Origin of the sequence: Streptomyces sp. MJM8645, assembly GCF_001625365.1 — a bacterium.
GTDB lineage: Bacteria > Actinomycetota > Actinomycetes > Streptomycetales > Streptomycetaceae > Kitasatospora.
On record NZ_LJJF01000001.1, the window covers coordinates 6,540,781 to 6,598,451 of the forward strand.

Consider the following 57,671-nt stretch of genomic DNA (forward strand, 5'->3'; position numbering starts at 1 on the left):
GGCTTCGAGGGCCGACTGGCTGCCTGCCGCCGGCTGACGGAGCTCGCCGCGATCCTGGAGGGCCTGGGCCTGGTCTACTCGGACTGGTCGTTCTCCAACGCCTTCTGGAGCCCGGAGGGGCGTTCCGTCTACCTGATCGACGTCGACGGCTGCCAGCCGAAGAAGATGCCCGACATCCACCAGCCGAACTGGGCCGACCCGCTCACGCCGCCGGGCTCCGACGCGGACCAGTACACCGACCGCTACCGGCTCGCCCTGCTCGTCGCCAAGTGCCTGACCGGCCGGCGCGACGCGAGCACCTTCCACGGCGTCGCCGCGTCCCACTGGCTGAACCAGCCCGCCGTCTCCGAGGTCCTGCTGGACATGCTGCTCGCGACCGACCGGGAGCGACGGCCCGCGGCCGCCCAGTTGAACCAGGCGCTGAACAACGGGCCCTACCTCAGGGCCGTGCCGCGTCCGACACGTACGTCGCTGCCCCAACTGCCCCCGAAGCAGCCGACGGTGGTGCTTCCGCAGCCCTCGCCGAACGCGATCCCGAAGCCCCCCGCCGTCGCCCGCATCAGCACGGTCGAGGAGCAGCAGAAGCCCAAGACCGGGTGGATCTGGGTGCTCGCCTTCGTCGTGATCCTGGTCATCGTCATCGTCATCGCCTCCAACCGCTAGCTCAGAGGTGCACACAATGTCACTCTGCCTGCCCACCTACGTGGTGATCGACGCCTCCTCGTCGATGAAGCCGCACGAGGCAGTGCTCAACGCGACCCTCTCGCGTCTGCACTACAACCTGGCGACGAATCCGCGCGTCTCGGAGTTCGCCAGGGTCAGCGTGGTCGCCTTCTCCACCGACGTGCACGTGGTGATCCCGATGTCGGACATGGAGCAGGTCCCGAGCATGCCCGAAGTGATCTGCGGCGGGGGCACCGAGTACGGCAAGGCCTTCGACCAGTTGCGGCAGAGCATCGAACAGGACGTCAGCAGCCTGCGGGCACAGCAGTACAGCGTGCTGCGGCCGGCGATCTTCTTCCTGACCGACGGCGCCCCGACCGACGCGAGGTGGCAGGACTCCTTCCGCAGGCTGGTGGACCGGAACTGGCCGCGCCACCCGCACGTGATCGCCTACGGCTTCGGCGCCGCCAGGCGCGACGTGCTGAAGGAGGTGGCGACCAAGGCGCTGTTCATCGCCGACGGTTCGGACACCGAGTCGGCGCTGAGCGGGGCGATCACCGGCCTGCTCAACACCCTGATCGCCTCCTCGCAAACCGGTCAGATGCACATCGCCACGGACGTCAAGGGCTTCGAGTACGTGCAGGTCGCCCAGGAATACGTGGACTGAGCGTGGACACCGACCCGCGTACCACGGCGCCCCGGGCGCTGAGGGCCTCCGCCGGGCTGTCCGTGCTGGCCGCGGTGCTGCTCGCCTGCGGCGGCGTGGTCGAGGTGGCGGGCCATCTCAGCGGCCCCTCGACGAACGGGGGCGGAGGCGGCTCGCACCCGGCGACGCCGGTGCCGGTACAACCGGCCCCGACCCCGACCCCGACCCCGACCTCTGAGGTCTCCTCGCCCGCCGCGGCGCCGTCGCCGAGTTACTCGCCCTCGGCCTCACCCACCCAGCTGCCCGAGCCTACGGCCGCCCCCACCACCACACCGGCGTCTCCTTCGGAGCACCCTCCAGGGAAAGGGGCATCCCGGACGAAGGCTCCTGTGACGAGGAACGCCGCCCCGTAGCTGCGATACCGGCGCGGCCACGGAGGGGCCGAGCAGCACGGGCAGCCGGCGGGCGGGCCGGGGAGTGGGCGGGGAGTGGGGCGGGGGGTGCCGCTGATGGTGCCGCTGATGATGGCGCCGTCACCCGAACGCAGTCGCTTCGGGTCCTCGCGCGGCCCCGGAGTCGCCCGGAAGGCGGCTCCGGGGCGCCTCCTCAAGGCGGACCTGCCGTGGCGTCGGCGGTGCCGGGGCGTCGTTCCGGTGGTTTCCGCGGGGCTCGACGCGGGGTCTCGCCTCTCGCCGCGCGGGGGTGCGCACCCCCGCCCCGTCGGTCGGCTGCGCCATCCGGGTAGGCCTCGGCGGGCGGGGTCGGCGGCCCGGGCGGGGGTCCTCGGGGAGGGGCGCGGGGGACGGGGGCTCGCGCCGAAGCCGCCGTCGCGGGGGCCTGCGGTCGACCGGTGGGCGGCGGCGCTCGGTGCGCGGGAGTGGCTGTTTCGAGACGCCGGACGAACGGCACTTGACGGTGGGTCAGTCGAGGAGTCGACCGGGCGGATCCTCGCCCGACCCGGCTCGTCGGGGGGCCGGGCGGGAGGGCCGGAACCGGCTGTCGAGGCGTGGGTCGGGCGGTCCTGTCGGGGGGCCCTTTGCATGCCGAGGACCGTTCGCGGTTGCCGTCCAGAAGCTGCGAGCCGGGGCGTCAGGCGGATACTGGAGATGTGAGAACGGCTCTGGCAGGCACATCCCTGACGTGCCCGCCGCTTAGGGCTGTCTCACGGCAACGGCAGTCTCTGTCGTGCTCCCCGGGTCCGCGCCGTCGGCGTCGGCCGTGGACGTGCGGCGTGCCAATGCAAGGGAAGAAATGGAGTCGTGATGAGTTACTTCAACCGCAGGGACCGCGGTCGCGGACGTGAACGTGACCGTCGCCGCCGTCGCCACGGCCGCCGTCGTCGGTTTGGCTTCTGGTGACAGATAAGGGCGGTCCGGGCTGTGCTTAACAGCCCGGCATGACACCCATCCCTGGGGCCGGCGGTATCACCGCCGGCCCCTCATCCTGAGTGGGGTTCCTCCATGCACGGTGCGACGCCCATGGGGGGTCCGGAGGACCGGGCAGCCGACCGGGCCATCGACCAGGGGCCGGTGGCGGACTCGCCCGTCATCTCGCTGCGTGAGCTGTTCCGGCGGTTCTGGCCGTGGGTCCGACCGGACGTGCGCTGGCTGCCGCTGAGCGCGGTGCTGCTCGTTCTCGGCGCCTTCGGCGAGGTCGTCTCGGTCTGGATGTTCAAGGACCTGATCGACGAAGTCCTGGTGCCGCGGCACTTCGCCGAATTCTGGCCGCTCGGTGGCACGATGCTCGCCGCGGCCGCGGCGGCGGCGCTGTTCACCTTCGCGGGCACCTACACCGGCACCTGGATCGCCGAGCGCTACCTGCTCCGGCTCCGGACCGGCACACTGGCCCATCTGCACACCCTGCCGCCCGACACCCTGGAGACCCGCTGGCGCGGCGACCTGGTGGCCCGGATGACCGCCGACATCGCGACGATCGAGCAGATGGTCGCGACCGGCCTGGTCGAGGGCGCGGTGGCCTCGACCAGCCTGGTGCTGTTCGCCGGCGCGGCGTTCTACCTGAGCTGGCCCCTCACCTTGGCGGCGCTGATCGTCGCGCCGCTGTTCATCTTCACCACCGGCTTCTTCGGGCGCCGCATCCGCATCCGGGAGCGGCAGGTCCAGCGCCGCGCCGGCGGCGTCACCGCGCTGCTGGAGGAGACGCTGCGCAACGTGGTGGTCACCCGCACCTGCGGCCAGGAGGAGCGCGAGGTCGAGCGGGTGCACCGCGAGGGAAAGGCCCTGCTGGACGCCGAGCTCTCCGCCGCCCGGATGTCCGACCTCTACCAGCCCCTCCTCAACGTTCTCCAGATGCTCGCGGGGCTGGTCGTGGTGGGCGTCGGCGCGCTCCAGGTGATCCGCGGCGAGCTGAGCCTGGGTGGTCTGCTCGCCTTCGCCGCCTTCATGGCGCAGCTGTTCGAGCCGATCCAGCAGCTCGCCGGGCTCGTCCCGCTCGCGGGCGCGGCCTGTGCCTCGGGCGAACGCCTGCTGGAGATCCACGACCTGTCCAGTCCGGTCCGGGAGAGCCCCGCCGCGCGGGACGCCGGCGCGGTCCGCGGCCGGGTCTCCTTCGAGGGCGTCCATGTCGCCTACCCCGGCAGTTACGACGCCCCGGTGCTGTCCGACGTCAGCTTCGACGTCAGCCCCGGCAAGGTCCTGGCCGTCATCGGCCCCAGCGGCAGCGGCAAGTCCACGCTCGCCAAGCTCCTGGTCCGCTTCCTGGACCCGCAGGCCGGTACCGTCCGCCTCGACGGCGCCGACATCCAGGACCTGACCATCGCCTCGCTGCGCGGGGCGATGAGCTTCCTGCCCCAGCAGGCGCAGCTCTTCCACGCGACCATCCGGGACAACATCGCCTACGGCAGGCCCGACGCCCCGCAGGAGGAGATCGAACGCGCCGCCCGCAGCGCCGGCGCCCACGGCTTCATCACCGCGCTGCCGCAGGGCTACGGCACGGTCATCGGCGACGAGGGCTTCCAGCTCTCCGGCGGGCAGGCCCAGCGCGTCGCCATCGCCCGGGCCTTCCTGCGCGGCGCGCCGGTCCTCGTCCTGGACGAACCCACCACCGGCCTGGACCCGAAGACCGTCCAGCAGCTGATCCCCCCGCTGCGCCGCCTGATGGCGGGCCGCACCACGATCCTGATCACCCACGACCCGGCCTTCCTCCCGCTGGCCGACCACGTCCTCACCCTCCAGCCGCCGGACGCCCCGCGCCCCCGCTTCGCGGGATCGGCCGCCGGGCGCCCGGAGGCCGTCGCGGTGAACGCGTCCGAGGCACGGCTTCCCGGTGAGCGGGACCACGGGCCCGGGTGACCTTCGCCCCCACCCGAACGGCCGGGGTCCGCAGACTGCGGACCCCGGCCGTTCGAGTGCGTGCGGTCAGGAGACGGCGATGGTGGTCCGCAGGTAGTAGACGAACGGCGGGCAGGCCGAGCCGCGGTCCGGGAAGGCGCAGCGCCAGATCCAGGTGATGTCGCTCGTCCCGGCGGCGGCCGCGTTGAAGGTCGCGTGCGCGGTGTTGTCGGGGTCGGTGCTGCCCGAGGTCTGCGGCAGCACCGAGGGCGCGGTCGTCGCCGGGACGGAGGACAGCCAGGTGACGGTGCTGTCGCGGTAGGGAGGCAGGTTGATCTGGACCACGTCACCCGGGTGGACCTGCACGGTCTGGCCGTTGGAGGCGGCGCCGAGGACCACGACGTCGTTCAGGGCCGGCCGTGCCGGGGCCGCTGCGGCGGCGGTGACGGTGCCGGCGGTCAGGGCGAGGACGGCGGCGGGGGCTGTCAACAGCCTCAGGATCTTCATGGCACTCCCGGTACTCGAAGGTTCACGGAAACGGAGGTTCGCGTGGAACGGCGGTGCAGGGTGCGGAGGTTCCGGCCTCCCGTCTATCCGGTGCGGGTGGCCCGGCCGATGGCGCGGAGCCGCCCGGGAGGGAAACCTCCGGCCAAGGATGTCCACATCTGCCGCCTCCGGCAAGGCGTGTGACGATCCGTCAGGAGCTCGTCACTCCGAGCCGCCGAGGCCCCGGCCCTCGGGCCGTCAGTCCCGGCGGCGGGCCGCCATCCAGACGTAGACCAGGATTCCGGCGAACAGGAACAGCACGCCCTGGTAGACGGCCGCGTAACCGGCGCCGGCCACCAGCCACAGGGAGAAGCCGAAGGCGCCCAGGCCCAGCACCGCGTCCCGGGCGAGCCGGCCCCCGGAGACCTTGTCGGGCATGCCGCGCACCAGCCAGTACAGCTGCGCGGCGGTGGAGAGCAGGTACGGGACGGTCGCGGTGAAGGTGGTGACCAGCACCAGGATTTCGAACGCGCCCTTGGCGCCGGTGGCGAAGTTGAGGATGGTCAGCACCGAGGCCAGCGCGACGCTGGTCACGACGCCGAACACCGGGACGCCGCGCCGCTCCTTGGCGAAGGCGGCCGGGAACAGCCCGTCCTTGGCGGCCGCGTACGGCGCCTGGGCGGCCAGCAGCGTCCAGCCGTTGAGCGCGCCGGTCATCGAGACGAGCGCGGCGACGGCGATGGCCGTGCCGCCCCACGTGCCGCCGAACATGGCGTCCACGGCGTCCGAGAACGGCGCGGTGGAGTGGATCAGCCGGTCGTGGGCGACGGTGCCGAAGACCGCGAGCGTGCCCAGCAGGTAGACCACCGCCGCACCGGCCGTGCCGAGCACGCTGGCCCGCCCGACGTTGCGCTCCGGATCGCGGACCTGGCCGGCGCTCATCGCGGCCGACTCCACGCCCAGGTAGCTGAAGAGCAGGATGGCCGCGGCCGCCGTCATCCCGCCGGCCCAGCCGTGCCCGGTGGCGTCGAAGGGGCCCAGGTTGCGCGCGTCGAAGAAGCCCAGACCGCCCACCGAGACCAGCAGCAGCGGGATGAACTTGAGGACGGTGGAGACGAGTTGGACGGCGCCGACGTAGCGGGTGCCGGCCAGGTTCGCCAGCGCGGGCAGCCACTGGAAGGCCATCGCGGCGGCGATGCTGAGCCCGATGGAGTGGCCGACGGGCAGCAGCACGTCGAGATAGCCGACGGCGGCGACCGCGAGCGCGGCGTTGCTGACCCAGGTGGTGATCCAGTACGACCAGGCCGACAGGAACCCGGCGAAGTCCCCGAAGGCCTCCCGGGCGTAGACGTAGGGCCCGCCGGTGCGCGGGTTGCGGCGCGCGAGCTGCCCGAAGACGAGCGCGAGGGCGATCGCGCCCACGGTCAGGACGACGAAGGAGACCAGGCTGACCGTCCCGTAGGGGGCCACGGCGGCGGGGATCATGAAGATGCCGCCGCCGATGATGTTGCCCATCACCAGGGCGGTGGCGGTCGGCAGGCCGAAGCGGCCGCCCTTGCGGGGTGTCGCGGTGACCGCTTCCGGCGTCTGCGGCGGGCTCGGTCGGGTCGCCTGCCGGGGTGCGGCCGGGCTGGTCTGCATGAGGGTGGTGCGCCTTTCGTGGTCCTGCTCGTGCTCGGTGGAGCCACCGTTCATGCTCGAACCGGGTGGCGTTCTGTACCAAATCGATGGGATTTGTTCAGTCGGCCTGGCATGTCACCGCAAGACTTGCGGTCCCGCGCCGGTCGGACGGGCACTCGTCCTGTGCCGGTCGGACGGGCACTCGTCCTGTGCCGGTCGGACGGGCGCTCGTCCTGTGCCGGTCCGGCGCGGCCGTTCGGCGTGCGGCCGGGTGTCCGAGGGCGTTCACCCGGGGGAGGGATGTCGTCACCCGGATGCCTCAGCCGGGTTGCGGCGTGCCGCGGCGCGTGCGCGTTCGTGTGCAAACGTTGGCCCGGCGCCTCCCCGTGGGGCGTCGCCCAGCCTGCGGGCGGTCGACGTGGCCGGTCGGGGGCGCGGGTCAGAGGACCAGAGACGAACTAGGGGACAGTAGATGTCGCTTCGTGGGAAGATCCGCAAGCTCGCGGTGATCGTGGCCGTGACGGGTGCCGCCGTGGTGGCCGTGCCGACCTCGGCCATGGCGTTCGGCCACACGCCGGTGCCGTCCTCCGGGCAGGGCCTGGAGTCCGGTTCGGCGGGTGTCGGCCTGTTCGGCCCGCACGCCAACTGGTTCAACTACCACGAGCACAGCGAGGGCTGATCCGTCCGAGCTCGGAGCCCGGGGGCCGCTGTGGGTCTCCGGGCTCACGGCTGTCCGCGCGGCGAGGCGCGGTGCGGTGCCGTGCGGCGCGCTGCCGGACCGGTCGGGCGGATCGGGCGGGCCGGTCGGGGCGGCGGCCCGAGCAGGTCAGGACGGTCGGGCGGGGGCGGCGGCCCGCTCGCGCAGTTCCTTCAGTACGGCGATGTCCATCGCGTGCCCGGTGCCGTCCCCGCCGTGCTTGCGGTCCGGGGTCTCCACCAGCAGCGGGACACCGGCCGTCTCCGGGTGCTCGAACAGCTCGCGGAACGGTTCCGCGCCGATCATCCCGGCGCCGATGTTGGCGTGCCGGTCCTTGCGCGCGCCGACGACGTCCTCGGAGTCGTTGGCGTGGATCAGCCGCAGCCGGCCCGGCCCGGCCGCCGACGCCAGGGCGTCCAGCGCGGCCGTCACCCCGCCCGGTACGGCCAGGTCGTGCCCGGCGGCGAAGGCGTGGCAGGTGTCCAGGCAGACGCCGACCTTCGGGTGCCCGTCCAGCGCCTCGACGTACTCGGCGAGCTCCTCCAGCCGGGAGCAGAGCGAGCTGCCCTGGCCCGCCGTCGGCTCCAGCAGCAGCCAGGGCGCGTCCTCGCCGAGGGCGTCCAGTTCGTCCAGCAGCGGCCGCACGTCGGCCCGGACCTGTGCCATCGCCTCGGCCCGCCGGGAGCCGCCGCCGGGCGCCGTGCCGACCGCCGAGCCGGTGTGCAGGACGACGCCCAGTGCGCCGATCGCGTGGCCGCGGCGCAGTGAGTGCCGCAGCGAGTCGGCCGAGCGCTCGCGGGTGGCCGGGTTGTCCGAGCCGAAGTTGATCAGGTACGGCGCGTGCACCCAGGCGGGGAGTCCCTGCTCGGCGCAGGCCGCCCGGAACTCCTCGTCCTGCGCGGGGTTGCCCGGCGGAGTGGCCCAGCCGCGCGGGTTGGCCACGAACACCTGCACGGTCTCGGCGCCGACCCGGCGCGCGTACGCCAGCCCCGTGCCGGCCAGCCCGCGGGCGGCCACCGGGACGTGCGCGCCGACCGGGTTGCGGAGGGTGCCGAGGGGCGCTGCGGGTGCGGTGGTCATGGCCCCGAGGATGTCACGCCGCCGGCCGGCGGTGGCACGCGGCCCGGCCGGCGGTGCCGGGGTCGGTCCGGTGGCGTGCCGTGCGGCGCGGCTCGGAGCGCGCCGCGCCGCACGCGCCACGCCGGGCCGTCCCACCACCGGCCGACGCCCCGTCAGTCCCGCAGCCCAGCCCTGGTGGCGGGCCCACCCGGTGGCCCATAGCGTCGAGTCGGCCGCACCCACCGGCCGTCACTGCCCAAGCACACCGTGTAAGAACAGACACCGCGTACCTAGCGCGCTGCCCGGCAGGCTCCGGCCGCACACCGGCGAGCGCGCCGGAAAGAACAGGTCACCACTCATGCCCACGCGACGGGTCCACCACTTCGCCGCGGCCACCGCCGCCGCCACCGCCCTGACCACCGTCCTCGCCACCCTGGCCGCCGCGCCCGCGGCCCACGCCGCCGACGGCCTGCACGTCGTCCCGCCGGGCGAATCGATTCAGCAGGCCGTCGACGCCGCCCTCCCCGGCGACACCGTCCAACTGCTCGCCGGCACCTACCCCGGCAGCGTCCGCATCACCACCCCGGGCCTCACCCTGCGCGGCGCCGGCGCGGACAGCGTGATCACCCCCGGGGACGGCACCGAGAACGCCTGCGCCACCGCCGGACACGGCCTCTGCGTGGACGGCACCGAGGCGGCCCCGCTGTCTGACGTCACCATCGAGACCCTCGCCGTCACCGGCTTCCGCAAGAACGGCATCGACGCCAGCGGCACCACCGGCCTGACCGTGCGCGACACCTACGTCCACGACAACGCCCAGCAGGGCATCAGCCAGGAGATCTCCACCCGGGCCCGGATCGTCGGCAACCGCGCGACCCGCAACGGCCAGTCCGGTGTCTTCCTCGCCAACTACGCCTACCGCGAGGGCGGCGCGCCCGACACCGGGGGCACCGTCGTGGAGGGCAACGAGCTGACCGAGAACCGGGTCGGCGTCACCGTCCGCCGACTGCGCGGGCTGGCCGTCCAGGACAACGAGCTCCGCGGCAACTGCGCCGGCGTCTTCGTGGTCGGCGACGAGGGCGTGCCCCGGGCCGGGGACCTCGACGTGCGGCGCAACCGGGTCGTCGCCAACAACATGTTCTGCCCGGCCAACCCGCGGCTGGGCGCCATCCAGGGCGCGGGCATCGTGCTCACCGGGGTCGAGGACACCCGGGTCACCGACAACGAGGTCCACGACAACGTCGGCAGCTCGGACTTCTCCGGCGGGATCGTCCTCTTCAAGAGCGCCGTCGGCGTCCCCAACGCCCGCAACACCGTCGCCGACAACCACTTGAGCGGCAACAGCCCGGCCGACATCGCCGACCGCGACACCGGCGAGAACGCGTTCGCCCGCAACACCTGCGCGCGGTCCGATCCGTCCGGCCGCTGCTGAACCGCGGCACCCGCACCCGGTACGACCCGCACCTGGTACGAACCGCTCCCGGTACGCGCCCCCGGCACCCCCGCCCCCGTCGACAAGGAAGACCTCCCATGACCATCGCACCGCCCCCCACTCCCCAGGCCGCGATGCGCCTGCGCGAGCTCGTCTTCGGCGCCGCCTGCGCCGCCGCCGTCCGCGCGGCCGCCCGGCTCGGCGTCGCCGACGTGCTCGGCGACACCCCGACCAGCGTCACCGAACTCGCCGCCGCCCTCGACACCGAGCCCCTGCCGCTGTGCCGCCTGCTGCGCGCGCTCACCTGCTACGGCATCTTCTCCGAGACCTCCGACGACCGCTTCGAGCACACCGAGATGTCCCGCCTGCTGCGCGAGGACGCCCCCAACTCGCTGCGCTACATCTCCCTCTGGTGCACCGAGCCGTGGACCTGGGAGGCCTGGCCCAAGCTGGACGAGGCGGTCCGCTCCGGCCGCAACGTCTTCCCCGAGCTGTTCGGCAAGGAGTTCTTCGACTACCTGCACAGCGACGCGGGCGACTCCGCGAAGGTCTTCGACAAGGCGATGACCGCCTCCAGCCGGCAGTCCGCCCACGACCTCGCCGAGTACCTGGACCTCACCGGCGTCGACTCGGTGGCGGACATCGGCGGCGGCCAGGGGCACGTGCTGGCCAGCCTGCTGGAGAAGCACCCGGCGCTGCACGGCACCCTGCTCGACCTGCCCAAGGTGGTCGCCGGTGCCGAACCCCGGCTCCAGGACGGCGGCGCCTTCTCGGCCCGCGCCCGGCTGGTGCCCGGTGACTGCCGGGTGGAGATCCCGGTCCGCGCCGACCTCTACATCATCAAGAACATCCTGGAGTGGGACGACGAGAGCACCCGCCGCACCCTCGCCAACGTGGTCGCCGCGGCCCGGCCCGGCGCCCGCGTCGTGGTGGTGGAGAACCTGGTCGACGACAGCCCGTCGATGCGCTTCACCACCGCGATGGACCTGATGCTGCTGCTCAACGTCGGCGGCGCCAAGCACTCCAAGGAGAGCATGGTGCGGCTGATGGAGGACGCCGGACTGGACGTCGCGGACGTCCACCCGGTCAACCCCTACCTGCACGCCTTCGAGGCCACCGTGCGCGGCTGAGCACCGGCCCTTACGCGAACGACCGCCGTCCCCCAGGGAGTTGGGGGCGGCGGTCGTTCGCGTTGCCGGTCAGGCCGGGTGCGAGGAATCCAGGTGCGCGAAGACCACCACGTTGTCCGAGTAGTCCTTCTGGCCCTTGTCGTACGTACCGCCGCAGGTGATCAGCCGCAGCTGGGCGTCGGGCGTCTGGCCGTACACCTTGTCGTCCGGGAAGGCGTTCTTGGGGAAGGCCTCCACCGAGTCCACCGAGAACACCGCGACCGTGCCGTCCGCGCGCCCCACCTCGATCTGCTGGTCCGGTTGCAGCTGGCTCAGCATCACGAACACCGCCGGGCCCGTGGTGGTGTCCACGTGCCCGGCGACCACCGAGCTGCCGAGCTCGCCCGGGGAGACGCCGTCCCGGTACCAGCCGACCAGGTTGTCGTCGTCCGGCGGCGGGGCGGTGAGCTGGCCCTCCGGATCGAGCGTCAGCTCGGTGAACGGGGCGTCGACGCCGATCTGCGGGATCCGCAGCCGGGTCGGGTTGGCGCGGCCCAGCGACGGTGGCGCGGGGGCCGGGTCCTGGGCGGCCTCCGCAGGGGCCTCCGCGGGGGCGTCCGTGGGGGCGTCCGCGGGGGTGGTGGCCGGTGGGGACGGGCGGGGGGTGGCCGGCGCGACGATCGCCGGGGGACGGATCACGCCGGACGCCGAGTTGGCTTTCGGCGTGGTGTCGACCGAGTTGTACATCAGCAGCAGACCGACCGCCGCCGCACCGATGCCGGTGCGCAGCAGTCGGGACATTCCAGGGACGGGACCGCCCATCGCTCCTCTTTCTCCATTCCCATGCGCAGCCGGGCCGGTGACGGCCCGAAAAGGTCCAGAAGGTCCAAAACGACCCGCCGCCCCCGTGCGCGCCGCCCTGGTGGGGAGGCGCGTGGGGGCGGCGTCAGATGCCGGACGTCAGATGGTGGCGCCGGTGTTGCGGCGGTTGCGGCGCAGCGCGTACGCGCCGGCCCCGAGGCCGCCGATCAGGAGGACGGCGCCGGAGGCGAGGCCGCCACCGGACAGCGTGGTGCCGGTCTCGACCATCGCCAGGCCGCCACCGCCGGCGTGCACGCCGCCGTGCGGGCCCTTGCGGCCGTGCTCGCCACCACGGCCGTGCTCGCCGCCGCGGCCCTCGCCGCCCTTGTCGCCGCCGCGGCCCTCGCCGCCCTTGTCGTCGCCACGGCCTTCGCCGCGACCGTGCTCGTCGCCACGGCCTTCGCCACGGCCGTGCTCGTCGCCACGGCCTTCGCCACGGCCGTGCTCGTCGCCGCGACCCTCGCCACGGCCGTGCTCGTCGCCGCGACCCTCGCCGCGACCGTGCTCGTCGCCACGGCCTTCGCCGCGGCCGTGCTCGTCGCCCCGGTCGTCGCCGCGACCGTGCTCGTCGCCGCGGTCGGACTGGTCCTGCGAGGTGAGGCTCTTCGCCTGGTCGGCGGAGCCGTCGGCGAAGGCCATGGGGGTGCCGACGGTGAGAACGGCGGCGACAGCCGCCCCGGCGAGCAGAGTGCGTGCAGAACGCATGAGGTTGATCCTTCCGATACACAGGCCCGCGATCGCCGGCACGGCGCCGGACAAGGGAATTCGTGGGAACTGCGTCTGATTCACCGTCAACCACCGCGACGTCCGCCGCCACCGGAGAGTGGCGACTTGGGTACGGACTGTGCTCGATTCGAGTGGAGTCCCGGCCCGGTTCACCCGGGTGCCCCAGTGAGACGGGTGAAAAGGATTCGCGACGGTCCGGGCCGAGTCGGTCCTGTGCTGACGGCGTGTCGGTCCGTCCCGAAGGCGCTGACGCCGCGTCGGGCGGGTCCGGGGCGATGCTGACGCCGCGTCGGGCAGGCCCGGGAAGGCGCTGACGCCGCGTCGGGCGGTTCGGATGGTGCTGACGTGCCGTCGGGCGGGCGTGGGTGGCGCTGACGCCGCGTCGGGCCGGCGCGGGCGGCGCTGACGCCACGTCCGATCGGGCCGGACACGCACGTGGGCCCGCCCCCGGCGGATGGCCGGGGGCGGGCCCAGGACGAGCGGGACGGGTGGGACGGGGTCAGCGGTCCCAGCGGTAGAACTCGTGCGCCATGGCGTCCTTCGGCTCGCGCCAGGTGGCCGGGTCGTAGGCCTGGACGAAGGCGGTCAGCTGGTCACTGACGGACCGGAACTCCGGGTGGCCGATGACCTTGGCGACGGCCGGGCCCGGCGGGCGGTCGGCCTCGATGAGGTGCAGGTAGACGTCGCCGAACTGGAACAGGCTGCGGCCGGTGACGCCGATCAGGTGCGGCAGTTCGCCCTGGTCGGACGTGGCGAACACCTCGGCGATGTCCGGTGCCGCCTCCGGCTTCATCCGGGCGACGATCAGGGCGCGGTGCATCCCGGTCACCGCTCCGCCGCCCGCTTCTCGACCTTCTCGCGGATCAGCTCCAGCTGGATCCGGGAGTTGCGGTTGATGTGGTTGACCATGCCGTGGTCGTCGACCGGGGCGGTGGGCTTCATCGCGAAGTCCTGGATCCAGCGCATCCTCGTCCCGGCCGGGACCTCCGCGTACTCCCAGCGGATGTCCATGAACTCGAACGGGCCGGGCTCGACCCGGCGGGCGCGCACCGCGAGCGAGGACTTGTCGGTGGTGCGCTCGGAGACCCAGCTCCACACCTGGCCGTTCTCGTCCGGGTGCATGGTGAGCCGGAAGCGGACGCTGTCGCCGTCGCGCTCCAGCACCTCCACCGAGGCGTACTCGCTGAAGAGGTCCGGCCAGTTCTCCAGGTCGTTGGTGATCTCCCAGACCAGGTCGAGGGGGGCGGCGATGACGATCTCGTTGTCGGTGTGTCCGGGCATCTCAGGCACCAGCTTTCGGGGAGAGGAGGGAGGTGTTGACGAGCTCCAGGAACTCGGCCGGGGTCTTGGCGGACTCGGCGCCCGAGGTGACCTTGAGGCCGTGCCGGTTCTCCAGTTCGCCGACGACGCCGAGCAGGCCGAGCGAGTCGACGCCGAACTCGTCGAACTGCGCGCCCGGGCGCTCCAGGTGGAGCGGGTCGACGGTGACGCCGGCCCGGGCCTGGATCAGGGCGGCCAGCTCGGGATAGCTGAGGGTGTTGCTCACGGGGTGTCCCTTCGGTGGAATTGCGGGTGCGTTCTCAGGGCCGGTCTCCGCACCGGAGCACCAGCGCGGAGTTGGAACCCATCAGCCCGCGGCTGAGCACCAGTGCGGTGCGCAGTTCGGCCGGACGGGCGCGGCCGGTCACCAGGGCGAGGTCGTGGCTGACCTCGGTGACGTTCGGGGTGGGCGGCAGCACGCCGTCCTCCATGGCCAGGACGGCGGCCGCCACGTCCAGCAGCGGCGCGCCGCAGTAGGCCCGTCCGGTACCGGACTTGGGGGCGGTGACCGGGACGCGTTCGGCCGCCGGGCCGAGCGCGTCGGCCAGTGCGAGCGCCTCGGCCCGGTCGGCGGCCGGGACGCCGAGCGCGTCCGCGAAGACCACGTCGATCTCCTCGGGCGCGATCCTGGCCTCGTCCAGGGCGATGCGGATCGCGGCGGCCAGCCCCTCGCGGGACTCCTCCCAGCGGGAGGCCCCGGTGAAGGTGGAGCCGTGTCCGGCCAGGTGGGCCCGGACGGCGGCACCGCGCCGCCGGGCCGCCTGCTCGTCCTCCAGCAGCAGCATCGCGCCGCCCTCGGCGGGGGCGAAGCCGCAGGCCTGCGCGGTGAACGGCAGATAGGCCCGGTCGGGCTGCCCGGCGAGGCTGACCTCCGGGTAGCCGAGCTGGCAGACCATCGAGTACGGCGCCAGCGGTGCCTCGGCGGCGCCGGCCACCACCGCGTCGGTGCCGCGCTCGATCGTGCGGGCCGCGTGCGCGAGCGCGTCCAGGCCGCCGGCCTCGTCGCTGGCGACCACCCCGCACGGGCCCTTGTAGCCGCCGCGGATCGAGATCTGGCCGGTGCTGGCCGCGTAGAACCAGGCGATGGACTGGTACGGGCCGACGAACTGCGGCCCCTGGCCCCAGAGCTGCTGGAGCTCGCGCTGGCCGAACTCGCCGCCGCCGGAGCCGGCCGCGGTCACCACCCCGACCGCGAAGGGATGTTCGGGGTCGGGGTGGAACCCGGCGTCCGCCACCGCCAGGTCGGCGGCGGCCATCGCGTAGTGCGTGAACCGGTCGGTCTGCACCAGGTACCGGCTGTCGATCGCGGCCCGCGGGTCGAAGTCCCGCACCTGGCCGGCGACGCGCAGCGGCAGCCCGTCGCAGCCCTCGCGGGTGATCCGGTCGAGGACGCTCACGCCCTGCCTGGTGGCCTTCCAGAAGGCGTCGGCCCCAACGCCGTTCGGCGCCACCACGCCGAGGCCGGTGACCACCGCCCGGCGGCCCTGCTGACGTGACGTCATGACACTCACCCCGTTCTGTTGAGCACGACGGCGGACTGGAATCCGCCGAATCCGCTGCCGACCGAGAGGATGTGGCTCAGCGGCAGCTCGCGCGCGGTGCGCGGCACGTAGTCGAGGTCGCACTCCGGGTCGGGAGTCTCGTAGTTGGCGGTCGGCGGCACCACGCCGTGGGCCAGCGCCAGGGTGCAGGCGACCACCTCGATGGCGCCGATCGCGCCGAGCGAGTGCCCGACCATCGACTTGATGGAGCTCATCGGCGTCCGGTAGGCGTGGGCGCCGAGCGAGCGCTTGACGGCGGCGGTCTCGTGCCGGTCGTTCTGCTTGGTGCCCGAACCGTGCGCGTTGACGTAGCCGACGTCGGTGCGGTCCACCCGGGCGTGGGCGAGCGCGTCGTCGATCGCCCGGGACATCTCCAGCCCCTCCTGGGTGAGGCCGGTCATGTGGTAGGCGTTGCCGAAGGTGGCGAAGCCGCCGAGCTCGCCGTAGATCCGGGCGCCGCGGCGGCGGGCGTGCTCCAGTTCCTCCAGCACCAGGACGGCGCCGCCCTCGCCGAGGACGAAGCCGTCCCGGTGGGCGTCGAAGGGCCGGGAGGCGTGCTCCGGGTCGTCGTTGCGCTCGCTGGTGGCCTTGATGGCGTCGAAGCAGGCGACGGTGATCGGCGAGATCGGCGAGTCGGAGGCGCCGGCGATGCAGATGTCGGCGCGCCCCTCCTCGACGGCCTGGAAGCCGTAGCCGATCGCGTCGAGGCCGGAGGTGCAGCCGGTGGAGACGGTCTGCACCGGGCCGTGCGCGCCGGTGCGCTCGGCGACCGTGGAGGCCAGCGTGCTGGGCGCGAAGGCCCGGTGCAGCTGCGGTTCGGCCCGCTGGTGGTCGACGTCCCAGCGGGCGCCGCCGGCGCTGACCAGGGCGTAGTCGTGCTCCAGTCGGGTGGTGCCGCCGACGGCGGTGCCGAGCGAGACGGCGATCCGCCACGGGTCCTCGGCGGCCAGGTCCAGGCCCGCGTCGGCGATCGCCTCGTCCGCCGCGACCATCGCGAACTGCACGTAGCGGTCGGCCCGCTGGACGTCCGCCGGGCTCAGCCCGTGGGCCGCCGGGTCGAAGTCGACCTCGGCGGCGATCCGGGAGCGGAACCCGGTGGGGTCGAAGAGCGTGATGCCCCGGGTGGCGGTGCGGCCGGCGGTGAGGAGCTCCCAGAACGCCCGGACCCCGACCCCGCCGGGCGCGACGACGCCGATCCCGGTGACGGCGACGCGCCGGGTCACGAGGCCACCTTGGCGTGTTCCGGCGGCCCGGCGGCGCCGGTCTCCTCGGTGTCTACGTGGCCGAGCTCGGGGCGGGGGGCGAGCGGGCCGAGGTGGAACACCATCCGGGCCTCGGTGTCGCCGACGTTGCGGAAGCGGTGGCGCATGTTGATCGGGATCATCAGGCCCTGGTTGGGCTTGATCGGACGGCTCTCGCCGTCCAGGTCCACCTCCAGGTCGCCGCTGACCACGAACACGAACTCCTCGGAGTACGGGTGGTAGTGCTCGCCGATCCGCTCGCCGGGCTGGACGATCGCCAGCCCCATGAACCCGCTGGTCGCCCCGCAGGTGGTCGGGGTGAGCATGGCGCGCAGGTCGCCGCCGCGCCGACGGTTCTCCGGTGCCTCGTCGACGTGCACGATCCGTGGGTACTGCGTGGTCATGGTGTTTTCCTCCGAGAGATGCGGCTGGTTCTTCAGTTGTCCTGCGAGCTGCGGTCGGTGACCGGGTTCATGGCGCGGGCGGCGAGGACGGCGGCGAGCCCGGTGGCGGTGCGCAGGTCGCCCTGCGGGCCGAGGTCGAGCAGCCGGCCGAGCGCGGCGGCCTCCTGGTCGCCCGCCACGCCGAGGGCGGCCGCCGGGTCGGCCTCGGCCGGCACCCGCAGGTCGACCAGGCGCACCACCACGTCCGCCCGGTGGAACACGGTGCTGGCCGCGACCGGGCCGGTCGGGTCGGCGGTGGCGAGGTTGTCGTAGTCGGCGAGCAGCTCGGCGACGGCCTGCCCCTCGCCCGGGCGGACGGGGTACAGCACGGCGTGCCGGTGCAGCCGGGCGGAGGTCGGGGAGCTGGCGATCGCCTGGTGCTTCGCCGGCAGCGCGGCCCGGGCGAAGAAGGCGCGCGCGGCCTGCGGGTCGCCCAGCTGGCGGGCCTCCTCCAGGTACGGGTTGATCGCCTCCTCGACGGCCCGCACCTCCGGCTGCATCGCCACGTGGCGCAGCGCGTCGCCGAGGTTGCCGACCACCTCGACGGCCCGGACCACCCGGTTGCCGTGCATGAACAGCGAGGTGCGGTGCAGCCGGGTGTGCTCGTCCACCTCGGCCCGGGGCGAGGCGTAGCCGGACAGGATCCGGGCCACCTCGTGCTCGCTGCCGGGCTTGACCGTGAAGGTGAGCGCGTGCCGGACCACGCCGTCCGGGCCGGGCTCGGCCTTCGGCGGGCCGACGTGCCCGGCGGGCTCGGTGCGCGGCAGGCCGGGCGGGACCTCCAGCGGGGCCCGGGTGCCGGTGGAGCCGGCCGCCGAGGTCTCGCGCAGGATGCCGTAGCGCAGCGAGCGGAAGTTGTCGCTGACGCAGCCGTGCATCGGCTTGACCATCTCGCGGTGGGCGGGGCTGTCCACCCACTCCAGGAAGGTGTCCTGGTCCTCCCACTCGCTGGTGATCAGCCACTGGCGGGGGTCGTTGATCGACTGGCACAGCTGGTCGCTGACATGGCCGGGCACCGAGGCCACCTGGTGGCGCAGCTGCTCGTAGACGTCGAGGAAGCGCTGCTGGGCGCCGTCCTGGATCTCCAGCATCAGTACCACCCGGAGCCGGGTGTCGGAGTCGGCCTGCTGCTTCCGCTGCGGTTCGGACAGAGTTGTCATGATCCACTTTCTGCTCTGGGCCGCACGTTGCGGGCCGCGGTGGGCCGCGTCCGGGGGGTGCTCCCGGCTTGGGAGGGCGGTGCGACGGCGATCGGCCCGGTCGGTCGGCGCCAGGCCTGAAGTCGATCGTGAGCGGCGTACCGGGGTGCCGCGATATTTGCGGGCCATCCGGGCGAAGAGGCGGCACAAGCACCCTCGGGCGGGGGATGGAAGAGCGGGGCCCCCGGTCGCGCGGTCGCGTCGAGGGCGGCCCCGATCCCAGCCACCGGTCCGCTGAATCCCCTGACAGGGCGGAGCAATTGATGAATCCGAAGGTTGACGACCGGGTGCCGGTCCTGATCGTGGGAGGGTCGCTGGTCGGGCTGTCGGCCTCGCTCTTCCTCGGCCGACTGGGTGTCAGGCACCTGCTGGTCGAGAAGCACGCAGACACCTCGCATCACCCGCGTGGCCGAGGCAACAACGTCCGCACGATGGAGCTGTACCGGGTGGCCGGGATCGAGCCGGCGATCCGCGAGGCGGCGTCGGTCCTCGCCCCGAACCACGGCATCCTCCAGGCGCCCTCGCTGACCGGCACCGAGCAGGAGTGGCTGTTCCGGGAGATCGACCCCGGCGGGCGGCTCGCCCGGTTCAGCCCCAGCTCGTGGTGCCTGTGCAGCCAGAACGACCTGGAGCCGGTGCTGCTGCGCGCCACCCGCGACCTCGGCGGCGACGTCCGCTTCAACACCGAGCTGGTCTCCTTCGAGCAGGACGCCGAGGGCGTCACCTCGGTGCTGCGCAGCCGGGAGACCGGCGAGGAGCGCCGGGTGCGCTCGGACTACCTGATCGCGGCGGACGGCCCGCGCAGCCCGGCCCGCGAGCGCCTGGGCATCGGCCAGAGCGGCCAGGGCGAGCTGTTCCACAACGTCAGCATCACCTTCCGCGCCAAGCGGCTGGCCGACGTGGTCGGGGACCGGCACTTCATCGCCTGCTACCTGACCAACCCGGAGGCGGACGGCGCGCTGCTGCCGGTGGACAACCAGGAGGAGTGGGTCTTCCACGCGCCCTGGCACCCCGAGCACGGCGAGCCGCTGGAGGCGTTCACCGACGAGCGCTGCGAGCGGCACATCCGCACCGCCGTCGGCCTGCCGGAGCTCGACGTCGAGGTGACCGGCCGGGCGCCCTGGCACGCCGCCGAGCGGGTGGCCGAGCGGTACGGCGCCGGGCGGGTCTTCCTCGCCGGGGACTCCGCGCACGAGATGTCGCCGACCGGCGCGTTCGGCTCCAACACCGGCATCCAGGACGCGCACAACCTGGCCTGGAAGCTCGCCGCGGTGCTCTGCGGGTGGGCCGGGCCGGAACTGCTGGAGACGTACGGGCAGGAGCGCCGCCCGGTCGCGCAGGTGACCAGCGAGCGCGCCTCGGCCCGCTCGGCCGAGCACAGCCACCCCGGGTACGCGGTGGTGCCGGGTGCCGGGCGGCAGACCGGGGTGCTCGGGGTGGCGCTCGGCTACCGCTACCCGGTGGGCGCGGTGACCGGGACGGACCCGGCGGGCGCGGTCGTCCCCGAGAAGTTCGAGTCGGCCGGGGAGCCGGGCAGCCGCGCCCCGCACCAGTGGCTGCTGCGGGCGGGCGTGCGCCTGTCCACGCTGGACCTGTACGAGCAGGCGATGGTGCTGCTCACCGGCCCCGAGGGCGCGGCCTGGCAGGCCGGGGCACGGCGGGCGGCCGACCGGCTGGCCGTCCCGCTGGACGCCTACCGGATCGGCGGCGGCGCCGAGGACGACCTGGCGCCGGAGCCGGGCGCGGACTTCGCGGAGCTGCACGGGATCGGCCCGGCCGGCGCCGTGCTGGTCCGGCCGGACGGCTTCGTCGCCTGGCGCTCGACGGGCGCGGCGGACGACCCGGAGGCGGAGGTCGCCGGGGCCCTGCGGGCGGTGCTGAGTCTGTAGGGCGTGGCCGACAACGGGACCTGCCCGCCGGTTTCGCAACCGGCGGGCAGGTCTTCGTGTGTGTGGGGCGGATGCGGCCGGAGCCGCCGTCCGGCGGCCGTCGGTCAGGGTGCGGCGAGGTCGGACGGGTCGGTGTTGGCGCCGCACAGGAGGACGGCGACCCGCTCGCCCTCCGCGTGGTCGAGGGCCGCCAGGGCGGTGGAGGCCGCGTACTCGACGGCGATGCGGTGGTCCTCCCAGAGCCGGCGGCGGGCGCGCACGATGGACTCGTCGTCGACCAGGACGGACCGGACGCCCTCGTGGCGGGCGGCGTGGACGGCGAGGGCGGTGGCGCGGCGGGCGCCGAGGGCGTCCTGGGCCACGGAGGACACCGGGACGTCGACGGGGTGGCCGGCGGCGAGGGCGGCGTGCAGGGCCCGGCTGCCCTCCGGCTCCACCGCGACCACCCGGACGCCGTGCTCGCGGGCCGCGACGGCCACCCCGGCGAACAGCCCGCCGCCGCCGACCGACACCACCACCGTGTCCAGCCCGGGGACCCGGGCGCTGATCTCCTCCAGCACGGTGCCCGCGCCGGCGGCGATCAGCGGGTGGTCGTAGGCGTGCGAGGCCAGCGCCCCGCTGCCCGCCGCGAACTCCTCGCAGGCCGCCAGCGCCTCCGCGTACTCCCGGCCGACCAGCCGCACGTCGGCGCCGTACGAGCGCAGCCGCGCCAGCTTCACCGGGGAGGCCGTCTCGGGCAGGAACACCGTGGCGCGCACGCCGAGCTCGCGCGCCGCCCAGGCGCAGGCCAGCCCGGCGTTGCCGCCCGAGGCGATGGTGACCCCGGCCTCCGGCAGGGTGCCCGCCTCGGCGTGCGCGAGCAGGAAGTTCTGTGCGCCGCGGGCCTTGAAGCTGCCGGTGTGCTGAAGGAACTCCAGCGCCAGCCAGGTCCGCCCGTGGTCGTCCCCGGGGGCGACCACGACCGGCCGCACCCTCCCGGCGATCCGCTCACCGGCGGCCTTGACCTCGTCGTACGTCAATCGGTCCATCGTGCCTGCTCCTCAAGCCGGGTGCGTCGCCTCTGGGCTTGACGGTACGTCGCGGGCGCGGGACAAGGAAAGGATCACGGTCGGGCGGCACCGGGGCGGGGCCCTGGTGCCGCCCGACCGGGGCGCGGGGAGGAGGTCGCCAGGGCCGGACAGGGCCTAGGGAACCGGGCGGAGGGTGACCGGTCTGGGGGTGAGGGCGCGCAGCACCAGGTCGATCCGGATCCTGGCGGCCCCGGCGCGCTGGAGGGCGGCGGCGACCGCCCGCAGTTCCTCGGGGCCGGTGCAGGCGAGGCGGAGCTCCAGGTCGGCGTCGCCGGCGAGGGAGAGTCCGCCCTGGACGGCTGGGTGCTCGGCCGCCAGCCGGTCGAAGTCGAGCGGGACCGGCCCGTAGCTGACCCGGGCGAGCGCGTGCAGCGCCCGGGCCGGTTCGGGTGGTTCCGGTTCGGGGTCAGGGTCTTCGGGGACCAGTTGGAGGGCGGTCACCGGTGCTGGAGCTGTGCGGTCGGGGCGGGGGCGAGCGGGGTGGCGGGTGCGGTGACGGGCGGGGCGACCAGGCGCGGGTCGAGGACGAGGGTGTCGATGCCGAGAGGGGCGGTGAGCGCGCGCAGGGCGGGTTCACCGAATTCGGTGAAGGCCTGGTCCGGCCCGAAGAGGGCGGCGAGCGACTCGGGGCTGGAGAAGCCGACGGCGCAGCGGCGGCCGTCGCGCAGGCGGAAGAGGCGGAGGGCGGTGGTGGTGCCGGTACTGGAGACGGTGACCGGAACGTGCCAGACGACGCGGGCCATGCGAGTGCTCCCGGGTGGGGTGGTGGTGCCTGCCGGAACTGCTGCTTCGACGCTAGGCCGGGTTCCGCCGGGCGTCGCCGGTCCTGACGCGGCGTTGACCGAATGAGGTGGTGCGTTGACGCACCCCTGACGGTCGGTTCACCCGAGTGGACTAAACCACTCCCTATCATTACGTAAACATCCCTATCGGATGGTATGTTTCCTGCGGATGAGGACGTTCGAGAGGATGGTCGCAGGTGGCGCAGTACTACTCGGTGGAACAGGTGGCCGAACTGCTCGGCCTGCACGTGCGCACCGTCCGCGGCTACATCCGCGACGGCCGGCTCGCCGCGACCAGGATCGGCAAGCAGTACCGGATCGCCCGTGCGGACCTGGAAGCCTTCACCGGCGCCCCGGCCGCCCCGCCCGCACCCGTGCCCGGTGCCGGCCCGCGGCGCGCCGAGGTGTCCGCCGTCGTCCGGATCGAGAATGTCGACCGGGTCGCCGCCGACCGGCTGTCCAACGCCGTGCTGGCCGCGATCGCCGGCCCGCGCGAGGGCGGCTGGCCACTGCACGTCGAGACCGTCCACGACGAGGAGCGGGAGACCCTGCGGCTCGTCGTCCTCGGCGATCCGGCCGACACCGCCGCGCTGCTCGGCATCGTCCACACGATGACCTCGTCCATGCACTGAGGCCTCGTCCAGGCGCTGACGCCGGCCGCGCCGGATGGCGTCGGTCACACCGGATCCACATCGGATCCACAGCGAACCCACATCGACCAGGGAGAACGGCAATGTCCGAGCAGTACGGCACGACGGTCCTGCGGCTGCCCGCCGAGGGCGCGCCGATCCGCGAGGAGCAGGACGCCATGGACGTGATCGGCGACGCGTTCGGCCGCGGCGCCTCCTGGGTGGTCGTCCCCGTCGCCCGGCTGCACCCGGACTTCTTCACACTGCGCACCCGGGTCGCCGGCGGCATCGTGCAGAAATTCGTCAACTACCGCGTCGGCCTGGTGGTCCTCGGAGACATCGCCGACCACGTCGCGGCGAGCGACCCGCTGCGCGACTTCGTCCGGGAGAGCAACCGCGGCCGACAGCTCTGGTTCCTCGCCGACGAGACGGAGCTGGCGGCCAGGTTCGCCGAGGTCTGAGCGTTCTCCGCTTGCCCCGCACCCGCCCCGGGACCACGGTGGAGCTGACCGTCGGCGCGCCCCTGGGGCACCCGGCGCACGCTCCGGGGCGGGGGGAGGTGGAGCTAGGGGGCCGTGACGAGATATCTTGACGTCAAGACGTTGGAGACGTGAAGCGGAGTACCGATGACTGACTCGACCATCATCTATACGCACACCGACGAGGCTCCGGCCCTGGCGACCTACTCGTTCCTGCCGGTTGTCCAGGCATACGCCTCGACGGCGGGTGTGCGCGTGGAGACCCGCGACATCTCCCTGGCCGGGCGGATCATCGCGAGCTTCCCGGAGCGTCTCGCCGAGGGCCAGCGGATCGAGGACGCCCTCGCCGAGCTGGGCGACCTCGCCAAGACCCCGGGCGCCAACATCATCAAGCTGCCGAACATCTCGGCGTCCATCCCGCAGCTGAAGGCCGCCGTCGCCGAGCTGCAGGCGCAGGGCTACGCGCTCCCGGACTACCCGGACGACCCGCAGACCGACGAGGACAAGGACGTCCGCGCCCGTTACGACAAGGTCAAGGGCAGCGCCGTCAACCCCGTCCTGCGCGAGGGCAACTCGGACCGCCGCGCCCCGGGCTCGGTGAAGAACTACGCCAAGACCCACCCGCACCGCATGGGCGCCTGGTCGGCCGACTCCGAGACCAACGTCGCCACCATGGGCGAGAACGACTTCCGCTCCACCGAGAAGTCCGCCGTGATCGCCGCCGACGGCGCGCTGCGCATCGAGCTGGTCGCCGAGGACGGCAGCGCCACCGTGCTGCGCGAGCGCGTCCCGGTGCTGGCCGGCGAGGTCGTCGACGCCTCGGTGATGCGCGTCGCAGCCCTGCGCGAGTTCCTGACCGCCCAGGTCGAGCGCGCCAAGGCCGAGGGCGTGCTGTTCTCGGTCCACCTCAAGGCCACCATGATGAAGGTCTCCGACCCGATCATCTTCGGCCACGTCGTCCGCGCCTTCTTCCCGAAGACCTTCGCCAAGTACGGCGAGGTGCTGGTCGCCGCCGGTCTGGACCCGAACAACGGCCTCGGCGGCATCCTCAACGGCCTGGACGGCGTGCCGCACCTGGGCGCGGAGATCAAGGCCTCGTTCGAGGCCGAGCTCGCCGAGGGCCCGGCCCTGGCGATGGTCGACTCGGACAAGGGCATCACCAACCTGCACGTCCCGAGCGACGTCATCGTCGACGCCTCGATGCCGGCCATGATCCGCACCTCCGGCCACATGTGGGGCCCAGACGGCCAGGAGGCCGACACCCTCGCCGTGCTGCCCGACAGCAGCTACTCCGGCGTGTACCAGGCCGTCATCGACGACTGCCGCGCCCACGGCGCCCTGGACCCGGCCACCATCGGCTCCGTCCCGAACGTCGGTCTGATGGCCCAGAAGGCCGAGGAGTACGGCAGCCACGACAAGACCTTCGAGATCGCCGCGGCCGGCACCGTCCGCCTCGTCGACGCCGAGGGCAACGTGGTGCTGGAGCAGGCCGTCCAGCCGGGCGACATCTTCCGTGCCTGCCAGACCAAGGACCTGCCGATCCAGGACTGGGTCAAGCTGGCCGTCACCCGCGCCCGCGCCACCGGCGACCCGGCGGTGTTCTGGCTGGACGAGAACCGCGCCCACGACGCCGTCCTGATCGAGAAGGTCAAGAAGTACCTGCCGGAGCACGACACCACCGGCCTGCAGATCGAGATCAAGTCCCCGGTCGAGGCCACCACGTTCTCGCTGGAGCGCATCCGCCGCGGTGAGGACACCATCTCGGTGACCGGCAACGTGCTGCGCGACTACCTGACCGACCTGTTCCCGATCCTGGAGCTGGGCACCAGCGCCAAGATGCTGTCGGTCGTCCCGCTGATGGCGGGCGGCGGCCTGTTCGAGACCGGTGCCGGCGGCTCCGCCCCGAAGCACGTCCAGCAGCTGGTCAAGGAGAACTACCTGCGCTGGGACAGCCTCGGCGAGTTCTTCGCCCTGGCCGCCAGCTTCGAGCACCTGGCCACCAGCACCGACAACGCCCGCGCCCAGGTGCTGGCCGACACCCTGGACCGCGCCACCGGCACCTTCCTCAACGAGGACAAGTCGCCGAGCCGCCGCCTCGGCGGCATCGACAACCGCGGCAGCCACTTCTACCTGGCCCTGTACTGGGCCCAGGAGCTGGCCCAGCAGACCGCCGACGCCGAGCTGGCCCAGGCGTTCGAGGGCCTGGCCAAGGCGCTCGGCGAGCAGGAGACGACCATCGTCGACGAGCTGATCGCCGTGCAGGGCTCGCCGGTCGACCTCGGCGGCTACTACCAGCCGGACCCAGCCAAGGCCGCGGCGGTGATGCGCCCGTCCAAGACCTTCAACGAGGCGCTCGCCAACCTCGCCTGATCCCAGGGGAGTCGAAGCACCGGGAGGCTCCCGGGTCCGGTACCGGACCCGGGAGCCTCCCGGCTTTCCGGGCGGCCTCCGCGGCGCTGCGGCGCCAGTGCGGAGGAAGATCATCAACGGTTCGTCAGGGAGCCGTCAAGATCACGGGTGGTGCCGGTGAGCGGCCCTAGCATCCGGAGGACCGTTCTCCGCCGCGGATCCGCAGGCGGACGCCACCTCGCCGAATGATCGGGGCACTTCAGCATGCGCGCTTCCTCCCGCCGGACGACCAGGGCCACCCAACGGGCCGTCGCCGGCACCCTGTTGGCGGCCCTGGCCTCGACCGGCCTGATGGCCGTGCCGCAGCAGGCCTCGGCGGCGACCGACTGCCCGGGCATCGAGCCGGGCGTCGGCGGGCCCGCCAACATCGGCAACGGCAACTGCTACAGCGCGCTGATCAGTTCCATCGGCGCCATGATCGGGGGCTTCCGCAGCGCGGCCCTCACCGCGCAGGCCGACAACGCGGCGTTCACCCAGGGGATGGCCGGCCAACTGAGCGCCGCCGCACCGGGGTTCAACGTGATGGTGTTCAAGTACGACGGCACCGACCTGTACGACACCCTCTGGTTCCGCAACGTCTACGAGGCGGACATGCGCGGGGTGCTGATCGACCAGACCGTCAAGCTGGAGCACCACGACAGCGAGGGCGGCCCGACCGGCTACGACGACTTCCGGATCTGGGTCTTCGCGGGCGAGTCGACCTTCACCAACAAGGGCGACGGCGGCTACGGGAACTGGGCCTTCGTCGGCAGCGACTCGGACCGGACCGTGACCACCTCCCGGTCCTGCGTGCTGATCCGCTGCTACGACAGCAAGCGGATCATCCACTTCCCGGCCCGCGAGATCCCGGCCGACATCGCGGGGACCCCCGGCACCCCGGGCGTTCCCGTCACTCCCGGCATCCCCGGTACGGTGCCGGGCGTCGGTACCGGTGGGACCGCCACCCCGGGTGTCCCGGCCAAGCCCGGTACGGTGCCGGGCGTCAGTACGGGCGGGACTGCCACCCCGGGCGTCCCGGCCAAGCCCGGTACGGCGCCGGGCGTGGGCACCGGCGGGACCGCCACTCCCGGCGTGCCCGCGCACCAGGGCGGCGGCGGTGGTGACGCCGTGACCGGGCTGCTGTACCCGAAGGTGAAGACCGGCCGGGGCCCGGTGGCCACCGGGGCTGCCTCCGGCCCCTCGATCCTCGCCGGCACCAGCGGCCCCAAGAACACCGGCTGGCAGTTCACCGCGCTGGGCAACGGCCGCTACAAGATCACCAGCGCCGTGTCCGGCCTCGCGCTGACCGAGAACACCAAGGGCTACGTCGCCGACGCCAAGCCGTGGACCGGCGCCGACGAGCAGAAGTGGCAGCTCGTCGCGCAGGGCGACGGCCAGTACCGGATCCGGATCACCGACCAGGACTGCCTGACCTACGACGAGGACGCCAAGGCCCTGGGCGTCTGGACCTGCGACAGCGGCTGGAACCAGCAGTGGAGGCTCCAGTAGCAGCCGCCGGGTCCGGGGCCTAGCCGAGGAGGGCCCCGGTGCCCGTGAGGAGCAGGAGGGCGGCGGCGTTGGCGCGCGGGTATGCGAGTGCCGTGCCGACCGCCTCCCGCAGCAGTGCGTACGGGCCGTGGGCGAGCAGTCCGTCCGCGCCGACCACCCGGCCGGGGGCGCCGGCCCGGCGGGCGGCGAGTGCGGTGCGGGCGGTGTGGAAGCCGCTGGTGACGACCGTGCACCGGTAGCCGGGCCGTTCGGCGGCCATCAGCGCCGCGCTGAAACGCAGGTTCTCGACGGTGTTCACGGCCCGTTCCTCGCGCCGGATCCGGTCGGCCGGGACGCCCCGGGCGGTCAGGTAGCGGGCCATCGCGGCGGCCTCGGTGCACTCCTCGTGCGGGCCCTTCCCGCCGGTGACCAGGAGCAGCGGCGCGTGCCCGGCGGCCTCCTCGGCGGCGAAACGTTCCAGCGCGGCGTCCAGCCGGGCCGCCAGCGGCGGGGCGGGCTCGCAGCCGTCCAGGGCGGCGCCGAGGACCACCAGGTAGTCCGCCCCGACGGGGGTGGGGCGGCGCCCCTGCCGCAGCGCGCAGCCGAGGAAGCCGAGCAGCCAGAGCAGGACGTACCCGCCGAGCAGGACGGCGACGATCAGCAGAACGTGCATACCGTCCGAACGTATACGGCGGAACCCCCGTTCCACTGGGCGGTTTCCAGGGGACGAGGGTTCCGTGGTGCAGGCGGCGGCGGGCTCAGCCGACGTCGGCCGCCGGGGTGACGGGGGTGACAGCGGCGGCGGGGGAGGCCGGGGCGGCGGGGGCCGCCGGGCCCGGGCCGCGCTTGTGCAGCGAGGCCAGGTAGGCGTTGTACGCCTCCAGCTCGGCGTCGCCGCTGCGCTCCTCGGCGCGGTCGCTGCGGCGGGCCTGCCGCTGTTCGGAGCGCATCCACTGGTACACCAGCGCGATCAGCACGATCGCGGTCGGGATCTCGCCGAACGCCCAGGTGATGCCGCCGGCCAGCTTCTGGTCCTCCAGGAGGTCGGTGCCCGGCGGCGAGCCCTCCACGGTGAAGGTGGTGACCAGCGGGTGGCTGGCCATCATCACGGCCACGCCGAAGAAGGCGTGGAACGGCATGCCCATGAACAGCTCGATGATCCGCATCACATGGCTGGGGCGGTGCGGGCCCGGGTCCACGCCCATGATCGGCCAGAAGAAGGTCAGACCGGTGAGGAGGAAGTGCACCATCATGAAGATGTGCCCGGCGCGGTACTGCATCAGGAAGTCGAACAACGGGGTGAAGTAGACCCCGTACAGGCTCGCGATGAACATCGGGATGGTGAAGGCCGGGTGCGAGATCACCCGGACATACCGGCTGTGCAGCAGCGCCACCAGCAGCTCGCGCGGCCCGCGCGGGCGGCCCCGGCCGGCCGGCCGCAGGGCGCGCAGCGCCAGCGTGATCGGGGCGCCCAGCAGCAGCAGGATCGGCGTCAGCATGGACAGCACCATGTGCTGGATCATGTGCGCGCTGAACAGCACCATGCCGTAGTCGTTCAGCCCGGTGCAGGTGACCAGGATCAGGCTGCCGACACCGGCCGCCCAGCCGACCATCCGGCCGACCGGCCAGCGGTCGCCGCGCCGGTGGAGCCGGACCACGCCCGCCGCGTACAGCGCGAGGGCGGCCAGGCCGCCCAGCAGGAACACCCAGTCGGGGGACCAGGTCCAGACGTTGGACAAGGTGAACGGGCCTAGCTGGGTCATCCCGCCGTGGTGGTGCATGCCTGACATTCCGTCGCCCATCGGGGGGCCCTGCTTTCCGTCCTGGTGGCCCCTGGAGGGGGTCCGGTTCGCCCGTTTTGCTTGGCCTACAGCCTAGGTGGGCCTTACCTCGGGCCGTGCCCCGCCCCCTCCGTACGGGTGGCCGCCGGGCGGGTGGCGGCTGGATAGACTGACCGGCCGGTCGGCGGCGACACGCCGATACGGCGACACGGGACACGCCGATACGGCGACACGGTGGGACGGCGAGGGGTGCGGCATGGCGGCGGGACGGCGGCACCCGGAGCGCACCACGGTCGCGCTGACCGGGGCGACCGGCTTCATAGGCTCCGCGGTGCTGGCCGCCCTGACCGCCCGCGGCGCGCGGGTGCGCGCGCTGGCCCGCGACGTGCCGGACGGGCGCGGCCCGGCCGTCTGGGTGCCGGGCGACCTCGCCGACGGGGCGGCGCTGGCCGCGCTCTGCGAGGGTGCCGACGTCCTGCTCCACCTGGCCTCCCGGGTCTCCGGGGGCGCCGAGGAGTGCGCGGTGGTGAACGTGCACGGCACCGAGGCGGTGACGGCCGCCGCGACCCGGGCCGGGGTGCGCCGGATCGTCCACCTGTCGACGACCGCGGTGTACGGCGAGGGACCGCACTCCGGCATCGGGGTCGACGAGGTGCCGGCCGCCCCGGTCTCCGAGGCCAGCCGGACCAGGCTGCTCGGCGAACGCGTCGCGCTGGCGGCCGGCGCCGTCGTGCTGCGGCCCGGCCTGGTGACCGGGACGGGCGACCGCTGGGTGGTTCCCGCGCTGGCCGAACTGGTCCGCCGGGTGCCGGTGCCCTGGGCGGGCGGGAACGCCAGGCTCTCCGTGGTTGACCGCGCCGACCTGGCCCGGCTGATCGCCGCGCTCGCCCTGGACGACCACGCCGTCCCGCCCGGCGTCCAGCACGCGAGCCACCCCGACCCGGTCCGGGCCGGCGACCTGCTCGCCGCCCTGGCCGGCCTCGGCCTGCTGCCCGCCCTGCCCGGCGCGGACGGCCCGGACGGCGCGGACGGCGCGGATGGCCCGGACGACCCGGGCGCCTCGTGGGACGAATGCCGGCGTCTGCTCGCCGCCACCCCGGGCCGCGTCTCCGAGCGGCAGTTCTCCCTGATCGCCCGCGACCACTGGTACCGGGGGGACGACGTCTGGCGTCTCGCCGCCTGCCCGCCCGGCCCCGGCCCCCTCGCCCGGCTGCCCGCCGCCGCCCCCTGGTACCGCCAGGCGCTGGGGCTCGCCGCACCGGCGTAGGACGAAACGCCGGTGCGGCGCGCCGGTTCAGGCGCCGTGCCGTCGGTCGGGCGCTGTGCCGACGGTCAGGGCCGCGCCGTCGGTCAGCTGGTGCCGGGGTCGCTGGTGCCGGGGCGGCCGTTCTCCAGGTGGCCGGCCCAGCGGCGGCGGAAGGTCGGGCCGTCGGTGGCGGCGACGGTGATGTCGTACCAGCGGCTGTCGGGGCGTATGTCGAAGGTGAACTGGGCCGAGGCGCCGCGCCGGATGCTGCGGCTCTGCTGCGAGCCCTTGGCGTAGGCGTTGGCGACGGTCACCGTCCGGGCGACCGGCCCGTTGTTGGTGATCTTGACGCGTACCTTGGACTTCTGCGGGTCGAACAGCGCGACCAGCTCGGTCCGGGCGCTGCCCTCGAATTCGTACACCGACCCGTTCGGGCCGTGGGCGGCGAGGTGGTAGTCGCCGGAGGCGGAGTGCGGCCAGAAGTCGCCGAGGGTGTCGCCGCCCGAGACGGTGTAGCGGCGGGGGGCGGCCTTCGGCGCGGTCCGGTCGTAGATGTAGAGCCAGGCGCCCGCTTCGCCCCGGTTCTCCAGATCCAGCTGGAACCGCCCGGGGGTGTCCGTCTCCTCCTCGTTGACCACCAGGTCGTACGGGAGGGCGCGGGCCGGCCGGACGCCGGGCTCCTGGGTGGGCATCCGCTGGGGCAGCGGCACCTGGTACGGCTTGCCCTGCGAGGCGATCGGCGCGGGCACCGGGATCGAGACCGGCCGCGGGTCGGCGCCGGAGAAGTCGAGCGCCGAGGTGAGGTCGCCGCAGACCGACCGGCGCCAGGCGCTGATGTTGGGCTCCTCGATGCCGAACCGGGCCTCCAGGAACCGCAGGACGGAGGTGTGGTCGAAGGTCTCCGAACAGACCCAGCCGCCGCGCGACCACGGGGAGATGACCAGCATCGGCACGCGCGGGCCGAGGCCGATCGGCTGGAGGCCGCCCGGGTCGGCGCCGGGGACCAGCGGACCCATCTCGCCCGGGTGCTTGCCGAGGTCGAGCAGTTCGTCGCGCAGGCTCGCCCTCAGGTCGGCGGAGACGATGCCCTGGCCGCCCGGGCCGCTGACGACCGGCGGCATCGGCGGGACGACGTGGTCGAACAGGCCGTCGTTCTCGTCGTAGTTGATGAGGAAGACCGTCCTGCCCCAGACCTCGGGGTTGGAGGTGAGCGCGTCCAGCACGAGGTTGATGTAGTACGCGCCGTCGGTGGGTGTCGCGGACGGGTGCTCGCTGTACTTGTACGGCGGGACGATCCAGGAGACCTGCGGCAGCCGGCCCTGCTGGACGTCGGCGCGGAACTCCTTCAGCGTGTGGTCGGTGGCGCCCTTGTCCACCAGGGGGCCCGACGCGCCCTCGGCGACCTGGTACCGCTCGAAGAACATCAGCGAGTTGTCGGTGTAGTTGTCCGTGGGGGTGCCCGGCTCGCCGGAGCCGCCCTGGTACAGCTTCCAGCTGACGCCGGCCTTCTCCAGGCGCTCGGGGTAGGTGGTCCAGGTGTAGCCGTTGGTGTTGTTGCGCTCCTCCAGGCCGGGGCCGTTGGGCTTGCGGCCGTACACGTTGCGCGGGTCGCTGGTGCCGGTCCACAGGTAGATGCGGTTGGGCGCGGTGTCGGCGTGGACGGAGCAGAAGTACGAGTCGCAGAGGGTGAAGGCGTCGGCCAGGGCGAAGTGGTACGCCAGGTCCTGGCGCTTGAGGTGGCCCATCGTCATGACGTCCTGCTTCTGGTTCACCCACTGGTCGTGGCGCCCCTCGTTCCAGGCGAGGTGGCCGCTGCTCCAGCCGTGGTCGGTGCCGGCCTGGTACTCGGTGGTGTTCCTGGGGTCGATGTACCAGGGCAGCACCTCCTGCTCGGAGGCGGGCAGACCGCGGTCGTGGTAGCGGCCGGTCTTCACGGCGGCGGCGGGCTGGTGCCAGTTCGGCCGGCCGTCGGGCAGCAGCGTGGGGCGCGGGTCGTCGAACCCGCGCACGCCGCGCAGGGTGCCGAAGTAGTGGTCGAAGGAACGGTTCTCCTGCATCAGGACGACGACGTGTTCGACGTCCTCGATCGAGCGGGTCCGGCCGATCGCGGGCAGTGCCAGGGCCTTGCTGACCGCGGGCGGGAACGCGCCGAGGCCTGCGGCGGCTGCGGACGCGCCGCTCAGCTGGAGGAATCGGCGCCGGTCGATGGAGGCCACGTGGTGTCCTTCCTTCTCGGGGTACAGGGGGGTGCCAAGAAGGTTCGAACATAGGTGCCGCAGCCAGGCCGTACGAGGTCCCCCAGCGAACGCCGCATGAGTTTTCAGCCAATTCCTGTCTAGCCAACTTCCCCGGACCCACCGGCGGCGGGCCCGGAAACCCGCATGCGTCGCCCCGCACCGTTCTGCGAGCATGACCGCATGGTCCACCGTCTCGAACCCATCGTCGTCCGGCACACCCATCGCCTCCCCGCCCCCTCCCGGCCGGGCGCTCCGGCGGGGCAAGGCGCTGTCGTGGCGCGGCAGTTCGACGCCGCGCTGATGTCCGTGGGCTTCAAGCTCTCGGCGGACCTGCTGGAGTACCTGTCGGGGCTGCCCGAGGCGACGGTCGTCGACACCGCCGCCCGCACCCTGGGCACCGTCCGCGAGTCGGTGGGCGACCACGTCGGGCACAACGCCTACTTCATCGACTTCCCGCTCAACGTGCCGGACACCTTCGAGTTCTGGACGCACTGCATCGCCGGGGCGCTCGCCGACGACGCGTCGCGAGGCAGTGTGCTCGCCCAACTGCGCACCGGCGTGGTCGACCTGCTGACCCTCCCGTCCTACGGCCGCTACCAGCACAGCTACGCCGAACTGCTCGCCGCCCACGACGAGCTGATCGCAGCTGCGGGCGACCGCATGACGGTCCTGCACCTGGGCGGCGCCCTGGAGGAGGAGGTGACGGCCCTCTACCTGGCCCTGGCCGGCAGCACCACGCCGCTGGGCGAGGAGGGCCTGCGCGACCTCGGCGTGCTCGCCGGGCACTGCGTCGCCGGTCCGCAGCCAGAGGCGATCCCGGTCCGGGAGAACCGCGCCGTCGTCAACCTCGCCCGCCTCCAGGCCGGCGCCGACCTCCTCCTGGACACCGTCACCGACGTGCTCCGGCTGGCCTGCGCACTGTCCGACGGCGACGTGACCCTGGCGGAACCGACCCGGTTCCGGGCGCTGTCCCGACCGGCCCGCCGTGCCCTGCTGGCCGGCCTCGACGCCGTGGTGGGCGCCAACCCCGCCAAGCTCGCCGACGTCAGCGGGCACCGCGAGGCGTTCAAGCGCCTCGGTGAGCGCCTCCACCCGCACGAGTACCCGCGCTGGCCGCGCGCCGCCGAGGTGTTCGCCGTGGCCCGGGGCGAGGTGACGGCCCGCTCCCTCACCGGCCGCGTCGAGGAACTCCTCGGCGCCGGCGACGTCACCGGCGCGGTACGGCTGCTGGCCGCCGCCCCGGGCATGCTGTTCCGCTCCCTGGACCGTCTGCTGCGTGCGGGCCGAACCCCGGAGGAACGCGACACCGTCGTGGCCGCCGTCGAGCAGGCCGCCCCGCTGGTCTCCGGCCGGGTCCTGCTGTCGGTCCGCGAACACCTCCACAACCGCACCGGGGAAGCGGACGGGCGCCGCCTCTTCGTCAACCGCCTCGGCCGCGCCTGGGTCACCACCGACACCCGACCGCCCCTGCCGGCACCCGAACGCGACCGCCTGCTCGCCGCCCTGGACGCCGAGACGAGCCGCCGCCTCCCCGACCCCGGGCACCTGCTGATCGACCCCGACGTACTCGACGTCGCACTCCCGCTCAGCGGCAAGGCCACCACCGCCGGACTCGGCGTACTGCCCCGGGGTTCCCTCACCCCGGTCGACGGCGAACTGCTGCGCTTCTTCGTCTACTGGAAGCAGACCGGTCACAGCACCGACTTCGACCTGTCCGCCCTGATGCTCGACGACTCCTACGAGACGCTCGGCTGGCTCTCCTACACCTCGCTCAGCCAGGTCGAGGGCGAGCACTCCGGAGACGTCACCGACGCCCCCGACGGCGGCTCAGAGTTCATCAACCTGCGCCTGGGCGCCGTACGCGGCAGCGCCATCGTCCCGCAGGTCAACATCTTCTCCGGTGAGGGCTTCGAGGAGGTCGAGGAGTCCTTCTTCGGCTTCATGCTGCGCGACGCCGAACAGCAGGGCCGCCCCTTCGAACCGCGCACCGTCCGGATGAAGTCGGACCTGCGCGGCCCGGGCAGGGTCGCCCTGCCGCTGGCCTTCCTGCGTGGGGACGACGGCCGCTGGCACGCCAAGTGGCTGCACCTGTACCTGAAGGGCAACCCGAACGCCAACCGGGTCGAGGGGAACCGGATGTCGGTCGCCACGCTGCTGCGGGGCATCGTCGGGCGTGACCACCTGACGGTCCGCCATCTGACCGAGCTGATGGGCGAGCGCGCCACCGCCACCACGCTGTGGGACGGCACGTCGCTCCCGGCCGGCCCGGTCACGTACATCGGTCTGGAACGCCCGGAGGGCCTGCACCCGGACTCCGTCGTCATCACCCCGGAAAACCTGCGTGACCTGATCCCCGCCTGACTGCTAGCGTTGGCCCCGGCGAGGCCATGAACGGGCTTCCTTCTCACACCACCTGACATAGCCCGTTCGCTTTCCTCGCCCTCGACCACCCGCCGGGGTGCCACAAGGCACCCCGGCGTCGTCGTTTCCCCGTGGTCCACCTCCTCGGCCGGCGTTGTTCCGCCCCAGGCCGGGTGGGTCCGTGCCGTCCCGTCGGTCCGCTCGGTATGACCGTGATCACATCAATTCCGTTGTGCCGTGGTCCGGCCCCCATCGCGTCTGAGTTCGGGGGTCTGTGCCCACGAGCGAATCGGAGACCGGACTGTGCGTGCTGACCAAGGTGGCGGGGCGGAGAAGGAGAAGCCCGGAGGGGAGGCCGGAGGGGAGGAGCCCGGAGGGCGGCGGTGGATCGACTACCCGCGCAGAGGGCGGCGCGGAGTCCGCCGCTGGCTCCCGTCCTGGCGGCAGCTGCTCCTGGTGGCGGGGGCCGGGGCCGCGGTGCTGACGGGATGGCTGACCTGGTTCTACGTCACCACCCACGTCCCGGAGGACCTGAACGCCTTCGCCACCCAGCAGAACAACGTCTACTTCTGGGCGGACGGCACCGAGATGGCACGGATCGGCGAGACCAACCGGCAGGAGGTGCCGCTCGACCAGGTGCCGGAGTCGGTGCAGTGGGCCGTACTGGCCGCCGAGAACGAGACCTTCTACTCGGACCCGGGGATCTCCTTCACGGGCATCGGCCGCGCGGTCTACCAGATGGTCTCGGGCGGTGAGACCCAGGGCGGCTCGACCATCACCCAGCAGTACGTCAAGAACAACTACCTGAACCAGCGTCAGGACTTCTCGCGCAAGCTCAGCGAGATCGTCATCGCGATCAAGCTGGACCGGCGGATGGGCAAACCGGACATCCTGGCCGGCTATCTGAACACCAGTTGGTTCGGGCGCGGCAGCTACGGCATCGAACGGGCCGCGGCCGCGTACTACGGCAAGGACGTCTCGCAGCTCAACCCGAGCGAAGGGGCCTTCCTCGCCGCCCTGTTGAAGGGGGCCGGGCAGTTCGATCCGGGGATCAGCGCGAACAACCACCGGCGGGCCGAGGAGCGGTGGTCCTGGATCCTGGACCGGATGGTGAAGGTCGGCAGGCTCTCCGCCGCCGAGCGCGCCCGGTACACGGTGTTCCCCGAGCCCAGGACCCAGCCGAAGGCGGCGGGGCTGAGCGGCCAGGTCGGGTACCTGGTGGACATGGCCAGGACCTACGTGGAGGGCCACAGCGACATCACGCAGGCCCAGTTCGACCTCGGCGGCCACCAGATCTTCACCACCTTCGACAAGCCCAAGGTCAACGCGCTGGCCGCCGCGGTGCGGGACGCCACCAAGGGGATCGACCCCGACAGCCGCGAGGCCGACCGGTTACTGAAGGTCGGTGCCGCCTCGGTGGCCCCGGACGGGAGGATCGTCGCGCTCTACGGCGGAACCGACTACCTGAAACAGGGCTTCGACAACGCCAACACCTCCACGGTGCCGGTCGGTTCGGCCTTCACCCCGCTGGTCTACGCCGCGGGCCTGAGCGAGGGCGTGCAGCGCAAGCGGGGCGGCAGCCGCACCCCGGTGACGCCCGCCACCACCTACGACGGCGACGACGGCGTGAACGTGATGACCCCGGAGGGGCCGTACTGGGGGCGTAACGGGCGGATAGCGAAGACCGCCAACGACGGCAAGCGGAGCTGGGGGACGGTCACCCTGAGGAGCGCGGTGGAGCAGTCCGTCAACGGGCCGATGATGCAGCTCGCCATGGACGTCGGCCTGGACCGGGTGCAGAAGACCGCCGCCGACCTGGGCCTGCTCCCGGGCAGCATGGGGGAGTTGGTGCCGGCCTTCGGCGTCGGGAACTCCACACCGAGCGCGATCAGGACCGCCGACGCCTACGCCGCCTTCGCCGCCGGAGGCAGCCACACGGACCCGTACTCCGTCCTGCGGATCACCCGGAACGGCGAGCCGCTCGGGCTGCGCCTGCCGACCGCCGTACAGGCGCTGACCCCGCAGGTCGCGGGGGAGGTGGACGCGGCGCTCAAGAGCGCGGTCCGCACCGGGAGCGCCAGGTCGGTGGCGGAGGCCGGGCCGGACCTGGCCGGGAAGCCGGGAACGACTCCGGACCGCACGGCGGGGTGGTTCGTCGGCTACGACGCGCGGATGTCCACGGCCGTCACGGTCTTCCGGGCGGACCTGAAGGACATGAAGCTGCTCTCACTGGAGGGGTTGGGCGGCGCCGCCCCGGACACCCCGGACTCCGCGCTGCCCACCCAGATCTGGACCTCGTACATGAAGGCGGCCGGTGGCCCGGGAGGTGCGAGCGGCCGGTAGGGCCTGGGGCGCCGGTAGGTCCTGGGGCCGGTGGGGCCGGGCGGCCGCGGGGCGTGGTGTCACGGCCCCGCGGCCGCCCGGGCCGGGTCACTTGACCAGGCGGGACCAGTCGGCCGGCTGCCCCGGGTCCAGCGCGCGCAACTGGTCGAGCACCTTGGGGTCCTGGGCGTCCAGCCAGTCGGCGACCTGGCGGAAGGACACGCAGCGGACGCCCTCCCGGGTGCAGACGCTCTTCATCACGTCCTCGATGGCCTGCATGTAGATGCCGCCGTTCCAGCTCTCGAAGTGGTTCCCGATGAAGAGCGGGGCCCGGCTGCCGTTGTAGACCCGTTCGAAGCCGTTGAGGTAGCCGTTCCGGGTCTCCTTCTCCCACGCGTCGTACTTCTTCGGATCGCCCTTGGTGGTGTCCTCGGACTGGTTGGCGAGGAAGTTGTAGTCCATCGAGAGGACCTGGGTCGATTTGCCCGGGTAGGGCAGCAGTTGGAGCGGGAAGTTCCAGATGCCGCCCTTCTTGCCGGGCCAGACCTGGAATTCACCCGGTGAGCTGGCGTCGTACCGGAAGCCGGCCGCCTTCTCGGCCGCGAGCAGGTTCTTCTGGCCCTGCAGGCAGGGGGCGCGGCCGCCGACCGCCTCCTTGGTGTAGTCGAAGGGCAGCGGCGGGAGGTTCTTGAAGCCGGTGTTGGTCTTCCAGTTGGTGACGAAGGAGATCGCCTGGTCGAGCTCGCTCTTCCACTCCTCGGTGCTCCAGTCGTCGCCGCCCTTGGAGTCGCAGAAGTGCCCGTTGAAGTGGGTGCCGATCTCGTTCCCGTCCTGCCAGGCCAGGCGCAGTTGCTCCAGGGTGTCCTTGATGTGGGCGTCGGTGGCGAAGTCGATGGCGGAGGCGCCGGCGTCGTGCTGCGGCGGGTGGTAGAGCGTGCGTTTGGACTTGGGCAGGGTGTAGATGCCGCTGAGGAAGAACGTCATCTGGGCGTTGTTCTCCGTGCCCAACTTGCGGAAGCGCGAGAACTGTTCGTCGTCGCCCTCCAGCGCGCCGTCCCAGGAGAACACCACGAACTGCGGCGGCTTCTCACCGGGCTTCAGCTTCTCGGGCCGGGGTTGTCTGGGCTGCGGGCCGGTGTCGGAGGTGGAGCCGTCGCCGAGCACCTTGACCTGGCCGTCCCAGGTCGGCGTGGCGCTGGGGGTCGGGGTGGCACCGGGGCTGCTGGGGCTGTCGGAGGGTGTGCCGCTCGGGTCGGGTGTGCTCTCCGGCGCGGCGCCGGCGGTGGCCGGTCTGCCCTTCGAGTCGGGGCCTCCCGTGCCCAGGCCGAGGGCCACGACGACCCCCGTTGCCAGCAGGACAGCCACGCCACGAGCAGGCCGCACCGTTCCTCCGTTTCTCCGACCTGCCGTCAAATGCTGGTCAGATAGTCATACGTATGGTGCGAACATCAGAACACCTTGATCGACAATGTGTCGAGGCTTGCATGGGACGGGAGTTGGGAGATAGGTGTGCGACCGGAGGCCGGCCGCGCCCCGGGTGGGTGCGGCCGGCCTCCGGTCGGGCGGGCTCAGCGGCCCGCGTAGACGTCCTCGACGTAGCGGCGCTCGTCGATCAGGCCCTGGAGCCAGGCCTGGGCCCGGCCTTCGTCGGCGCCGGGGGTCCGGCTCAGGTAGAGCTCGCGGAAGGCGGCGCGGACACCCGGGGCCATCCGGGCGCCGTCGCCGCACACGTAGACCTCGGCGCCGGCGGCGAGCAGGCTCCAGACCTCCGCGCCCTCGGCGGCGATGCGGTCCTGGACGAAGCGCCGACCGTCGACGGGCCGTTCGCTGAAGACCGGGCGCATCGAGACGGCGCCGGCCTGCTCGGCGGCGAGCAGTTCGTCGCGGTGCAGGTAGTCGGCGTCGGGCGCGTCGCAGCCGAAGTAGAGCAGGGCCGGGGCGAGTTCGGTGTCCCTGGCGGTGGCCTCGTCGGCGGTGGCCTTGTCGGCGGTGGCGGTGGCGGTGGCGAGCAGGGCGCGGCGGTCGGCGACCGCGCCGCGGAACGGCGCCAGGCCGGTGCCGGCCGCGATCATGATCACCGGGGTGCGGTGGCCGATCCGGAACGTTTCTCGGCACGGCTGGAGGCGCGCCAGCACGGTGTCCCCGACGGCCACCCGGTCGAGGTAGCCGGAGCCGACGCCCCGGAAGGAGCCCCGGCCGGAGCGGGCCGGGGCGTCGAGCACGGAGACCATCAGGTCCACGTGGCGCGGGGCGCTGGTCGGCGAGGTGGAGATGGAGTACATCCGGGGCCGGATCGGCGGCAGCAGTTCCAGCAGCACCGGCCAGGTCAGGACCTCCCGCAGGGCCGGGTGGTCCTCGACCAGCTCCAGCAGCGTCCGCGGGTCGTCCTCGGGCAGCGCCCGCAGCGCGGCCTGCTCGGGCGGGCAGGGGTTGAGGTCGGCCAGCGTCGCGCGCTGGGCGGCGCTCGGGCGGTCCTGCAACTCGACGTGGTGGGTGAGCAGTTCGCGGACCGTCAGCGGCCGGTCCACGGCGAGGATGGTGCGCCGGTTCGCCACGATGCCGAGCAGGGTGTCCGGGTCGGTGCCGAACACCTTGGCGGCGCGCTCGACCAGGGCCGGGTCGTTGGCCGGCAGCACCGAGACGTGGTCCGCGGTGCGGTAGTCGACGCCCTCCGGCAGGGCCAGCCGGACCAGGCGCTTGACCCGGGGGTAGGCGGGGTCGGTGAGGCTGCCGACCGCCGTGACGGTCAGCCCGATCACGCGGCGCTTCGCGGCCAGGGCGTCCAGCGGGCCGCCGGCCAGCTCGGTCACGGTGTACGTCTCCAGGGCGGCGGCCTCGGCGGGAGCGGGCGCGGTGCCGGTGCCGGGGGCGGGGGCGACGACGGGTGCAGCGGCGTCGCCGTACCGCTCCAGCAGGGCCCGGCTCAGCGCCGTGGTGAACTCCGCCACCTTCCCGGCCAGATCGCCGGAGGCGTCGGCCGCTCCCCGGGCGAGCAGCCGGGTGCCGCCGAGGGCGGCGAGGCCCTCGTCGATCAGCGTCGGCACGCGCTGGTACGTGGCGGCGTACGTCCGGTCGCCGATGCCGAGCACCGCGTACCGGACGTCCTTCGCGAACCCGGCGGTGCCCTCGGCGCCTTCGCCGCCCTCGGCCTGTTCGGCCTGTTCGGCCTGTTTGGTCGCCGCCCGGAGCCGGCGGACGAACTCCGCCGCGTCGTCCGTCGGCTGCCCGTTGTACGAGGCGGCGGTGATCACCACCGGCCGGTCGGTGGGCAGCCCGTCCGCGTACGCGTCCAGCGGGGCGACGGCGGTGTCGCAGCCGAGTGCGGCCGCCGCGTCGGCCAGCTGCCGGGTGAACTCGCGGCAGGCGCCGTAGTTGGAGCCGTGCAGGAGCAGCAGGCCGGTGCCCTGGCGGACCCGCCCGGGCAGGTCGGCGGCGCGGACGGGCGCGTCCGCCACCGCCGGGGGCGTGGGCGTGCGCGGGGCGAGGGCGAGGGTGAAGTCGTCGGGCTTGATGGTGAGCGTCTGCTTGATGGTCAGCTGGTAGTCGGCGTGGTCGATCAGCCGGTAGCGGTGGACCAGCATGCCGAGCAGCATGGTGGCCTCGTGCAGCGCGAACTGCCGCCCGATGCAGGCGCGTTCGCCGGTGCCGAAGGGCTTGAAGGCGTGCGGTGAGCGGGCCGCCTCCGGCTCGGGGTCGAAGCGGGAGGGGTCGAACAGCTCCGGGTTGTCGCCCCAGACGGGGTCGCGGTGCAGCATCATCGTGGCCACCAGGACCGGCTCCCCGGCGCGGACCGGGATCCGGCCGCCGAGCAGGGTGTCCGCGCGGGCCTCGCGGCTGAACGCGGGGGCCGTCGGCCACAGCCGCAACGCCTCGTTGAGCACCTGCCGGGTGTACCGGAGCCGGCCGATGTCCTCGTACGAGGGCTCCGGATCGGCCTGGTCGCCCCAGAGCGCGTCCACCTCGCGCTGGACCTCGCGGAGCACGGCGGGGTGCTTGACGAGGTAGTACAGCGCGAAGGAGAGCGCGCCCGAGGTGGTCTCGTGGCCGGCGATCAGGAAGGTGATCACCTGGTTGCGGATGTTCTCGGCGTCCAGTCTGCTGCCGTCGGCGGGGTGCACGGCGTCGAGCATCAGGCCCAGCAGGTCCTCGGCCGGGCCCTGTTCGGGGCTGCCGGCGCGGGCGGCGATCACCTCGTCCACCACCGAGGCCAGGTACCGGGCGTCGCCCCGGGCGGCCTCGTCGGGCTCGTTGTGGTCGAGTTCCGGGTCGCGCAGGAGCTTGTTCATCGCCCAGTTCAGGGAGCGGACCATCGCCTCGACGAAGGGGTGCGGCTCCTCCCGGTCGAAGGAACCGAAGTCGAAGCCGAAACCGGCCAGCCCGATGGTGTCCAGGGTCATCCGGGTCATGTCGCCGGGCACGTCCACGACCAGCCCGGCGGCCGACCGGCCGTCCCAGGACTCGATCAGGCGGCGGGCCACCCGCAGCATCACGGGGTGGTAGGTGCGCATCGAGCCGAGCGCGAAGGCGGGCATCAGGATGTCGTGCGCCCTGGCCCAGTTCGGCTCCGCGTTGTACGCCGTGAACAGGCCGTCCCCGGTGAACTCGCGGACGTTCTCCAGGGCCGGTCCGATCGACTTGGTGAACCGCTCCTCGTCGGCCAGCTCCTCGACCAGGTCCAGGCCGCTGACGATCAGGGTGTCCCGCCCGTGCAGGCGCTGGACGAAGGCCGGGGCGTGCCGCCGGGCCAGTTCCATGGTGCGCAGCAGGGGGGCGGCGATCGGCGGCGCCGACGAGATGTCGACCAGCGGCACCCCGGCGGGGCTCTGCCGGGGCACCAGGGTCCCGGGCGGGAGCCCGGCTCCAGCCGGATTCGCAGCCTCGGCTGCCGCCGGGGTCATCGTCTCGGTCATGGGTTGTCGCCTTCCGTGGCAGGAGAAACCTCGTCGTCCTCCACTCTCACCCGAACAGGGCAGGAACCCGGGCCCGAGGACTACATGTTTGTGCAGTAGCGGCGGTCGCGGAAGACTTGTCAACGGACCGTCAGGTCTGCTGCACGCGCAAGTTGTACACGGGAGGGGCCGGGATGAGACTGACCGACTGCGAGTCGACGGCGGAGAGCTGGCAGGACCTCGCCGTCATCTGGCGCAACCGGACGCTGCGGTTGCTCGACCACGTGCCGGTGGCGCTGGCGGTGTGCGAGTTCAGCGGCCGGATCATGATCGTCAACCGGGCGATGGCCGCCGAATTCGGCCTGCTGCCCGGGCAGTTGCGCAACCGGAAGATCCTGGAGTTCTTCACCCTCCGGGACAGCGCCACCATACCGGCGCTCGCCGAGGCCGTCCGCCTGCACCGCCGCTCGCAGTACCCGGCGCCGGTCTCCTGGTCGGCCGCCGACGGCACCGAGCGGAGCGGCGAGATGACCGTCGCCCTGGTCGGCGACACCCCGGAGGACGCCCCGAACCTGCTGCTCTCGCTGCCGGTCCGCACCGGGCCCGCCGGCCCGCCGGCCGCCCCCCGCCCCGAGGTGAGCCCGGTCGAGGCCCGGATCCTCGCCGCCGCCGCCCGCGGCGCCACCACGGCCCAGATCGGCCGGGAGATCGGCCTCACCCCGGACGGCGTCAACTACCACCTCGCCCGGCTCACCCGCCGCTGGCAGCTGCCCAACCGCACCGCACTGGTCGCCCGCGCCTACGCCACCGGCGTCCTGGCCGCCGGCGCCTGGCCGCCGGAGCCGGCCCCCCGACCATGACGGGGGCGGCTCGCGGGGGAGGCCGGCGGGCTGGGCTGCGCGGGCTGGGTTGCACGGGGCTGGGCCGTTCGGTGATTTAGTTATATGCTCACAATGATTTCAACAATACAAATACTTGTGGAGCCCCTACCATGCCGGACGCCGCCCCACGACGGCCCTGGCTCGTGCTCGCCATCTGCTGCATGAGCCTGCTGATCGTCAGCCTCGACAACACGATCCTGAACGTCGCCCTGCCCGCCATCCAGCGCGACCTGCACACCTCGGTGTCCGGGCTGCAATGGACGGTCGATGCCTACACGCTGGTGCTGGCCAGCCTGTTGATGCTCTCCGGTTCCACCGCCGACCGGGTGGGCCGCCGCCGGGTCTTCCAGATCGGACTGGTGGTCTTCACCGCGGCGTCGCTGCTGTGCAGCCTGGCCCCCGGGCTCGGCTGGCTCGTCGCCGCACGGATGCTCCAGGCGGTGGGCGGATCGATGCTGAACCCCGTCGCCATGTCGATCATCAGCAACACCTTCACCGACTCCCGGCAGCGTGCCCGCGCCATCGGCGTGTGGAGCGGCGTCGTGGGCATCAGCATGGCCGCCGGACCGATCGTCGGCGGCGCCCTGGTCGAGTCGGCCGGCTGGCGGGCCGTCTTCTGGATCAACGTGCCGATCGGCCTGGCCGCGCTGTTCCTGACCCGCAGGTACGTGCCGGAATCACGGGCGCCGCGGCCCCGCCGGGTCGATCCGGTCGGCCAGGTGCTCGTCATTGTCCTGCTCACCGCGCTCACGTACGCGATCATCGAGTCGCCGGAGCGCGGCTGGACCTCGCCGCTCGTCGTCGGCTGCGCGGCGGCGGCGCTGGGCGCGCTGCTGGGCCTGCTGTGGTACGAGCCCAGGCGCACCGACCCGCTGATCGAGCTGCGGTTCTTCCGGTCCGCGCCGTTCGCGGGCGCCACCGTGATCGCGGTCGCCGCCTTCGCCTCCCTGGGCGGGTTCCTGTTCGTCAGCTCCCTCTACCTGCAGAACGTGCGCGGGCTCACCCCGCTGCACGCCGGACTGTTCATGCTGCCGATGGCGGTGATGGCGCTGCTGACCGCGCCGGTGTCCGGCCGCATGGTCGCCTCCCGGGGTCCGCGCATCCCCCTGCTCCTCGCCGGGGCGGCCCTGTGCGCGAGCGCCGTGCTCCAGGCGCTCACCTACTCCGAGCACCTTCCGACGGCCGTGCTGGTCGTCGCGTACCTGCTCTTCGGCACCGGCTTCGGCCTGGTCAACGCGCCCATCACCAACACCGCCGTTTCGGGCATGCCCCGTTCGCAGGCCGGTGTCGCGGCCGCGGTGGCCTCCACCAGCCGGCAGATCGGCCAGTCCCTCGGCGTGGCCGTCGTCGGCGCCCTGATGGCGGGCGGGGCGTACGCGCACACGGCGGCCTTCACCGACGCCGGGCGGACGGCGTGGTGGATCATCGCAGGCTGCGGCGCCGTCGTGCTGGTCACGGGTACGCTCACTTCCGGCCGCTGGGCCCGGGAGGCGGCCCTGCGCACGGCGGAGCGGCTCGCCGCCGAGGAGACGCCTGAGGCGCCTGAGACGCCGGAGGCGCCGGGGGCGAGGGAGATGAAGGAGACGGTGAACACCTGATGGACCGCCCGCACACCGGCGAGCACCACGAGGGGGACGAGGCCGCCACCAGTACGGCGACCAGGGTCTGGCAGGGGCTGAACGTGCTCGTCCTGGAGCGCTACGACCGCCGCAAGACCGTCGCCGAAGCCCTCGGCATGAGCTTCAGCCGGGTCAGGGCGCTGCGCCGCCTCGGCGCCGACCCGATCACCCTGCGGGACCTGGCCGAGCGGCTGGGCAGCGACCCGCCCTACACCACCGTCATCGTCGACGACCTGGTGCGGCGCGGCCTCGCCGAACGCGTCACCAATCCCGCCGATCGCCGGTCCAAGCTGGTCCATCTGACCGAGGAGGGCCAGACGAAGGCCGCCCTCGCCGCCAGGATCCTCACCACCCCGCCCGACGACCTGCTCGCCCTGCCCCCGGAGGACATCCAGGCGCTCGACCGCGTCCTGGCGAAGCTCCTGGACTGAACCCCCCCCGGCGGGTGCCGTCGTGGCCGCCGACGGGCTGTGAGGCCAGCGTGAAGGTCATGGGTGGGGCCGGTGATCGGCCGTTGATCGGGCGTAGACGGCAAGCCTGCAGCATCTGGAACCGGAGGGGACCGGTTCGGAGGCCACAGCCTGACCACCGGGACCCACGCGGTCGGACCACGGACCGCGCGGGTGCCCAGCGCTGATGCCGCCACCGGTCCCGACCCCCATCAGGAGTCCGGACCACGAAGGGCAGACGAGGCATGGACGGCGGGCAGTGGGTGCAAGCGGTGAGGCCGGCGGCGGGCTTCGGCGAGCAGTTGAGGGTACGGCGCGAGCGGATCGGCCTGACCCAACAGTGCCTGGCCGATCACGCCACCCTGAGCGTGCGGGCGATCCGGGACATGGAGAGCGGCCGAGTCAGAAGGCCGCGGAACGAGACCGTCCGGCTGCTGGCGGACGCGCTGCGGCTGGAGGGCCGCAGCCGGACGGACTTCGAGGAGGCCGCCCGTCGGCACCCGCTCGCCGATGAGCCGGCGGCCGTGGCGCCGGTCGCCCCGCCGGTGGCGCGCGGGGCCATCGTCGGCCGGGAGATGGAGGCCGAGGTGCTGTCCGACGCCTTCGCCGTGCACGGGGACCGGCTGGTCTCGCTGGTGGGGCTCGGCGGGGTCGGCAAGACCCGGCTCGCCCTGGAGGTGGCCCGCCGCCTGCACCTGGCCGCCTGCTGGTCGGTGCGCTGGGTGGACTGCGCCGGCGACCCGGCCCCCTGGCACGGCCGGATGGACGACATCGTCCGGGACATCGGCGACCGGCCCGCCCTGCTGGTGCTGGACGGCGCCGACGGCGGGGTGGACGCCGGCCGGCTGGACGGGCTGTTCCACCACTGCCCCGGGCTGCGGGTGCTGATCACCGCCCGGGAGGCCTGGCCGCTGCCCGGCGGGCAGGTCGTCCCGCTCGCGCCGCTGCCCGTACCGGCCCCCGAACTCGACGTCGAGCCGGAGGCGTTGGCGCAGATCGGCGCCGTCCGGCTGCTGCTCTCGCACCTGCGCCGGCTGCGCCCCGGCTACACCCTGGAGCGCTCCGAGGCCCCCGCCGTGGCCGCGCTCTGCCGCCACCTGGACGGCCTGCCGGGGGCGTTGGAGCGCGCGGCGGGGTGGACGCTGGTGCAGTCCACCGCCCAGCTGCTGGCCCGGCTGTCGGTCGGCCCGTTCACGCTGGCGGCACCGCCGGTGGTGTACGGCACGCGCGGCGACGTCCGGGACGAGGTGGAGCCGGCGATCCAGCGGTTGACGGAGCGCCAGCGGGCCCTGCTGGACGTGCTCGTGGACGAGCCCGGCGACTGGTCGGGGGAGGACGCGGTGGTCCGCAGCGGCTGGGCGCCGCAGACCTGCCTGGCGACGGTGCACGAACTGCTGTCGCGCGGACTGATCCGCAGCGTGCCCGCCCGCGACGGGGTGCGCTTCACGGTGCTCAACGTGTGCCGCCGCCTCCTCCGGGAGGAGCCCGGGCACCGGTTCGCGCCGGCCGGGGACGTCCAGCTGCTCGCCGTCGCGGGCTGACCACGCGGCGGCCGGCCGGGTGTCGATACTGCCGCATCTTGCCCGCATCTTGCCGCACGAGCTGCCGGTCGCCGGGCCCGATCGTTCCTAGCGTTCTCCGTGGGGCTGGACCGCCGCGGAATACGCGCCGGAATTCCCGGGCCGCCGGCTGGGGCGTCGGCGGAATTCCATCGAGGATCGCTACCGACGAGGGCTGGATTGTGGAGCACGGAAATGCAAGAGAGAGCAGACTGGACGTCGTCGTGACGACGACGGCCTCGGATTCGCACACCTGGAACCTGGTGTTCCTGCAACTGCTGCTGGAGGAAATGGGCCACCGGGTGACGAACCTGGGCGCGTGCGTCCCCGACGCCCTGCTGCTCTCCGAATGCCGCCGGATCGAACCGGACCTGATCGTGGTCAGCAGCGTCAACGGGCACGGCTACCAGGAAGGGCTGCGGGTGATCCCGGCCCTGCGCGCCTGCCCGGAACTGCGGCGCACCCCGACGGTCATCGGCGGCAAGCTCGGCATCGCCGGAACCGACGACCCCGACCGCGAGCGCACACTGCTGGCGGCCGGCTTCGACCGGGTCTTCGAGGAGGACTCCGCGGTGGCCGGGTTCCGCGAGTTCGTCGACGGGCTGCACTCCCGGGTCCTGCTGTGACGAGCTTCGGCGCGTTCGTGGCGCAGGCCGCGGAGGCCGGCGCACTGGTGGTCCAGCCCCGGATGGGGATGGCGCAGGCGGCCCGGATGCGGGAGGGCCTGCTCGCCACCCGGGCGGCGGCCGCCGTCACCGTCGGCACCATCACCCTGGACAGCTACACCCGCACCGGCGACCTCGACGCCGCGCGGCGGGCCCTGGCCGCCGGGGCCGGCCTCAACGGCTACCCGATCGCCACCCACCCGGTCGACGTCACCCGGTCGGTCCTGGCCGGGGTGGCGGACGCGGGCTTCCCGGTACAGGTCCGGCACGGCTCGGCCGCGCCGGAGCACATCATCGGGGCGCTGCTGGCGGCCGGCCTGGACGCCACCGAGGGCGGACCGGTCTCCTACTGCCTGCCGTACGGCCGCACCCCGCTGCACGAGGCGGTGGCCCGCTGGCAGCGCAGCTGCGAACTACTGTCGTCCATACGGGAGTTCGGTGCGGATCCGCACCTGGAGACCTTCGGCGGCTGCATGATGGGCCAGCTCTGCCCGCCCTCGCTGCTGATCGCCATCAGCGTCCTGGAGGCGCTGTTCTTCCGCCAGCACGGGCTGCGCAGCATCTCGCTCAGCTACGCCCAGCAGGCCAACGCCCGCCAGGACGAGGAGGCGCTGGCCGCGCTCGGCCGGATCGCGGGCGAACTGCTCGCGGACGTCGACCACCACCTCGTGGTGTACGCGTACATGGGCGTGTACCCGCGCTCGCCCGGCGGCGCCCGACTGCTGCTGGAGGACGCCGCGCGGCTCGCGGTGCGCGGCGGCGCCGCCCGGCTGATCGTCAAGACCACGGCCGAGGCGCACCGCATCCCGACCGTCGCCGAGAACGTCCGGGCGCTGGAGACCGCCGCCGCGGCCGCCACGGCGGAACGCGCCCGCCCCCGGCCCGCCGCCCCGCCGGACACCGGGATCGAGGCCGAGGCCAGGGCGCTGATCGGCGCGGTGCTCGACCTGGACGCCGACCTCGGGCGGGCCCTGGTGCGGGCGTTCGCGGCCGGGTACCTGGACGTGCCGTACTGCCTGCACCCCGACAACGCCGGGCGGACGCGCAGCTCGCTCGGCCCGGACGGGCGGCTGCTGTGGTCCGCCGTCGGCTCGATGCCGATCGCCGGGCTCGCCGAGGGCGGCCGCGCGCCGATCCTCGGCTCGGCCGGGCTGCTGGCCGCGCTCTCCCAGGTCCAGCAGCGCTACGACGACCGGGCCGGGCGCTCGCCCGCACCCGCACTGCGGGGGCTGCCCGCCGCGCGGTGAGACGCCCGGTGAGGCGCCCGCTGAGACGTCCGGTGAAACGCCCGGTGAAACGCCCGCTGAGAAACCACGCTCCACGCTCCACGAGAGAACGAGAGAAGAGGACCCCGACCATGCCCGACACCACGCCCCTGCCGCCGACCGACCCGGGCCGGCACCTGACCGCGCCGGCCACCCGCAGCGCGCTCCGGATCCAGCAGCACCTGCTCACCGCGGCCCGCGAGTTCCTGCGCGGCCGGGGCTTCACCGAACTGCTGCCACCGATCATCGGCCCGGTCACCGATCCCGGTGCGCGCGGCTCCAAGCAGGTGGACATCGACTTCTACGGCCACCGCTACAAGCTGATGACCAGCGCGATCCTGTACAAGCAGGCCTCGCTGCTCGCCTTCGACAAGATCTTCTGCATCGCCCCGAACGTCCGTCTGGAACCGCTGGAGACCGCCGGGACGAACCGGCACCTGGCCGAGTTCCACCAGCTGGACGTGGAGGTCGCCGGGGCGAGCCGGGACGACGCCGTCCAGCTGGCCGAGGACCTGGTGGTGCACATGGTCGACAGCACCGTCCGCGCGCTGCCCAAGGAGTTCGCCGAACTCGGCCGGGACCCGCAGGCCTTCGCCGAACTGCTGCAGGGCTCCTTCGGCCGCATCCGGCACGCGGAGGCGGTCGCCGAACTCCAGGGCATCGGGCACCCGCAGAGCCCCGAGGCCGAACTCGACTGGGAGGGCGAGGCGTTGCTGTCGGCCCGGCGGGACCGGCCGTTCTTCGTCACCGACTACCCGAAGGGCTCGCGCGGCTTCTACGACCGCGAGCACCCCGACGACCCGGGCCTGCTGCGCAACTTCGACCTGCTGGCGCCTGAGGGCTACGGCGAACTGTGCAGCGGCAGCCAGCGCACCAACGACTACGCGGAGATCGTCACCCGGATGCGGGAGACCGGCGAGAACCCGCAGAAGTACCGCTGGTACCTGGACCTGGTGCGCGAGGGCGTGCCGGCCAGCGCGGGCTTCGGCATCGGGGTCGAGCGGCTCACCCGGTACGTCGCCGGGCTGGACGCCGTCTGGCAGGCCAGCGCCTTCCCGAAGATCGCCGGGGTGGTGTCCCCGTGAGCGACCTCAGCGCGCCGGGATTCCCGGAGGAGGAGGTCCGGCACCGGGCCCGCGCCGGGGCGGCCGCCGCCTTCCCGCCCGCCGAGGAGTACGGACACGTGCTGTTCGGCGCCGGCCAGCCGGGCGCGGCGGACCGGGCGGCGCCGCCGGACGCCCTGGACGCGCTGCGGATCGTCCCGCCGCTGTTCCTGCCGCAGCGGCTGGCCAAGCTGATCGACCTCGGCCGCGAGCCCGACTACCGGGACGTCGAACTCGCCACCGTCATCGGCGGGTTCGCCTCCGCGCTGCCGGTGTACGTCTCCGCGACCGGCTCCACCCGGGCCGCCGGCGGTGACCTCGGGCTGGCGCTGAGCCGGCAGGCCGGGGCACTCGGCATCCCGATGGTGATCGGCGAGAACGTGGTCCCGGTCAACGGCTACGGCCGGCTCGGCGAGGCGGCCGACCGTACGCTGCTCGGCCGGCTGCGCGCCTACACCGAAGAACTTCCGGACGGCCTCGGCGGCGTGGCCGTCCAGCAGAGCACCGAGGACGCCGACGCCGAGGTGTGGAACCTCGTCCACAGCGACCCGGCCGCCCTGCCGCTGCTGGAATCCGGGCGGCTGGCCTTCGAGTTGAAGGTCGGCCAGGGCGCCAAACCGGGCCTGGGCGGCATGACGGTGCTGGAGGCCGAGGCCGCCGCCGCGCTGGGCGACCGCTTCGGGCTGGACCCGTTGTTCGGCGACGGGCGGGTGCTGCGCGCCGCCACCCCGGGCACCTTCACCGCGGAGATCCTGCGCCAGCAGATCCGGCTGATGCGCAACAACTACCCGCGGGTGCGGATCTGGGTGAAGCTCTACCCCGGCCGGGACGTGGCCGAGGCCGCCCGGGTGGCGCACGAGGCCGGGGCGGACGCCGTCGTGGTGGACGGCGCCGAAGGCGGAACCGGCTGGGCGCCCGGGGTGTTCCTGCCGCACGTCGGACTGCCGCTCGCGGAGTGCCTGCGCCGGCTGGCGGTCGCGCCGCCGCCCTCGCTGCTGGTCTCCGGGCGGATCTGGGAAGGCGCCAGAGCGGTCAAGAGCCTGGCCTCGGGGGCCCGTGCGGTGGGCCTCGGGCGGGCGGCGCTGATCGCCGTGGCGGAGGACCGGGAATCCGGGCTCCGCCGTTTCGTGGACTGTCTGGCGCTGGAACTCCGACTGCTGATCAGCGCGCTCGGAAAGTACGCTCCGCAGGCCCTGGACCGGGAGGACGTCTGGTCCCCCGAGGAATGCGGAATCACCGCCGGCCGGTAGCCCCGGCCTGCCCGGGTCGATTCCTGCGGCATGCCCGGAAAGCGGCAGCGGAAAACTGCCGATTTCCTTCCTCCTTTCCTGCCGATAGGGCCGTCGAATTCCCCCTATCGTCGAACTCGTCGCCGATTCATCTCACTTCTGGGGCTGGATGATGTCCTCTCGCGGTTTCCCTACTGAGAATGCTGCGCCCGAAAGCACGGCGCCCGAAATCACGGTGCCTGAAATAACGGTGTCCGCTTTCGAGTCGCCCGCTTTCGAGCCGTTCGCCTCCGCCGTCCGCCGCTTTCCGGAGCGGCCGGCCGTCCGCACCGGCGGCCGGACCGTCAGCTACCGGGAGCTGGACGGCCTGACCGCCGCGCTCGCCGCCCGGCTCGCCCCCGGGGGGACGGTCGCCGTCACCGGCCGCGACCGGCTGGACCACGTGGTCGCGCTGCTGGCGGTCCTGCGGGCCGGCGCCACCTACCTGCCGCTGGACCGGGAGGCCCCGGAGGAGCGCAACCGCTGGATCACCGAGGACGCCGGGGCCTCCCTCGCCCTCGGCGGCGAGGAGCTCACCGAGCTCACCGGGCGCAGTGCCGCTGCCGGTGCGGGCTACGTCATCTACACCTCCGGCACCACCGGCCGCCCGAAGGGCGTGCACGTCCCGCTCGCCGCGCTGACCGGCCACCTGGCCGCCGCCGCCCGGACCTTCGGCCTGACCGAGCAGGACGTGGTGCTGCAGTTCGCCCGTCCGACGGTGGACGTGGCCGTGGAGCAGGTCCTCGGCGCGCTGTCCGCCGGGGCCTGCCTGGTCCTCCCGGAGCACCGACTTCTCTCCCCGGCCGAACTGCTGGACCTGCTGGACGCCGAGGGCGTCACCGTCGCCAACCTGGCCGCCGGCTACTTCCAGGACGTGGTGGCGGCCCTGGGCGGCCGGGTGCCGCGCACCCTGCGGCTGATGATCTCGGGCAGCGACAAGCTGGAGCCCGCCACCGCCGCCGCCTGGTGGGCCGCGACCGGGGTGCCGCTGCTGAACGCGTACGGACCGACCGAGACCGTGGTCACCGCCACCACCCACCGGCTCGCGGGCGAGCAGCCCGAGGCGGGTGTGCCGATCGGGACCGCGCTCGGCGGGCGGCGGCTCTACGTGCTCGACGAGCGGCTGCGTCCGGTGCCGCCCGGCACGGCCGGCGAACTGTACGTCGGCGGGCCGCTGCTGGCCTCCGGCTACCTGGGCCGCCCGGGCCTGACCGCCGACCGCTTCGTCGCGGACCCGTTCGTGGCCCCGCTCGCAGACCCGCTCGCGGACCCGGGCGGGCCGGCGCCCGCAGCGCCGAGCGGCGCTCCCGGCGCGCGGATGTACCGCACCGGCGACGTGGTGCGCCGCACGACCGAGGACGGCCCGCTGGAGTTCGTCGGCCGCAGCGACCACCAGGTGAAGGTCCGCGGCTTCCGGGTCGAGCCGGGCGAGATCGAGCAGGTGCTGGCCGGGTACCCGGGCGTCACCGGCTGCGTGGTGGTGGCGCGCGAGGGCCGGCTGGCCGGCTACCTGACCGGCGCCGCGCCGCAGTACGCCGAGGCGCGGGCCTGGCTGGCCGAGCGGCTGCCCGAGCACATGATCCCGGCGACGCTCACCGCGCTGGACGCCTTCCCGCTGACCGGCGGCGGCAAGGTGGACCGCCAGGCCCTGCCCGAGCCGCAGGCAGCCCCCGAGGGCCAGCCGACCGGACGCCCGCCGCGCACGCCCGCCGAGCAGCTGATCGCGGCGGTCTGGGCGGACGTGCTCGGGGTGCCCGAGGTCGGGGCTGACGACAACTTCTTCCACCTGGGCGGCGATTCGCTGACGGCCGTGCGGGTGGTGGGCCGGGTCTTCGACGTCTTCGGCATGGTGTCCCCGTACACCATCTTCGACGCGCCGACGCTGGCGGAGTTCGCCGCCGCGGTGACCGCCGCCTCCGGCGGTGAGCGCCCGGCGCTGGTCCGCTCGGGCGCCACCGAGGCCCCGCTGTCCAAGTTCCAGCGCGGCCTCTGGTTCCTCGACCAGTGGAACCCGGACGCGCCGACCTACGTGGTGCCCTGGGTGTTCCGGTTCGCCGGGCCGATCGACCCCGAGCTGCTGCGCCAGGCGCTGGCCGGGGTGGTGGCGCGGCACGAGAGCCTGCGGACGACCTTCGAGCTCGCCGAGGACGGCCCGCGCCAGGTCGTCCACCCGGCCGTGGAGCTGCCGTTCACGCTCACCGAGACCACCGCCGACCAGGTGGACGACCTGGTGGCCGAGGCCGCGCTGGAGCCCTTCGACCTGGAGGCCGGGCCGCTGGTGCGGGCGCGGGTCTTCCGGGCCGCCGGCGCGACCACGCTGCTGCTGCTCTTCCACCACATCGTCTGGGACGAGGGCTCGCTGCCGGTGCTGGAGGCCGAACTCCAGGAGCTGTACGCCGCGGCGGCCGAGGGGCGCCCGGCCGAGCTGCCGGAACTCGCCGTCCAGTACGGCGACTACGCGGCCTGGCAGTACCAGGACGACATCGCCGAGCGGCAACTCGACTACTGGCGCGAGCAGTTGTCCGACGTGCCGGACGCCGACGCGCTGGTGCCGGACCACCCCCGCCCCGAGGAGCAGGCCTTCCGCGGCGCGTTCCACCGGTTCGCGATGGCGGATCCGGTGGCCGGGGCCGTCCGGACGCTCGCCCGCAGCGAGGATGCCACCCCGTTCATGGTGCTGCTCGCCGGGCTGGCGCTCACCCTGCACCGCCGCTCCGGGCAGCGCGACCTGGTGCTCGGCTCGCCGGTGAACGTCCGTGGCCGGGCCGAACTCGACGGCCTGATCGGCTACTTCGTCAACCTGCTGCCGCTGCGCCTGAAGGTCGAGGAGGGCGTCTCCTTCCGCGAGCTGGTCCGGCACGTGCGCGAGGTGTCGATCGCCGGCTACCGGCACCAGGAGGTGCCCTTCGACGACATCGCGAACGCGGTGGTGGAGGAGCGCCCCGAGGACCGCAACCCGCTGTGCCAGGTGCTGCTGGAGCTGCACCCGTTGGACACCCGCCCGCTGACCGTCGGCGGCTGCGAGGTCACCCGCGAACTGCACTCCAACCCCGTCTCCCGCTTCGACCTGTCCGTCTCGGTGGACGACCGGGGCACCGGCTTCACCGGCCGCTTCGAGTACGACAGCGACCTCTTCGAGGCCTCCACCATGGCCGGCCTGTGCGAGCAGTGGCTGGGTACCCTGGCCGCCGCCCTGGAGGTGCCGGGGCACGCCCTGTTCGAGGCGCAGGCCGCCCGGGCCCCGCAGGCCACCGCCCTGATCTCCGGTGAACGGACTGTCCCGTACGGCGAGTTGAACGCCGCCGCGAACCGGCTGGCCCGCCACCTGGTGGGCCTCGGCATCGGCCGCGGCGACACCGTCGCCGTACTCGCCGAGCGCGGGCCGGAGATGGTCACCGCGCTGCTGGCCGCCCTCAAGACCGGCGCCGCCTACACCCTGCTCGACCCGGACTTCCCGGCCGAGCGGCTGGCCGGCGCGGTCGCCGACACCGGCGCCGCCACGGTGATCACCCACGGCCACGCCACCGTGCCGTTCGCCGTCCGGCGCCAGGTGGACCTGGACGCCGCGGCCGCCGAACTGGCCCGGTGCGCGGCGCACGACCTCGGCCTGCCGGTCGACGGCGGCGACCTCGCCTGCGTGATGTTCACCTCCGGCTCCACCGGCCGCCCCAAGGGCGCGGCCGTCCCGCACCGCGCGCTCACCACCACCTACCTCGGCCAGGACTACGCCCGCTTCGGCCCGGACGAGGTCTGGCTGCAGTGCTCGCCGGTCTCCTGGGACGCCTTCGCGCTGGAGCTCTACGGCGCGCTCTGCTTCGGCGGAGCGTGCGTCCTGCAGCCCGGCCAGCGCCCCGACCCGCAGGCCATCGCCGAGCTGACCCGCCGCCACGGCGTCACCGAACTCCAGCTCTCCGCCAGCCTGTTCAACTTCCTGCTGGAGGAGCTCCCGGAGACCTACGACGGCCTCAAACTGGCCATCACCGCCGGCGAGCGGGCCTCCGTCACCCATGTGGCCAAGGCCCTGGAGACCTACCCCGGCCTGGTGGTCGCCAACGGCTACGGCCCGGTCGAGAGCCTCGGCCTGACCACCTGCCACCAGGTCGGCCCGGAGGACGTCACCGGCAGCTCCGTCCCGATCGGCGTCGCGCTGAACGGCAAGGGCATCCTCGTCCTGGACGAGCTGCTGCGCCCCGTCGAGCCCGGCGTGACCGGCGAGCTGTACGCCTCCGGCGGCGGTCTCGCCTACGGCTACCTCGGCCGGCCCGGCCTCACCGCCGAGCGCTTCGTCGCCTCCCCGTTCGGCGCCCCCGGCGAGCGCATCTACCGCACCGGGGACCTCGGCTACGTCAGCGCCGGGGGCCTGCTGGAGGTCACCGGCCGGATCGACGACCAGGTCAAGATCCGCGGCTTCCGGGTCGAGCCCGGCGAGATCGAGGACGCGCTCACCCGGCACCCCGCCGTCCAGGAGGCCGCCGTCACCGTCCACGAACCCGCCCCGGGCGACCACCGCCTGGCCGCCTACGTCACCGTCGGGGCCGACGCACCGGACCCGGAGGTGCTCCTCGACCACCTGGCCGGCCTGCTGCCCGAGCACATGGTGCCCGCCACCCTGGACGTCCTGGACGCCCTGCCGCTCAACCACAACGGCAAGGTCGACCGGAAGGCGCTGCCCGCCCCCGCCGGGCGCCGGGCCGCCGCCCGCGACCCGCTGACCGAAGCCGAACGGCTGGTCGCCGAGGCCATGTGCGAGGTCCTCGACCTCACCGAGGTCGGCCGGGAGGACAACTTCTTCCGGATCGGCGGCAACTCGCTGGCCGCCGTCCGGGTCGCGATGCGGCTGTCCCGGGAGACCGGCACCCGCGTCCCCCCGCAACTGGTGTTCCGGGCCAGGACCGTGAGCGCCATCGCCGAACGGCTGGCCGCCCGATGACGGGCCGCACCGCACACGAAGGGAACGAGGCCGTGAGCCCGTCCGACCACCCGGCGCGCACCGCGCCCGCCTCGGGGCTGCAACGCGGCCTCTGGTTCCTCGACCGCCTTGATCCGCGGCAGGTCACCTACTGCACGCCCTGGACGGTCGACGTCACCGGCCCGCTCGACCTCCCGCTGCTCCAGCGCGCGCTGGACGCCCTGGTGGCCCGGCACGAGGTGCTGCGCACCACCTTCGCGCTGCACCCCGACGGCCCGCGCCAGCAGGTCCACCACACCCTCGCCCTGCCGCTCGCGGTGACCGACCTGCGCCCGCAGGGCGGCCCCGAGCAGGCCGGACGCCTGGAGGAACTGCTCACCGCCCGCTGCGCCGAACCCTTCGACCTGGCGGCCGGCCCGCTGCTGCGCGCCGAGGCCTTCCAACTGGCGGACGAGCGCACCACGCTGCTGTTCACCGTCCACCACATCGTCTGGGACGGCTGGTCCGCCGAGGTCTTCGAGCGTGAACTCGCCGACCTGTACGGTGCCGCGGTGCAGGGCCGGCCCGCCGAACTGCCGGAACTGACCGTGCAGTACGCCGACTACGCGGTGGAGGAGCTCGACACCTCCTTCGAGGAGCACCTGACCTACTGGAAGGAGCAGCTGCACGGCGCACCCGCCCTGCTGGAGCTGCCCACCGACCGGCCCCGGCCCGCCGAGCGCGGCGCGGCGGGACGGACCGAGGAGTTCGGGCTCGCCCCCGGCACGGCGGCGAAGGTGCGCGCCCTGGCCGAGGCGGAGGGCGTCACCCCCTTCACCGTCCAACTGGCCGCCTTCGCCCTGCTGCTGAACCGTTGGACCGGCGCCGACGACCTGGTGATCGGCACCCCGGTCACCACCCGCAACCGGCCCGAACTGGAGCACCTGCTCGGCTACTTCGTCAACCTGCTGCCGCTGCGCCTGCGGCTCGCGCCCGGGCTGAGCTTCCGCGCCCTGCTGGAGCACGTCCAGGACGTCGCCTTCGAGGCCTACGGCTACCTCGACGTGCCCTTCGACCAGCTGGTCGACCAGCTCGGCACCGCCCGCACCGCGCAGCACCCGCCGCTGGTCCAGGTGGTGTTCGGCGCCCACGGCGAGGACCGCACCCCGCTGGTGCTCGGCCCGGCCACCGCCGAGAGCCGGGTGCGCTCCAACGGCACCAGCAAGTTCGACCTCACCTGGTCCGTCTTCGACAGCAGCGGGACGGGCAGCGGGGCCGGCGGCGGGACGGGCGGCCCCGGCGGCTCCGGCGGCGAACTGCGCGGCGAGGCCGAGTACCGCAGCGAGCTGTTCGACGCCGGGACGGTGCGCCGGCTGGCCGCCGACTACGGCGCCCTGCTCACCGCGGCCCTGGACGACCCCGACGCCACCGTGCTGCGGCTGACCGGCCGCACCGCCGCGGCCGAGGCCGTCCGGGCCACCGACACCCCCGGCCACTGCCTGCACCGGCTGTTCGAGCAGGCCGTCGACGCCCACCCCGACCGGCCCGCCGTCAGCGACTCCGGCCACACCCTGAGCTACGCCGAACTCGACCGCCGGGCCAACCGCCTGGCCCACGCCCTGCGCGCCCGCGGGGCCGGCCCCGGCGACCGCGTCGGCATGCTGCTGGACCGCACGGCCGACGTCCTGGTCACCGTCCTCGGCGTGCTCAAGACCGGTGCCGCGTACGTGCCCGTCGACCTCGCCGCCCCCGCCGACCGCGCCGCGCTCGTCTTCGCCGACGCCGACGTCACCCTCGTCGTCACCGACCGCCCGGACCGGGCCCCCGAAGGCCCCTGGCAGGCCTACGACCTGACCGCCGAGGCCGCCGACCTGGCCGCCCGGCCGGACCACCGCCCGCCGGCCGCCGGGCGCCCCGGCGACGTCGCCTACATCATCTTCACCTCCGGCTCCACCGGCCGCCCCAAGGGCGTCGCCGTCGCCCACGAGCACGTCAGCCGGCTCATGGCGGACGGCGCGGAGCACTTCGGCTTCGGCCCGGAGGAGACCTGGACGCTCTTCCACAGCTACGCCTTCGACTGGAC

44 protein-coding genes (2 of these 44 only partly in view) are annotated in these 57,671 nt (G+C 73.5%); 24 read left to right on the plus strand and 20 right to left on the minus strand.

What is annotated here, in order from left to right; translation table 11 throughout:
* The 3 genes from A6F73_RS27865 to A6F73_RS27875 form a co-directional block, all read left to right on the plus strand.
* Window positions 1-663: the 3' portion of a hypothetical protein gene (locus tag A6F73_RS27865; RefSeq protein WP_063350283.1), read on the plus strand. It extends 471 nt beyond the left edge of the window; 663 of the gene's 1,134 nt are visible here — the last part of the coding sequence; the start codon falls outside the window, past its left edge; its stop codon occupies window positions 661-663.
* 16 nt (window positions 664-679) lie between these two features.
* Window positions 680-1,330 carry a VWA domain-containing protein gene (locus A6F73_RS27870; RefSeq protein WP_063350284.1) on the plus strand — a complete coding sequence of 217 codons (651 nt, stop codon included), beginning with the start codon at window positions 680-682 and terminating at the stop codon, window positions 1,328-1,330.
* Between the two features lie 1,457 nt (window positions 1,331-2,787).
* Complete coding sequence (locus A6F73_RS27875; protein ID WP_159398555.1) at window positions 2,788-4,617, plus strand: ABC transporter ATP-binding protein; 1,830 nt, start codon at window positions 2,788-2,790, stop codon at window positions 4,615-4,617.
* Window positions 4,618-4,683: 66 nt separating this feature from the next.
* On the opposite strand, the gene A6F73_RS27880 is transcribed toward A6F73_RS27875, so the two are convergent.
* Window positions 4,684-5,103, minus strand: coding sequence for a hypothetical protein (locus tag A6F73_RS27880; protein ID WP_063350285.1), 420 nt, complete (start codon window positions 5,101-5,103; stop codon window positions 4,684-4,686).
* A gap of 237 nt (window positions 5,104-5,340) precedes the next feature.
* Window positions 5,341-6,723, minus strand: a complete 1,383-nt coding sequence (locus A6F73_RS27885) for an amino acid permease (protein ID WP_063351611.1) — start codon at window positions 6,721-6,723, stop codon at window positions 5,341-5,343.
* 451 nt (window positions 6,724-7,174) lie between these two features.
* Between A6F73_RS27885 and A6F73_RS27890 the strand changes: the two genes are divergently transcribed.
* On the plus strand, window positions 7,175-7,381 hold the full coding sequence (locus A6F73_RS27890) for a hypothetical protein (protein WP_063350286.1): 207 nt from the start codon (window positions 7,175-7,177) through the stop codon (window positions 7,379-7,381).
* A 147-nt stretch (window positions 7,382-7,528) separates the two neighbouring features.
* Here the strand turns inward: A6F73_RS27890 and A6F73_RS27895 are convergent, their stop codons facing one another.
* Window positions 7,529-8,479: a deoxyribonuclease IV gene (locus A6F73_RS27895; protein ID WP_063350287.1), complete on the minus strand. Its 951-nt coding sequence runs from the start codon at window positions 8,477-8,479 to the stop codon at window positions 7,529-7,531.
* Between the two features lie 337 nt (window positions 8,480-8,816).
* On the opposite strand from A6F73_RS27895, the gene A6F73_RS27900 reads away from it, so the two are divergent.
* Both A6F73_RS27900 and A6F73_RS27905 read left to right on the plus strand, forming a co-directional pair.
* A complete protein-coding gene (locus tag A6F73_RS27900; RefSeq protein WP_063350288.1) occupies window positions 8,817-9,890 on the plus strand; it encodes a right-handed parallel beta-helix repeat-containing protein in 1,074 nt (357 codons plus the stop codon).
* A 98-nt stretch (window positions 9,891-9,988) separates the two neighbouring features.
* Window positions 9,989-11,020, plus strand: coding sequence for a methyltransferase (locus A6F73_RS27905; RefSeq protein ID WP_063350289.1), 1,032 nt, complete (start codon window positions 9,989-9,991; stop codon window positions 11,018-11,020).
* A gap of 69 nt (window positions 11,021-11,089) precedes the next feature.
* On the opposite strand, the gene A6F73_RS27910 is transcribed toward A6F73_RS27905, so the two are convergent.
* The 9 genes from A6F73_RS27910 to A6F73_RS27950 all read right to left on the minus strand — a co-directional run bounded on the left by A6F73_RS27910 (window position 11,090) and on the right by A6F73_RS27950 (window position 18,291).
* Entirely contained in the window at window positions 11,090-11,800 is a 711-nt protein-coding gene (locus A6F73_RS27910) for a class F sortase (protein ID WP_063350290.1), read from the minus strand.
* Between the two features lie 159 nt (window positions 11,801-11,959).
* Complete coding sequence (locus A6F73_RS27915; protein ID WP_063350291.1) at window positions 11,960-12,565, minus strand: hypothetical protein; 606 nt, start codon at window positions 12,563-12,565, stop codon at window positions 11,960-11,962.
* Between the two features lie 520 nt (window positions 12,566-13,085).
* Window positions 13,086-13,406, minus strand: coding sequence for a TcmI family type II polyketide cyclase (locus A6F73_RS27920; RefSeq protein WP_063351612.1), 321 nt, complete (start codon window positions 13,404-13,406; stop codon window positions 13,086-13,088).
* Between the two features lie 5 nt (window positions 13,407-13,411).
* A complete protein-coding gene (locus A6F73_RS27925; protein ID WP_063350292.1) occupies window positions 13,412-13,867 on the minus strand; it encodes an SRPBCC family protein in 456 nt (151 codons plus the stop codon).
* Between the two features lies 1 nt (window position 13,868).
* Window positions 13,869-14,132: an acyl carrier protein gene (locus A6F73_RS27930; protein WP_063350293.1), complete on the minus strand. Its 264-nt coding sequence runs from the start codon at window positions 14,130-14,132 to the stop codon at window positions 13,869-13,871.
* 34 nt (window positions 14,133-14,166) lie between these two features.
* Window positions 14,167-15,408: a beta-ketoacyl synthase N-terminal-like domain-containing protein gene (locus tag A6F73_RS27935; RefSeq protein WP_063350294.1), complete on the minus strand. Its 1,242-nt coding sequence runs from the start codon at window positions 15,406-15,408 to the stop codon at window positions 14,167-14,169.
* A gap of 5 nt (window positions 15,409-15,413) precedes the next feature.
* Window positions 15,414-16,670 carry a beta-ketoacyl-[acyl-carrier-protein] synthase family protein gene (locus A6F73_RS27940; protein ID WP_063350295.1) on the minus strand — a complete coding sequence of 419 codons (1,257 nt, stop codon included), beginning with the start codon at window positions 16,668-16,670 and terminating at the stop codon, window positions 15,414-15,416.
* Complete coding sequence (locus tag A6F73_RS27945; protein WP_063350296.1) at window positions 16,667-17,092, minus strand: cupin domain-containing protein; 426 nt, start codon at window positions 17,090-17,092, stop codon at window positions 16,667-16,669. The genes A6F73_RS27940 and A6F73_RS27945 overlap by 4 nt, the downstream gene beginning before the upstream one ends.
* Window positions 17,093-17,124: 32 nt before the next feature.
* A complete protein-coding gene (locus A6F73_RS27950) occupies window positions 17,125-18,291 on the minus strand; it encodes a SchA/CurD-like domain-containing protein (protein ID WP_063350297.1) in 1,167 nt (388 codons plus the stop codon).
* Between the two features lie 302 nt (window positions 18,292-18,593).
* On the opposite strand from A6F73_RS27950, the gene A6F73_RS27955 reads away from it, so the two are divergent.
* Entirely contained in the window at window positions 18,594-20,219 is a 1,626-nt protein-coding gene (locus A6F73_RS27955; protein ID WP_063350298.1) for an FAD-dependent monooxygenase, read from the plus strand.
* A 104-nt stretch (window positions 20,220-20,323) separates the two neighbouring features.
* On the opposite strand, the gene A6F73_RS27960 is transcribed toward A6F73_RS27955, so the two are convergent.
* The 3 genes from A6F73_RS27960 to A6F73_RS27970 form a co-directional block, all read right to left on the minus strand.
* Complete coding sequence (locus A6F73_RS27960) at window positions 20,324-21,247, minus strand: serine/threonine dehydratase (RefSeq protein WP_063350299.1); 924 nt, start codon at window positions 21,245-21,247, stop codon at window positions 20,324-20,326.
* A 156-nt stretch (window positions 21,248-21,403) separates the two neighbouring features.
* On the minus strand, window positions 21,404-21,730 hold the full coding sequence (locus A6F73_RS27965) for a hypothetical protein (protein WP_063350300.1): 327 nt from the start codon (window positions 21,728-21,730) through the stop codon (window positions 21,404-21,406).
* Complete coding sequence (locus A6F73_RS27970; RefSeq protein WP_063350301.1) at window positions 21,727-22,032, minus strand: SAV_915 family protein; 306 nt, start codon at window positions 22,030-22,032, stop codon at window positions 21,727-21,729. Before A6F73_RS27970 ends, A6F73_RS27965 begins: the two co-directional genes overlap by 4 nt.
* 236 nt (window positions 22,033-22,268) lie before the next feature.
* Between A6F73_RS27970 and A6F73_RS27975 the strand changes: the two genes are divergently transcribed.
* The 4 genes from A6F73_RS27975 to A6F73_RS27990 all read left to right on the plus strand — a co-directional run bounded on the left by A6F73_RS27975 (window position 22,269) and on the right by A6F73_RS27990 (window position 27,076).
* The gene (locus A6F73_RS27975; RefSeq protein ID WP_063350302.1) at window positions 22,269-22,703 is read left to right on the plus strand and encodes a helix-turn-helix domain-containing protein; all 435 of its coding nucleotides are present in this window, start codon (window positions 22,269-22,271) and stop codon (window positions 22,701-22,703) included.
* 101 nt (window positions 22,704-22,804) lie between these two features.
* Window positions 22,805-23,161: a DUF4180 domain-containing protein gene (locus tag A6F73_RS27980; RefSeq protein WP_063350303.1), complete on the plus strand. Its 357-nt coding sequence runs from the start codon at window positions 22,805-22,807 to the stop codon at window positions 23,159-23,161.
* 165 nt (window positions 23,162-23,326) lie between these two features.
* Window positions 23,327-25,549, plus strand: coding sequence for an NADP-dependent isocitrate dehydrogenase (locus A6F73_RS27985; RefSeq protein ID WP_063350304.1), 2,223 nt, complete (start codon window positions 23,327-23,329; stop codon window positions 25,547-25,549).
* A gap of 243 nt (window positions 25,550-25,792) precedes the next feature.
* Window positions 25,793-27,076 (plus strand): RICIN domain-containing protein, encoded by a 1,284-nt coding sequence (locus tag A6F73_RS27990; RefSeq protein ID WP_063350305.1) that lies wholly within the window; start codon window positions 25,793-25,795, stop codon window positions 27,074-27,076.
* A 19-nt stretch (window positions 27,077-27,095) separates the two neighbouring features.
* Here A6F73_RS27990 and A6F73_RS27995 read toward each other — a convergent pair whose 3' ends face one another.
* A complete protein-coding gene (locus tag A6F73_RS27995; protein ID WP_063350306.1) occupies window positions 27,096-27,728 on the minus strand; it encodes a YdcF family protein in 633 nt (210 codons plus the stop codon).
* Between the two features lie 85 nt (window positions 27,729-27,813).
* A complete protein-coding gene (locus A6F73_RS28000) occupies window positions 27,814-28,836 on the minus strand; it encodes a cytochrome c oxidase assembly protein (protein WP_079136075.1) in 1,023 nt (340 codons plus the stop codon).
* 256 nt (window positions 28,837-29,092) lie between these two features.
* On the opposite strand from A6F73_RS28000, the gene A6F73_RS28005 reads away from it, so the two are divergent.
* A complete protein-coding gene (locus A6F73_RS28005) occupies window positions 29,093-30,103 on the plus strand; it encodes an NAD-dependent epimerase/dehydratase family protein (protein WP_063350307.1) in 1,011 nt (336 codons plus the stop codon).
* An 83-nt stretch (window positions 30,104-30,186) separates the two neighbouring features.
* On the opposite strand, the gene A6F73_RS28010 is transcribed toward A6F73_RS28005, so the two are convergent.
* Window positions 30,187-32,298 (minus strand): phospholipase C, phosphocholine-specific, encoded by a 2,112-nt coding sequence (locus A6F73_RS28010; RefSeq protein WP_063350308.1) that lies wholly within the window; start codon window positions 32,296-32,298, stop codon window positions 30,187-30,189.
* Window positions 32,299-32,499: 201 nt separating this feature from the next.
* Between A6F73_RS28010 and A6F73_RS28015 the strand changes: the two genes are divergently transcribed.
* Window positions 32,500-34,680 (plus strand): TerD family protein, encoded by a 2,181-nt coding sequence (locus A6F73_RS28015; RefSeq protein WP_063350309.1) that lies wholly within the window; start codon window positions 32,500-32,502, stop codon window positions 34,678-34,680.
* 303 nt (window positions 34,681-34,983) lie between these two features.
* Window positions 34,984-37,023: a transglycosylase domain-containing protein gene (locus A6F73_RS28020; protein ID WP_244293522.1), complete on the plus strand. Its 2,040-nt coding sequence runs from the start codon at window positions 34,984-34,986 to the stop codon at window positions 37,021-37,023.
* 87 nt (window positions 37,024-37,110) lie between these two features.
* On the opposite strand, the gene A6F73_RS28025 is transcribed toward A6F73_RS28020, so the two are convergent.
* The gene (locus A6F73_RS28025; protein WP_244293523.1) at window positions 37,111-38,367 is read right to left on the minus strand and encodes a hypothetical protein; all 1,257 of its coding nucleotides are present in this window, start codon (window positions 38,365-38,367) and stop codon (window positions 37,111-37,113) included.
* Window positions 38,368-38,570: 203 nt separating this feature from the next.
* Window positions 38,571-41,912 (minus strand): cytochrome P450, encoded by a 3,342-nt coding sequence (locus A6F73_RS28030; RefSeq protein ID WP_244293524.1) that lies wholly within the window; start codon window positions 41,910-41,912, stop codon window positions 38,571-38,573.
* A 173-nt stretch (window positions 41,913-42,085) separates the two neighbouring features.
* Between A6F73_RS28030 and A6F73_RS28035 the strand changes: the two genes are divergently transcribed.
* From A6F73_RS28035 to A6F73_RS28080, 10 genes are all read left to right on the plus strand, one after another.
* Window positions 42,086-42,751: a LuxR C-terminal-related transcriptional regulator gene (locus A6F73_RS28035; RefSeq protein WP_063350311.1), complete on the plus strand. Its 666-nt coding sequence runs from the start codon at window positions 42,086-42,088 to the stop codon at window positions 42,749-42,751.
* Window positions 42,752-42,882: 131 nt separating this feature from the next.
* On the plus strand, window positions 42,883-44,370 hold the full coding sequence (locus tag A6F73_RS28040) for an MFS transporter (RefSeq protein WP_063350312.1): 1,488 nt from the start codon (window positions 42,883-42,885) through the stop codon (window positions 44,368-44,370).
* Window positions 44,370-44,822 carry a MarR family transcriptional regulator gene (locus A6F73_RS28045; RefSeq protein ID WP_063350313.1) on the plus strand — a complete coding sequence of 151 codons (453 nt, stop codon included), beginning with the start codon at window positions 44,370-44,372 and terminating at the stop codon, window positions 44,820-44,822. The genes A6F73_RS28040 and A6F73_RS28045 overlap by 1 nt, the downstream gene beginning before the upstream one ends.
* A 281-nt stretch (window positions 44,823-45,103) precedes the next feature.
* Window positions 45,104-46,381: a helix-turn-helix domain-containing protein gene (locus A6F73_RS28050; RefSeq protein ID WP_244293525.1), complete on the plus strand. Its 1,278-nt coding sequence runs from the start codon at window positions 45,104-45,106 to the stop codon at window positions 46,379-46,381.
* Between the two features lie 197 nt (window positions 46,382-46,578).
* Window positions 46,579-47,025, plus strand: a complete 447-nt coding sequence (locus A6F73_RS42600) for a cobalamin-dependent protein (RefSeq protein WP_107453099.1) — start codon at window positions 46,579-46,581, stop codon at window positions 47,023-47,025.
* Window positions 47,022-48,311 (plus strand): methylaspartate mutase, encoded by a 1,290-nt coding sequence (locus A6F73_RS28060; protein WP_063350314.1) that lies wholly within the window; start codon window positions 47,022-47,024, stop codon window positions 48,309-48,311. Before A6F73_RS42600 ends, A6F73_RS28060 begins: the two co-directional genes overlap by 4 nt.
* A gap of 110 nt (window positions 48,312-48,421) precedes the next feature.
* On the plus strand, window positions 48,422-49,414 hold the full coding sequence (locus A6F73_RS28065) for an asparagine synthetase A (RefSeq protein ID WP_063350315.1): 993 nt from the start codon (window positions 48,422-48,424) through the stop codon (window positions 49,412-49,414).
* A complete protein-coding gene (locus A6F73_RS28070; protein ID WP_063350316.1) occupies window positions 49,411-50,682 on the plus strand; it encodes a glutamate synthase-related protein in 1,272 nt (423 codons plus the stop codon). Before A6F73_RS28065 ends, A6F73_RS28070 begins: the two co-directional genes overlap by 4 nt.
* 229 nt (window positions 50,683-50,911) lie before the next feature.
* A complete protein-coding gene (locus A6F73_RS28075) occupies window positions 50,912-55,630 on the plus strand; it encodes a non-ribosomal peptide synthetase (RefSeq protein WP_063350317.1) in 4,719 nt (1,572 codons plus the stop codon).
* A gap of 32 nt (window positions 55,631-55,662) precedes the next feature.
* Window positions 55,663-57,671, plus strand: partial view of an amino acid adenylation domain-containing protein gene (locus tag A6F73_RS28080; protein ID WP_244293526.1) — the 5' portion only. Its footprint extends 2,482 nt past the window's final position; the window shows 2,009 of its 4,491 coding nt (coding positions 1-2,009); it begins with the start codon at window positions 55,663-55,665; its stop codon lies off the right edge, out of view.

Excerpts from the sequence above, each read along its gene's own strand:
- A6F73_RS27870 (WP_063350284.1), top strand. The coding sequence starts at position 680 with ATGTCACTCTGCCTGCCCACCTACGTGGTGATCGACGCCTCCTCGTCG.
- A6F73_RS27875 (WP_159398555.1), top strand. The coding sequence starts at position 2,788 with ATGGGGGGTCCGGAGGACCGGGCAGCCGACCGGGCCATCGACCAGGGG.
- A6F73_RS27880 (WP_063350285.1), bottom strand. The coding sequence starts at position 5,103 with ATGAAGATCCTGAGGCTGTTGACAGCCCCCGCCGCCGTCCTCGCCCTG.
- A6F73_RS27885 (WP_063351611.1), bottom strand. The coding sequence starts at position 6,723 with ATGCAGACCAGCCCGGCCGCACCCCGGCAGGCGACCCGACCGAGCCCG.
- A6F73_RS27890 (WP_063350286.1), top strand. The coding sequence starts at position 7,175 with ATGTCGCTTCGTGGGAAGATCCGCAAGCTCGCGGTGATCGTGGCCGTG.
- A6F73_RS27895 (WP_063350287.1), bottom strand. The coding sequence starts at position 8,479 with ATGACCACCGCACCCGCAGCGCCCCTCGGCACCCTCCGCAACCCGGTC.
- A6F73_RS27900 (WP_063350288.1), top strand. The coding sequence starts at position 8,817 with ATGCCCACGCGACGGGTCCACCACTTCGCCGCGGCCACCGCCGCCGCC.
- A6F73_RS27905 (WP_063350289.1), top strand. The coding sequence starts at position 9,989 with ATGACCATCGCACCGCCCCCCACTCCCCAGGCCGCGATGCGCCTGCGC.
- A6F73_RS27910 (WP_063350290.1), bottom strand. The coding sequence starts at position 11,800 with ATGTCCCGACTGCTGCGCACCGGCATCGGTGCGGCGGCGGTCGGTCTG.
- A6F73_RS27915 (WP_063350291.1), bottom strand. The coding sequence starts at position 12,565 with ATGCGTTCTGCACGCACTCTGCTCGCCGGGGCGGCTGTCGCCGCCGTT.
- A6F73_RS27920 (WP_063351612.1), bottom strand. The coding sequence starts at position 13,406 with ATGCACCGCGCCCTGATCGTCGCCCGGATGAAGCCGGAGGCGGCACCG.
- A6F73_RS27925 (WP_063350292.1), bottom strand. The coding sequence starts at position 13,867 with ATGCCCGGACACACCGACAACGAGATCGTCATCGCCGCCCCCCTCGAC.
- A6F73_RS27935 (WP_063350294.1), bottom strand. The coding sequence starts at position 15,408 with ATGACGTCACGTCAGCAGGGCCGCCGGGCGGTGGTCACCGGCCTCGGC.
- A6F73_RS27945 (WP_063350296.1), bottom strand. The coding sequence starts at position 17,092 with ATGACCACGCAGTACCCACGGATCGTGCACGTCGACGAGGCACCGGAG.
- A6F73_RS27950 (WP_063350297.1), bottom strand. The coding sequence starts at position 18,291 with ATGACAACTCTGTCCGAACCGCAGCGGAAGCAGCAGGCCGACTCCGAC.
- A6F73_RS27955 (WP_063350298.1), top strand. The coding sequence starts at position 18,594 with ATGAATCCGAAGGTTGACGACCGGGTGCCGGTCCTGATCGTGGGAGGG.
- A6F73_RS27960 (WP_063350299.1), bottom strand. The coding sequence starts at position 21,247 with ATGGACCGATTGACGTACGACGAGGTCAAGGCCGCCGGTGAGCGGATC.
- A6F73_RS27970 (WP_063350301.1), bottom strand. The coding sequence starts at position 22,032 with ATGGCCCGCGTCGTCTGGCACGTTCCGGTCACCGTCTCCAGTACCGGC.
- A6F73_RS27980 (WP_063350303.1), top strand. The coding sequence starts at position 22,805 with ATGTCCGAGCAGTACGGCACGACGGTCCTGCGGCTGCCCGCCGAGGGC.
- A6F73_RS27985 (WP_063350304.1), top strand. The coding sequence starts at position 23,327 with ATGACTGACTCGACCATCATCTATACGCACACCGACGAGGCTCCGGCC.
- A6F73_RS27990 (WP_063350305.1), top strand. The coding sequence starts at position 25,793 with ATGCGCGCTTCCTCCCGCCGGACGACCAGGGCCACCCAACGGGCCGTC.
- A6F73_RS27995 (WP_063350306.1), bottom strand. The coding sequence starts at position 27,728 with ATGCACGTTCTGCTGATCGTCGCCGTCCTGCTCGGCGGGTACGTCCTG.
- A6F73_RS28000 (WP_079136075.1), bottom strand. The coding sequence starts at position 28,836 with ATGCACCACCACGGCGGGATGACCCAGCTAGGCCCGTTCACCTTGTCC.
- A6F73_RS28005 (WP_063350307.1), top strand. The coding sequence starts at position 29,093 with ATGGCGGCGGGACGGCGGCACCCGGAGCGCACCACGGTCGCGCTGACC.
- A6F73_RS28015 (WP_063350309.1), top strand. The coding sequence starts at position 32,500 with ATGGTCCACCGTCTCGAACCCATCGTCGTCCGGCACACCCATCGCCTC.
- A6F73_RS28030 (WP_244293524.1), bottom strand. The coding sequence starts at position 41,912 with ATGACCGAGACGATGACCCCGGCGGCAGCCGAGGCTGCGAATCCGGCT.
- A6F73_RS28035 (WP_063350311.1), top strand. The coding sequence starts at position 42,086 with ATGAGACTGACCGACTGCGAGTCGACGGCGGAGAGCTGGCAGGACCTC.
- A6F73_RS28040 (WP_063350312.1), top strand. The coding sequence starts at position 42,883 with ATGCCGGACGCCGCCCCACGACGGCCCTGGCTCGTGCTCGCCATCTGC.
- A6F73_RS28045 (WP_063350313.1), top strand. The coding sequence starts at position 44,370 with ATGGACCGCCCGCACACCGGCGAGCACCACGAGGGGGACGAGGCCGCC.
- A6F73_RS28065 (WP_063350315.1), top strand. The coding sequence starts at position 48,422 with ATGCCCGACACCACGCCCCTGCCGCCGACCGACCCGGGCCGGCACCTG.